Origin of the sequence: Arthrobacter sp. BE255 (assembly GCF_031457335.1) — a bacterium.
Lineage (GTDB): Bacteria > Actinomycetota > Actinomycetes > Actinomycetales > Micrococcaceae > Arthrobacter.
Genome location: NZ_JAVDWK010000008.1, coordinates 57,114 through 113,563, shown reverse-complemented (window position 1 = coordinate 113,563; position 56,450 = coordinate 57,114). Strand labels below are relative to the sequence as shown.

At 67.0% G+C, this 56,450-nt stretch carries 57 protein-coding genes (2 of these 57 cut by a window edge); 38 read left to right on the top strand and 19 right to left on the bottom strand.

Going from position 1 to position 56,450, the window contains the following annotated elements; all coding sequences use genetic code 11:
• The 3 genes in view from J2X42_RS14700 to J2X42_RS14690 are tightly spaced (at most 8 nt apart) and all read right to left on the bottom strand, a layout consistent with a single transcriptional unit that may run on beyond the window.
• Positions 1-562, bottom strand: the 5' portion of a protein-coding gene (locus tag J2X42_RS14700) for a TetR family transcriptional regulator (RefSeq protein WP_310166357.1). 68 nt of this gene lie to the left of the window's left edge; 562 of the gene's 630 nt are visible here — the first part of the coding sequence; it begins with the start codon at positions 560-562; its stop codon lies beyond the left edge, outside the window.
• A complete protein-coding gene (locus J2X42_RS14695) occupies positions 559-1,302 on the bottom strand; it encodes an ABC transporter permease (protein ID WP_310166517.1) in 744 nt (247 codons plus the stop codon). Before J2X42_RS14695 ends, J2X42_RS14700 begins: the two co-directional genes overlap by 4 nt.
• Positions 1,303-1,310: 8 nt before the next feature.
• Entirely contained in the window at positions 1,311-2,123 is an 813-nt protein-coding gene (locus tag J2X42_RS14690; protein ID WP_310166356.1) for an ABC transporter ATP-binding protein, read from the bottom strand.
• Between the two features lie 417 nt (positions 2,124-2,540).
• Here J2X42_RS14690 and J2X42_RS14685 point away from each other — a divergent pair, with 417 nt between their 5' ends.
• The 3 genes from J2X42_RS14685 (at position 2,541) to J2X42_RS14675 (ending at position 6,643) form a co-directional block, all read left to right on the top strand.
• A complete protein-coding gene (locus tag J2X42_RS14685) occupies positions 2,541-4,352 on the top strand; it encodes a proline--tRNA ligase (protein WP_310166354.1) in 1,812 nt (603 codons plus the stop codon).
• Positions 4,353-4,361: 9 nt separating this feature from the next.
• Positions 4,362-5,156 (top strand): TSUP family transporter, encoded by a 795-nt coding sequence (locus J2X42_RS14680; protein ID WP_310166351.1) that lies wholly within the window; start codon positions 4,362-4,364, stop codon positions 5,154-5,156.
• Positions 5,157-5,245: 89 nt separating this feature from the next.
• Positions 5,246-6,643, top strand: coding sequence for a pyridoxal-dependent decarboxylase (locus J2X42_RS14675; protein ID WP_310166349.1), 1,398 nt, complete (start codon positions 5,246-5,248; stop codon positions 6,641-6,643).
• Between the two features lie 5 nt (positions 6,644-6,648).
• Here the strand turns inward: J2X42_RS14675 and J2X42_RS14670 are convergent, their stop codons facing one another.
• The 3 genes from J2X42_RS14670 to J2X42_RS14660 are packed head-to-tail and all read right to left on the bottom strand — an operon-like array spanning position 6,649 to position 9,614.
• The gene (locus J2X42_RS14670) at positions 6,649-7,674 is read right to left on the bottom strand and encodes an aminoglycoside phosphotransferase family protein (RefSeq protein WP_310166347.1); all 1,026 of its coding nucleotides are present in this window, start codon (positions 7,672-7,674) and stop codon (positions 6,649-6,651) included.
• Positions 7,675-7,697: 23 nt separating this feature from the next.
• Positions 7,698-8,465: a VIT1/CCC1 transporter family protein gene (locus tag J2X42_RS14665; protein WP_310166345.1), complete on the bottom strand. Its 768-nt coding sequence runs from the start codon at positions 8,463-8,465 to the stop codon at positions 7,698-7,700.
• Between the two features lie 45 nt (positions 8,466-8,510).
• Complete coding sequence (locus J2X42_RS14660; RefSeq protein WP_310166343.1) at positions 8,511-9,614, bottom strand: DUF4439 domain-containing protein; 1,104 nt, start codon at positions 9,612-9,614, stop codon at positions 8,511-8,513.
• Positions 9,615-9,720: 106 nt separating this feature from the next.
• Between J2X42_RS14660 and rimP the strand changes: the two genes are divergently transcribed.
• From rimP to rbfA, 5 genes are all read left to right on the top strand, one after another.
• Positions 9,721-10,335, top strand: a complete 615-nt coding sequence (gene rimP, locus J2X42_RS14655) for a ribosome maturation factor RimP (protein ID WP_310166340.1) — start codon at positions 9,721-9,723, stop codon at positions 10,333-10,335.
• Complete coding sequence (gene nusA / locus J2X42_RS14650; RefSeq protein ID WP_310166338.1) at positions 10,335-11,315, top strand: transcription termination factor NusA; 981 nt, start codon at positions 10,335-10,337, stop codon at positions 11,313-11,315. The genes rimP and nusA overlap by 1 nt, the downstream gene beginning before the upstream one ends.
• 190 nt (positions 11,316-11,505) lie before the next feature.
• Positions 11,506-11,868: a YlxR family protein gene (locus tag J2X42_RS14645; RefSeq protein WP_310166336.1), complete on the top strand. Its 363-nt coding sequence runs from the start codon at positions 11,506-11,508 to the stop codon at positions 11,866-11,868.
• A 152-nt stretch (positions 11,869-12,020) separates the two neighbouring features.
• The gene (infB, locus tag J2X42_RS14640) at positions 12,021-14,948 is read left to right on the top strand and encodes a translation initiation factor IF-2 (RefSeq protein ID WP_310166335.1); all 2,928 of its coding nucleotides are present in this window, start codon (positions 12,021-12,023) and stop codon (positions 14,946-14,948) included.
• Positions 14,949-15,183: 235 nt separating this feature from the next.
• Entirely contained in the window at positions 15,184-15,693 is a 510-nt protein-coding gene (gene rbfA / locus J2X42_RS14635) for a 30S ribosome-binding factor RbfA (RefSeq protein WP_310166334.1), read from the top strand.
• A 507-nt stretch (positions 15,694-16,200) separates the two neighbouring features.
• Here the strand turns inward: rbfA and J2X42_RS14630 are convergent.
• The 6 genes from J2X42_RS14630 to J2X42_RS14605 all read right to left on the bottom strand — a co-directional run bounded on the left by J2X42_RS14630 (position 16,201) and on the right by J2X42_RS14605 (position 22,055).
• On the bottom strand, positions 16,201-17,430 hold the full coding sequence (locus J2X42_RS14630; RefSeq protein ID WP_310166331.1) for an FAD-dependent monooxygenase: 1,230 nt from the start codon (positions 17,428-17,430) through the stop codon (positions 16,201-16,203).
• Positions 17,431-17,442: 12 nt separating this feature from the next.
• The gene (locus J2X42_RS14625; protein WP_310166329.1) at positions 17,443-18,720 is read right to left on the bottom strand and encodes an NAD(P)H-binding protein; all 1,278 of its coding nucleotides are present in this window, start codon (positions 18,718-18,720) and stop codon (positions 17,443-17,445) included.
• 62 nt (positions 18,721-18,782) lie between these two features.
• Entirely contained in the window at positions 18,783-19,025 is a 243-nt protein-coding gene (locus J2X42_RS14620) for a hypothetical protein (RefSeq protein ID WP_310166327.1), read from the bottom strand.
• Positions 19,026-19,260: 235 nt separating this feature from the next.
• Positions 19,261-20,271: an NAD(P)/FAD-dependent oxidoreductase gene (locus tag J2X42_RS14615; RefSeq protein WP_310166325.1), complete on the bottom strand. Its 1,011-nt coding sequence runs from the start codon at positions 20,269-20,271 to the stop codon at positions 19,261-19,263.
• Positions 20,272-20,278: 7 nt separating this feature from the next.
• Positions 20,279-21,154: an alpha/beta hydrolase gene (locus J2X42_RS14610; protein ID WP_310166323.1), complete on the bottom strand. Its 876-nt coding sequence runs from the start codon at positions 21,152-21,154 to the stop codon at positions 20,279-20,281.
• 85 nt (positions 21,155-21,239) lie between these two features.
• A complete protein-coding gene (locus J2X42_RS14605) occupies positions 21,240-22,055 on the bottom strand; it encodes an oxidoreductase (RefSeq protein WP_310166322.1) in 816 nt (271 codons plus the stop codon).
• Between the two features lie 137 nt (positions 22,056-22,192).
• On the opposite strand from J2X42_RS14605, the gene J2X42_RS14600 reads away from it, so the two are divergent.
• The 3 genes from J2X42_RS14600 (at position 22,193) to trxA (ending at position 23,888) form a co-directional block, all read left to right on the top strand.
• A complete protein-coding gene (locus tag J2X42_RS14600) occupies positions 22,193-22,816 on the top strand; it encodes a TetR/AcrR family transcriptional regulator (RefSeq protein ID WP_310166321.1) in 624 nt (207 codons plus the stop codon).
• A 114-nt stretch (positions 22,817-22,930) separates the two neighbouring features.
• Positions 22,931-23,416 (top strand): nucleoside deaminase, encoded by a 486-nt coding sequence (locus J2X42_RS14595; protein ID WP_310166319.1) that lies wholly within the window; start codon positions 22,931-22,933, stop codon positions 23,414-23,416.
• Positions 23,417-23,435: 19 nt separating this feature from the next.
• A complete protein-coding gene (gene trxA / locus J2X42_RS14590) occupies positions 23,436-23,888 on the top strand; it encodes a thioredoxin (RefSeq protein ID WP_310166317.1) in 453 nt (150 codons plus the stop codon).
• On the opposite strand, the gene J2X42_RS14585 is transcribed toward trxA, so the two are convergent.
• Complete coding sequence (locus tag J2X42_RS14585) at positions 23,885-25,057, bottom strand: pyridoxal phosphate-dependent aminotransferase (protein WP_310166316.1); 1,173 nt, start codon at positions 25,055-25,057, stop codon at positions 23,885-23,887. The genes trxA and J2X42_RS14585 overlap by 4 nt on opposite strands.
• A 70-nt stretch (positions 25,058-25,127) precedes the next feature.
• Between J2X42_RS14585 and truB the strand changes: the two genes are divergently transcribed.
• The 10 genes from truB (at position 25,128) to J2X42_RS14535 (ending at position 35,027) form a co-directional block, all read left to right on the top strand.
• Complete coding sequence (gene truB, locus J2X42_RS14580) at positions 25,128-26,063, top strand: tRNA pseudouridine(55) synthase TruB (RefSeq protein ID WP_310166314.1); 936 nt, start codon at positions 25,128-25,130, stop codon at positions 26,061-26,063.
• A gap of 2 nt (positions 26,064-26,065) precedes the next feature.
• Positions 26,066-26,419 (top strand): hypothetical protein, encoded by a 354-nt coding sequence (locus tag J2X42_RS14575; RefSeq protein WP_310166312.1) that lies wholly within the window; start codon positions 26,066-26,068, stop codon positions 26,417-26,419.
• A gap of 19 nt (positions 26,420-26,438) precedes the next feature.
• Positions 26,439-26,897 (top strand): hypothetical protein, encoded by a 459-nt coding sequence (locus tag J2X42_RS14570; RefSeq protein ID WP_310166308.1) that lies wholly within the window; start codon positions 26,439-26,441, stop codon positions 26,895-26,897.
• Between the two features lie 140 nt (positions 26,898-27,037).
• The gene (locus J2X42_RS14565; protein WP_310166306.1) at positions 27,038-28,021 is read left to right on the top strand and encodes a bifunctional riboflavin kinase/FAD synthetase; all 984 of its coding nucleotides are present in this window, start codon (positions 27,038-27,040) and stop codon (positions 28,019-28,021) included.
• Positions 28,022-28,051: 30 nt separating this feature from the next.
• Complete coding sequence (gene kynA, locus J2X42_RS14560; protein ID WP_131132476.1) at positions 28,052-28,906, top strand: tryptophan 2,3-dioxygenase; 855 nt, start codon at positions 28,052-28,054, stop codon at positions 28,904-28,906.
• Positions 28,903-30,159 carry a kynureninase gene (gene kynU, locus J2X42_RS14555; RefSeq protein ID WP_310166302.1) on the top strand — a complete coding sequence of 419 codons (1,257 nt, stop codon included), beginning with the start codon at positions 28,903-28,905 and terminating at the stop codon, positions 30,157-30,159. Before kynA ends, kynU begins: the two co-directional genes overlap by 4 nt.
• A gap of 140 nt (positions 30,160-30,299) precedes the next feature.
• Positions 30,300-30,569 (top strand): 30S ribosomal protein S15, encoded by a 270-nt coding sequence (gene rpsO / locus J2X42_RS14550; RefSeq protein WP_310166300.1) that lies wholly within the window; start codon positions 30,300-30,302, stop codon positions 30,567-30,569.
• A gap of 245 nt (positions 30,570-30,814) precedes the next feature.
• On the top strand, positions 30,815-33,079 hold the full coding sequence (locus tag J2X42_RS14545) for a polyribonucleotide nucleotidyltransferase (protein WP_310166516.1): 2,265 nt from the start codon (positions 30,815-30,817) through the stop codon (positions 33,077-33,079).
• 110 nt (positions 33,080-33,189) lie between these two features.
• The gene (locus tag J2X42_RS14540) at positions 33,190-34,533 is read left to right on the top strand and encodes a pitrilysin family protein (protein ID WP_310166297.1); all 1,344 of its coding nucleotides are present in this window, start codon (positions 33,190-33,192) and stop codon (positions 34,531-34,533) included.
• A gap of 32 nt (positions 34,534-34,565) precedes the next feature.
• The gene (locus tag J2X42_RS14535) at positions 34,566-35,027 is read left to right on the top strand and encodes a DUF1579 family protein (RefSeq protein WP_310166296.1); all 462 of its coding nucleotides are present in this window, start codon (positions 34,566-34,568) and stop codon (positions 35,025-35,027) included.
• 76 nt (positions 35,028-35,103) lie between these two features.
• On the opposite strand, the gene J2X42_RS14530 is transcribed toward J2X42_RS14535, so the two are convergent.
• Positions 35,104-35,385: a hypothetical protein gene (locus J2X42_RS14530; RefSeq protein ID WP_310166294.1), complete on the bottom strand. Its 282-nt coding sequence runs from the start codon at positions 35,383-35,385 to the stop codon at positions 35,104-35,106.
• A gap of 156 nt (positions 35,386-35,541) precedes the next feature.
• Here J2X42_RS14530 and J2X42_RS14525 point away from each other — a divergent pair, with 156 nt between their 5' ends.
• Positions 35,542-36,711, top strand: coding sequence for a LuxR family transcriptional regulator (locus J2X42_RS14525; protein WP_310166292.1), 1,170 nt, complete (start codon positions 35,542-35,544; stop codon positions 36,709-36,711).
• Between the two features lie 31 nt (positions 36,712-36,742).
• On the opposite strand, the gene J2X42_RS14520 is transcribed toward J2X42_RS14525, so the two are convergent.
• The 3 genes from J2X42_RS14520 to moaA all read right to left on the bottom strand — a co-directional run bounded on the left by J2X42_RS14520 (position 36,743) and on the right by moaA (position 39,862).
• Positions 36,743-38,305, bottom strand: a complete 1,563-nt coding sequence (locus J2X42_RS14520) for a DUF222 domain-containing protein (RefSeq protein WP_310166290.1) — start codon at positions 38,303-38,305, stop codon at positions 36,743-36,745.
• Positions 38,306-38,463: 158 nt separating this feature from the next.
• Positions 38,464-38,730, bottom strand: a complete 267-nt coding sequence (locus J2X42_RS14515) for a MoaD/ThiS family protein (protein WP_310166286.1) — start codon at positions 38,728-38,730, stop codon at positions 38,464-38,466.
• Between the two features lie 4 nt (positions 38,731-38,734).
• Positions 38,735-39,862, bottom strand: a complete 1,128-nt coding sequence (gene moaA, locus J2X42_RS14510) for a GTP 3',8-cyclase MoaA (RefSeq protein WP_310166284.1) — start codon at positions 39,860-39,862, stop codon at positions 38,735-38,737.
• Here moaA and J2X42_RS14505 point away from each other — a divergent pair.
• From J2X42_RS14505 to J2X42_RS14470, 8 genes are all read left to right on the top strand, one after another.
• Positions 39,861-39,986, top strand: a complete 126-nt coding sequence (locus tag J2X42_RS14505; protein WP_310166282.1) for a hypothetical protein — start codon at positions 39,861-39,863, stop codon at positions 39,984-39,986. The genes moaA and J2X42_RS14505 overlap by 2 nt on opposite strands.
• The gene (locus J2X42_RS14500; RefSeq protein ID WP_396134082.1) at positions 39,983-41,596 is read left to right on the top strand and encodes a molybdopterin-dependent oxidoreductase; all 1,614 of its coding nucleotides are present in this window, start codon (positions 39,983-39,985) and stop codon (positions 41,594-41,596) included. The genes J2X42_RS14505 and J2X42_RS14500 overlap by 4 nt, the downstream gene beginning before the upstream one ends.
• A 24-nt stretch (positions 41,597-41,620) precedes the next feature.
• The gene (gene glp / locus J2X42_RS14495) at positions 41,621-42,955 is read left to right on the top strand and encodes a gephyrin-like molybdotransferase Glp (protein ID WP_310166280.1); all 1,335 of its coding nucleotides are present in this window, start codon (positions 41,621-41,623) and stop codon (positions 42,953-42,955) included.
• Positions 42,943-43,428, top strand: a complete 486-nt coding sequence (gene moaC / locus J2X42_RS14490) for a cyclic pyranopterin monophosphate synthase MoaC (RefSeq protein WP_310166277.1) — start codon at positions 42,943-42,945, stop codon at positions 43,426-43,428. The genes glp and moaC overlap by 13 nt, the downstream gene beginning before the upstream one ends.
• On the top strand, positions 43,425-43,952 hold the full coding sequence (locus tag J2X42_RS14485) for a MogA/MoaB family molybdenum cofactor biosynthesis protein (protein WP_310166275.1): 528 nt from the start codon (positions 43,425-43,427) through the stop codon (positions 43,950-43,952). The genes moaC and J2X42_RS14485 overlap by 4 nt, the downstream gene beginning before the upstream one ends.
• Entirely contained in the window at positions 43,942-44,403 is a 462-nt protein-coding gene (locus J2X42_RS14480; protein ID WP_310166273.1) for a molybdenum cofactor biosynthesis protein MoaE, read from the top strand. The genes J2X42_RS14485 and J2X42_RS14480 overlap by 11 nt, the downstream gene beginning before the upstream one ends.
• A gap of 110 nt (positions 44,404-44,513) precedes the next feature.
• Entirely contained in the window at positions 44,514-45,284 is a 771-nt protein-coding gene (dapB, locus tag J2X42_RS14475) for a 4-hydroxy-tetrahydrodipicolinate reductase (protein WP_310166271.1), read from the top strand.
• Between the two features lie 3 nt (positions 45,285-45,287).
• Entirely contained in the window at positions 45,288-45,767 is a 480-nt protein-coding gene (locus tag J2X42_RS14470) for a hypothetical protein (protein ID WP_310166268.1), read from the top strand.
• 48 nt (positions 45,768-45,815) lie between these two features.
• Here the strand turns inward: J2X42_RS14470 and J2X42_RS14465 are convergent, their stop codons facing one another.
• On the bottom strand, positions 45,816-47,051 hold the full coding sequence (locus J2X42_RS14465; protein ID WP_310166266.1) for a heparan-alpha-glucosaminide N-acetyltransferase domain-containing protein: 1,236 nt from the start codon (positions 47,049-47,051) through the stop codon (positions 45,816-45,818).
• Positions 47,052-47,176: 125 nt separating this feature from the next.
• On the opposite strand from J2X42_RS14465, the gene J2X42_RS14460 reads away from it, so the two are divergent.
• The 8 genes from J2X42_RS14460 (at position 47,177) to J2X42_RS14425 (ending at position 55,899) form a co-directional block, all read left to right on the top strand.
• Positions 47,177-47,599, top strand: a complete 423-nt coding sequence (locus J2X42_RS14460; protein WP_310166264.1) for a hypothetical protein — start codon at positions 47,177-47,179, stop codon at positions 47,597-47,599.
• A 32-nt stretch (positions 47,600-47,631) separates the two neighbouring features.
• Positions 47,632-48,378 (top strand): carbon-nitrogen hydrolase family protein, encoded by a 747-nt coding sequence (locus tag J2X42_RS14455; RefSeq protein ID WP_310166262.1) that lies wholly within the window; start codon positions 47,632-47,634, stop codon positions 48,376-48,378.
• 99 nt (positions 48,379-48,477) lie between these two features.
• The gene (gene dapA / locus J2X42_RS14450) at positions 48,478-49,386 is read left to right on the top strand and encodes a 4-hydroxy-tetrahydrodipicolinate synthase (RefSeq protein ID WP_310166261.1); all 909 of its coding nucleotides are present in this window, start codon (positions 48,478-48,480) and stop codon (positions 49,384-49,386) included.
• Positions 49,387-49,427: 41 nt separating this feature from the next.
• Complete coding sequence (locus J2X42_RS14445; RefSeq protein ID WP_310166258.1) at positions 49,428-51,119, top strand: ribonuclease J; 1,692 nt, start codon at positions 49,428-49,430, stop codon at positions 51,117-51,119.
• 132 nt (positions 51,120-51,251) lie between these two features.
• Positions 51,252-54,158 (top strand): DNA translocase FtsK, encoded by a 2,907-nt coding sequence (locus J2X42_RS14440; protein ID WP_310166256.1) that lies wholly within the window; start codon positions 51,252-51,254, stop codon positions 54,156-54,158.
• A gap of 9 nt (positions 54,159-54,167) precedes the next feature.
• Positions 54,168-54,791: a CDP-diacylglycerol--glycerol-3-phosphate 3-phosphatidyltransferase gene (gene pgsA / locus J2X42_RS14435; RefSeq protein WP_310166254.1), complete on the top strand. Its 624-nt coding sequence runs from the start codon at positions 54,168-54,170 to the stop codon at positions 54,789-54,791.
• Positions 54,792-54,814: 23 nt separating this feature from the next.
• A complete protein-coding gene (locus J2X42_RS14430; protein ID WP_310166252.1) occupies positions 54,815-55,294 on the top strand; it encodes a CinA family protein in 480 nt (159 codons plus the stop codon).
• A gap of 152 nt (positions 55,295-55,446) precedes the next feature.
• On the top strand, positions 55,447-55,899 hold the full coding sequence (locus J2X42_RS14425; protein ID WP_131132456.1) for a helix-turn-helix domain-containing protein: 453 nt from the start codon (positions 55,447-55,449) through the stop codon (positions 55,897-55,899).
• A gap of 58 nt (positions 55,900-55,957) precedes the next feature.
• Here J2X42_RS14425 and J2X42_RS14420 read toward each other — a convergent pair whose 3' ends face one another.
• Positions 55,958-56,450: the 3' portion of a MarR family winged helix-turn-helix transcriptional regulator gene (locus J2X42_RS14420; RefSeq protein WP_310166250.1), read on the bottom strand. Its footprint extends 38 nt past the window's final position; the window shows 493 of its 531 coding nt (coding positions 39-531); its start codon lies off the right edge, out of view — the gene reads right to left on this strand; the stop codon is at positions 55,958-55,960.

Here is a 56,450-nt window from a genome sequence, read left to right as displayed (position 1 = left end):
CCGGTGACGCCGAGGCCAGCGGCTCCAGCCTGACCACGTAACGGACCAGCATCACGCCCACGACCTGCGTGGCCACCAGGTTTCCCCGCAGGGCCACTTCCTCCGGCGGGCCGGGCACACCGGCCATGATGCGGCTGATGACGGTCCGGGTCACCACTTCCCGCAGCAGCAGGGTCTTGGCCCTGGATCCGATGGTGCCGCGGATGAATGCCACAAGGCTGTGTTGGGCCGGGCTCTCCCACAGCTTCAGCACTGCCCGGACAATGGCCTCCGCACGGTGTTCGGGGTCGTGCTGGTCCACACCTTCCAGCACCCGGGCAGGGTCCGCCGGCAATGCCACGCTCAGGGCGAAGAGCTCATCCTTGCCCTTGAAAAAGTGGTGGATCATGGCCGGGTCAACACTGGCCTCCCGGGCAATCTGCCGAAGGCTCGTGCCGTCGAACCCGTGCTCGGCGAAGAGCCGGCGGGCTGTGGCCAGGATGTGCTCCCGGGACTCAGTTGCCCCTTCGCGCCGCCCCCTACGGCCGGATCCCGGCTTCCGGGCCGCCTGCGTGCCGCTCATGCGGTCTGCCGCCGCAGTGTGAGGGAAGCCAGCACCAGTACTCCGAGGACGATTGCCAGCATGGTGCCGGCGTCTGACCACAGCTGGTCCGTGGCTTCGGCGTTGGCCGCGATCTCCTGCAGTGCGTCCACGGAAAAGGTCAGCGGCAGGACATTGGAAATGGACTCCAGGACCTCATTCATCCGGTCGCGGGCAACGAACAGTCCGCACAGGAGAATCTGTGGCACCACCACCACCGGCATGAACTGGACGGCCTGGAATTCAGTCCTGGCGAACGCCGAACACAGCAGCCCCAGCGCCACACCCAGGACGGCGTTGATCACCGCGACCATGACAACCAGGCCGGGGCTGCCTTTGATGTCAAGGTCAAAGATCCAGTAGGCCACAGCCGTGGCAACCAGCGACTGCAGGGCAGCCATGATGGAAAACGCCAGCCCATAGCCGAACAGCAGGTCTGCCTTGTGGATGGGCGTAGTCAGGAGCCGCTCCAGGGTCCCGGACGTCCGTTCCCGCAGCATGGTGATGGAGGTGACCAGGAACATCACCACAAACGGGAAGATGGCCAGCATCATCAGGCCCACCCGGTCGAAGGTCCTGGGCACGCCGGGCGGAAGGGTCTCGTTCTGGTACAGGAAGTAGACCGCCGTCAGCAGCAGCGCCGGGACCACCAGGATCAGGGCAACACTGCGGTGGTCATGCCGCAACTGGTCCAGGACCCGCCGGGCCGTGGCGAGCATCATCACCGGGTTCATGACCGCACCGTCCTTTCCGGGGTTGCGTTGCTTTCGGCCTCAACGCCCGAAGCCGCCGCGCCTTCCGCCTCACGGATGATGTGCAGGAACGCCCTCTCCAAGTCAGCGCTGTGGCCGCGGCTGCTGAGTTCCGCCGGGGTCAGCTGGGCCAGCAGCCTGCCTTCGCGCAGCAGGAGCAGGGAACTGCAGTGGCTGGCCTCCTCCATCACGTGGCTGGACACCAGCAGCGTTGTGCCGGCCTCGGCCATGGATCTGAAGCGGTCCCAGAGATCCGCCCGGAGCACCGGGTCAAGGCCCACGGTGGGTTCGTCGAGGACCAGCAGCCGGGGGTGCGAAACCAGGGCGCATGCCAGCGACACGCGGCTGAGCTGGCCGCCGGAAAGGTCGGCAGTCTTTTGGCGCGCCTGCTGTTCAAGGCCGACGGCGGCAATCGCCTCGGCTGCGTCGGCCCGCCCTTTCCGGTGCATCGCCCCGAAGTAGCGGACATTGGCCTCCACGGTCAGGTCCGGATAGACGCTGGGGGACTGGGTCACGTAGCCCACGCGGTGCCTGAGCGAGGGATGTCCGGCCGGAAGGCCCAGCACGGTCACGGACCCTGAGCTCAGCCGCTGGACTCCCACGATGGCCCGCATCAGGGTGGTCTTGCCGCTCCCCGAGGGCCCCAGCAGGCCGGTGATCCGCCCTGCTGGGATAGCGAAGTCCAGGCCCCGGAGGACGGGTACCTTTCCCCGGGTCACATGCAGGGAGCTCGTGGCCACGGCCACGTCATCTCGGGAGGCTGCCGAGGCCGCTGCTGCTGAGTGGGACATGACTGCCTCCGAGTGCCGTGTCTTTAATTCATCATTTGATGAATTAAAGCTAAGCCCGTCAAGTGGAGCAGTCAACAACTTCGATTTGATGAAACCCCTTGTCATTGTGGCGGCAATCACATAGGTTCGATCTAGCTGCGCTGGAGTGGGGTGGACGGTCTCACCAGTCCTCACCAGTAATCAACGGCGTTATCGGCAAGAAGAGCCACGTACGGATGCAATGACCAGCCCGAATGGGGGGCCAGGGGCTTTGCAGCACCGGACGTGGCTCTTCGCTGTCCAGGGCCCGGGAGCTTGGCGGCGGGATGCCGGCCGCGGACGCCGCGGGGGAAGATGGGCTTTGCCGGTAGATTAGTACCCAGAAGAATTGCCCGGCCCTGCTTCCAGCAGCCATTCCCCAGAAACGGATACCGCCCCGTGGTCACAAGACTGTCCCAGCTTTTCCTGCGCACCCTGCGTGAAGATCCCGTCGACGCCGAAGTGGCCAGCCACCGGCTCCTGGTCCGGGCCGGCTACATCCGGCGTGCGGCACCCGGCATCTACACCTGGCTGCCGCTCGGGCTCAGCGTGCTGCGCAAGGTCGAAGCCGTCATCCGCGAGGAAATGGCCGCGATCGGCGCCCAGGAAGTCCATTTCCCGGCCCTGCTGCCCCGCGAACCCTACGAGGCAACCAACCGCTGGACCGAGTACGGCGAGGGCCTGTTCCGGCTCCAGGACCGCAAGGGCGCCGACTACCTCCTGGCCCCCACCCACGAGGAGATGTTCACCCTCCTGGTCAAGGACCTGTACTCCTCGTACAAGGACCTGCCGCTGAGCCTCTACCAGATCCAGAACAAGTACCGCGATGAGGCGCGGCCCAGGGCAGGCCTGCTGCGCGGCCGCGAGTTCATCATGAAGGACTCGTACTCCTTCGACGTGGACGACGCCGGCCTGGACGCAAGCTACGCCGCGCACCGCGGCGCCTACCTCCGCATCTTCGAACGGCTGGGCCTGGAAGTCGTCCCTGTCGCCGCCACCGCCGGCGCCATGGGCGGGTCCAAGAGCGAGGAGTTCCTGCACCCCACCGAGATCGGCGAGGACACCTTCGTGCGGTCCGCCGGCGGCTACGCAGCCAACGTCGAGGCCGTCACCACAGTGGTCCCGGCGGACATCGACTTCGCGGATGCACCGGCAGCGGAAGTGCTGGATACCCCTGATACGCCCACCATCGACACTCTGGTGGCCGCATCCAACGAACTGGCTCCCCGCAGCGAGGCCGACGGCGGCGCCTGGACTGCCGCGGACACCCTCAAGAATGTGGTCCTCGCCGTCACCCTGCCCACCGGTGAGCGCCAGCTCGTGGTCATCGGCCTGCCGGGCGACCGCGGCGTTGACCTGAAGCGCGTCGAAGCCAACATCGGCTCCTTCCTGCCCATCGCCGGCGAAATCGGCCTGGAAGCAGCCAACGACGACGACCTCAAGAAGCAGCCCCTCATCGTCAAGGGCTACCTGGGCCCCGGCCTGACGGTGGACGAACCCCTGCTGGGCAGCGAAAGCGCCACCAAGCTCCTGTACCTCGTTGATCCCCGCGTTGTCAGCGGCACTGCCTGGGTCACGGGGGCCAACGAGGCCGGCAAGCACGTGTTCGGCCTCGTGGCCGGCCGCGACTTCACCTGGGACGGCGTCATCGAATGCACCGACGTCCGCGAAGGCGATCCCGCACCGGACGGCTCCGGTCCGCTGGAGATCGCCCGCGGCATCGAGATGGGCCACATCTTCCAGCTCGGCCGCAAGTACGCCGCGGCCCTGGAGCTGAAGGTCCTGGACCAGAACGGCAAGCAGGTTGTGGTCACGATGGGTTCCTACGGCGTGGGCGTCACCCGTGCCGTCGCCGCCCTGGCCGAGTCCAACCACGACGACAGGGGACTGGTCTGGCCCCGGGCCGTGGCACCGGCCGACGTCCACGTGGTGGCTGTCGGCAAGGGCGAAGAGATCTTCGCGGCAGCCGAAAAGCTGGCACTGGATCTTGAGGCCGCAGGCCTGGACGTCATCTACGACGACCGTCCGAAGGTATCCCCGGGCGTTAAATTCGGGGATGCCGAACTCGTGGGCGTCCCCACCATCCTGGCTGTCGGCAGGGGACTGGTGGACGGCGTCGTGGAAATCAAGGACCGCCGCAGCGGCGAGGCGGAGAACGTTGCCGTGGACAAGGCGGTGGACTACGTGGTCACCGCTGTCCGCAACAGCTGACCCGCGGCGTTGGTCTCGGGTTTCGAGTCGATCCAGCTCACCACCCTCATCCTGATCGTGGTAGCTGGATTCGCTGCCGGCTGGGTGGACGCGGTGGTGGGCGGGGGCGGACTGATCCAGCTCCCTGCCCTGCTCCTGGTACCGGGCATCACCCCCGTCCAGGCGCTTGCCACCAACAAGATGGGCTCGATTTTCGGGACCACCACCAGTGCTGTCACCTACTACGGACGGGTCAAGCCGGACCTGAAAACGGCACTGCCCATGGCGGCGATCGCCCTGGCCGGCAGCTTCGGCGGGGCGGTGCTGGCCGCCACGCTGCCAGCCAGCGTGTTCAAACCCATCATCGTGGCGGCGCTGGTCGCCGTCGCGCTTTTTACGGCGCTGAAGCCCAACGTCGGTGACATCACCGTGCTGCGCCACGACGGGCACACACATTACGTGGTGGCGTGCATGATCGGGGCGGTGATCGGCTTCTACGACGGCCTGATCGGCCCGGGCACCGGATCGTTCCTGGTCATCGCCCTGGTCTCGGCGATGGGGTACGCCTTCCTGGAGGCCAGCGCCAAGGCCAAGATCGTCAACATGGCCACCAACGCCGGAGCGCTGCTGTTCTTCCTGCCCCACGGCTCGCTGCTGTGGGGCGTAGGCCTGCTGCTGGGCGCGGCCAACATGGCGGGCGGATACCTGGGAGCCCGCACCGCAGTCAAGCAGGGGAGCCGCTTCGTCCGGATCGTGTTCCTGGTGGTGGTGGGCGCCCTGATCATCAAACTCGGCTACGACGTCTGGGTCGAAAACTTCGCCTAGGAGCCCAGGGCTGCTCCACCGTCACAGCCTGCTGCTGCGTCAGGCCTCACGCCCTCGTGGCAGGGACCGCGGAGGCGTACCATGCTGCTATGTCAGCTGCCGCTGGACAGTACTCCGAGGCCTTATCAGCCGCAGCCCGCCACGCCCAGGACTGGCTGGCGAGCCTGCCGGACCGGCACGTCGGCCCGGCGCTGGCTGCCCACGACCTCGCGGACGCATTCGCCGGACCCCTGCCCCAAGCCGGCATGCCCGCCGCCGAGGTAGTGGACTACCTCGCGCTTAAAGCGGAACCGGGACTGATGGCCATGCCCTCCGGCCGCTTCTTCGGCTGGGTCATCGGCGGGACCCTGCCAGCCGCGCTGGCGGCCGACTGGCTCGTCAGCGCCTGGGACCAGAACGCCGTGCTCCGTGTTTCCGCGCCGGCCATGGCGGCAATCGAGGACGCGGCCGGCAGATGGCTCGTGGACCTCCTGGGCCTACCCGAAGGATCCGACGTCGGCTTTGTCACCGGAGCGACGATGGCCAACTTCGCCGGCCTGGCCGCCGCCCGCCGGAGCCTGCTCGCCGACACCGGGTGGGATTTGGAACGCGACGGGCTGTTCGGCGCCCCCCGCATCCGCTGCCTTGTGGGCCAGGAACGCCATGATTCGGTTGATCTGGCCCTGAGGTACCTGGGCCTGGGGCGGCCGGCCACCGTAGCGTCGGACCGGCAGGGCAGGATCCGCACCGACGAGCTGGACCGGCAGCTGTCCGCAGGCTCCGGTCCGGCGCTCGTCTGCCTGCAGGCGGGGAACCTGCACTCAGGAGCCTTCGACCCCTTCGTCGAGGCCGTCGGCGTTGCAAAGGCCCACGGCGCGTGGGTCCACGTGGACGGGGCTTTCGGGCTCTGGGCCGCCGCCGTGCCGGAGCTTGACGCGCTGACCGCCGGGATGGACCTGGCGGACTCCTGGGCCAGTGACGCGCACAAGACCCTCAATGTTCCCTACGACTGCGGCATAGCCGTAGTCAGGGATGCCGCTGCCCTGCGCTCGGCCATGGGCGTTCAGGCCAGCTACCTGATCCGGGCTGCGGATGGTGCGGCCGACCCGCACGAAAAAGTCCCCGAGCTCTCGCGCCGGGCCCGCGGCGTGCCGGTCTGGGCGGCGCTCCGTTCCCTGGGCAGGGACGGCGTGGCAGCCCAGGTCCGCGGACTCGCCGACGCTGCATCGAAGATCGGCGCCCGGCTGGCAGCAGTGGACGGCATCGAGGTGCTCAACGATGTGGACTACACGCAGGTGTCGCTCGCGTTCGGCGACGACGCCACCACCAGGGCCGTGACGGCGAAGGTCATCGAGGACGGCAGGGTATGGATGTCCGGTTCGCGGTGGCAGGGCAGGGACGTCCTGCGCATCTCCGTCAGCAATTGGAGCACGGACACGGACGACGTCGGCACGGCAGTTGATGCCGTCAGCTCCGCGTACGGGGCGGTGCGGGCGGGCAACGGCTGACGCCGTCAGCTTGCGGGCTGTGCCTGTCCCGGTTCCGGGAGTGAATGCGCGGACGGAAGCCCGTCCAGCGTCCGGCCGGCCAGGGTGCTGGCCACCCACAGCGAGCGCGCCAGGTCCCCTTCGTGATGCGGGCGGCCAGCGTAGGACAGGGCGTTCTCCACTTCACGGGCGACGCTCCACTGGCGGGCCACCTCAGCGTCCAGGCCTGCCGCTTCGCTGAAGTTACGGCAGCGTTCGCGCAGTCCCGCCTGAGGGTCTGTTCGCGGCAGGTCCGTCATCCTGTTCCAGAGCAGCGGCGCTACGGCGAATTCGGGCTCGCCGATCATGGGCTGCGGGTCGATGGCGGCGAACCCTGATCCGTCCTGGACCGCGGTCCGGGCGAGGATGTTCAGGTAATGGAAGTCGGTGTGCACCAGGACATCGCGTCCGGAGCGGCGACCCACGGCGCCGCGGGTCTGGCAGACTTCCAGGGCAGCTTCGAGCAGCCAGCGAGGAAACGGCCGGCCCTGCTGCTCCCAGTCGGCCGGCAGGTCATCGCTCCACTGTTCGGCGCGCCCGGCGATGTGGTCGAATTCCTGCCACTGCGGGCGGTGATCGGGTACCAGGCTCAACTGCCGGACCAGCCCGCCCCAGACGGTCACTGCTTCATCCATGGGGACGTTCTGCAGCGAGCAGTCCGCATCCAGCCGCTCCAGCAGCATGGAGCAGGTTCCGGCGTCGGACTCCAGCAGCCGGACGGCACCATGCCCCGCCCACAGCTCCAGGGCGTGCCGCTCGACGCGGGCTTCGTCGTGCGGAAAGGCGACTTTGAGGGCGGCAGGAGTTCCGTCATTCCGCCGGACGGGGACCACCACGCCGCCGTGGCCGTTCCACGGCCCGGCGCCTGGAGCCAGATCAAGCGCAAGGTCCCAGCGCTCCATCCGGTCGGACAGCAAAGCAGGCAGTGAAACCAGCCACGCCCGGCCGGCGCTGCTTCGGCTGTACCTTGTGGCGAGGTCTGCAGGTATCGGCACCCGGGTTTGCTGGTTCATCAGCTCCACCCTAGTTGACGTGGCTACACGACTCCGCTGGCGCCGAGCAGGTTGCCGATAGTGAACGTTGCCGCCAGGGCCAGCGCACCGCCCACCACCACCCGGACGGCGGCCCGCATTTTGGAACCTCCGCCGATCCCGGCCCCCAGTGCGCCTGTCAGCGCCAGCGCTGCCAGTACCGTGCCGAATGTCAGGGGAACCCGGATGTCCTGCGGTGGCAGGAGGATGGCCAGCATCGGCAGGACCGCGCCGATGGTGAACGCCACCGCCGAGGCGAAGGCGGCGTGCCAGGGGCTGACGATGTCCGCCTCGTCAATGTTGAGTTCAGCCGAGAGATGGGCCGCCAGCGCGTTGTGTTCGGTCAGTTCCACCGCCACCTTGCGGGCCGTTTCGGGGCTGAGGCCCTTGTCCTGGTAGATCGCGGCCAGCTCGGCGAGTTCTTCCTCCGGCTCTTCGGCGAGCTCCCGGCGTTCCTTTTCGATCAGCGCCTTCTGGCTGTCGCTCTGGCTGCTCACTGAGACGTATTCGCCCAGGGCCATCGAGACGGCGCCGCCCACCAGGCCTGCGGCGCCCGCGGCGAGGATAGGTCCGGTGTCCGCCGTAGCGCCTGCCACGCCCACCACAATGGCGGCCACGGAGACGATCCCGTCGTTGGCGCCCAATACACCGGCGCGCAGCCAGTTCAGGCGCTGGGCCACATCGTTGTCGTGGGGCTCGGTTTCAAGGTGGCGGTGCAGATCCTTGTTGTCCGGCGGAAAGCCCGCCCGGTCCGCCTGCTCCTGGGAATCCATGGAATCAGCAAACCATCACTTGGACGCCGTCGCCAGTGGCGTGTCCTACGTCGCTGCGGGAGATGCGGCGGGTGCGGCGTCTTCCGGCACGTCCGGCAAGGCGGGAAGCTGGGACCCATCCAGGGCGAGGCCCGGAACAGGCCCGGGATCCCCTCCCCAGCTGACCGTCCTCCGCGCAGCCGCCAGGAGGGCTGAGACGGCCCATCCACGGGCAGGGGCGGCGCTCAACGCCACGACATCCCCGAAAGCTGTCAGGGTCCCTGACTCCAGCCGTGCCAGCCCCGCGGCCGGCGCGGCCAGGAATGCCGCATCAAGGACGTATCCGGGCGGCGTCGGCGGAACGGCTGCACACTCCATGGCCGCGTACGCCTCAGCTTCGTCCGCCAGGTCCAGGTGTTCGGCCAGCAGGCTGGAGGCCTGGGCCGCGGCTGCCGGGTCGAGGCGTGACAGCGCAGCCTGGTAGCCGTAAACAGCCTGATGTTCTGCGTCCAGGACGGCCGTCAGGGCCGGGCCCGCGCCAGCGCCGGCGCCCTGGTCGGCGCGTTCGCCATCAGCTCCGCCTGACGGCCCGGCACCGGTGCACCGTGAAGCGGGTGAGGGTGGCGCGGAAGGTCTTGCAGGCAACTGCCAGCCGGGCAGCGAGGCCGCCGGAACCCCGGCGAGGGCTGCGACGTCACCGGCGGCCAGCAACTGTGCCGCGCCGGTACCGGCGAGAAGGCGGGCCACGCCGCCGTCGGCCTCCAGCGCGTCGGTGAGGCGCGTGGCACCGCTGGTGGAAAGGGCGGTAGCCAGTTCGGCTAACGAGACCGGTCCGGGCGTCGCCGAAGCGGCAGGGGTGTCGCCGGGCAGCAGCAGGGCCCTCGCCTGGATGGTCAGCAAAGTCACAGTACTGTCCAGCGCAGCAGCGCCGCCGGGCCCTCCATCGCCGGCGTCGGCTTCCGCCAACGCCTGCCCGGCAGCCCTCAGCGCCAGGGCGTCGGCCAGCGCCGCGGCCCGGGCACGCTCCGAAAAAGGCGTTTCCGCAGGTGCAGGGGGCTGGCGGGGGATGAGGGCCATGCCCAGGCTCACCACCAGGAGGGCTGTGAGCGAAAAAACGGCGTACCGGAAATACCGCCTGCGGGCGCTGATTTCGGTGCTGTCGTCTTTCACAACAGACCATGTTGTCACGCCGGAGGGCAAACTCGGTGCACCACTGCGCGCGGAAAATCGCTAGGCTAGTAGTCACAACATCATCTATCGGGAGGCGGCCGGCATCGTGAGTAATGCAGAAGCCACGACTTCATCAGACCGTACCGGAACGGGTAGGGCTGACGTCGCGCCTGCCTACAATCCGGAAGCTGCAAGGCTGCGGGCCCTACTTGAACCGGCGGTCCAGGCCAATCGCCTGTACCTTGAGGATGTCTCCATCATCCCTGGTTCGCATCGGGTGGTCCACGTGGTGGTGGACCTGCCGCAGGAAGAGACCGGCGGTGTGAACCTTGACGTCATCGCGGACATCTCCAGGGTCCTGTCCGACGTACTGGACAACGATCCTGACGACGACGGCCGGCCGTACGACCTCGAGGTTTCCTCGCCCGGCGTCGGACGTCCGCTGACGGAAGAGCGCCACTGGCACCGGGCCCGCGGGCGCATGGTCAAAGTCAACGTTGTCCAGGGCGACAACGTCACCGGCAGGGTCAAAGCTGTGGACGACTCCGGCGTGACCCTCGTCCCGGAAATCGCCGTCAAGAAGGGCATGAAGCCCAAGCAGGGCGACCCCGTAACACTTCCTTTCGACAGGATCCGCAACGGAAAAGTCGAGATCGAATTCAGCCACCTCGATGAGGCCGGTCTGGAACCTGAGCACAATGGACCTTCTGAGGAGGCCTGATGGATATTGACATGAGCGCACTGAGACTTCTGGAGCGTGAGCGTGAAATCCCGCTGGACCTCCTGATCCCCACCATTGAGCAGGCGCTCCTGGTGGCTTACCACAAGTCGCCCGGAGCCTTCGAGAAGGCACGCGCGGAACTGGACCGCAAGAGCGGGCACGTGACCATCTGGGCTGTGGAGATCGACGACGACGGCGCCCCCATCGGCGAGTTCGAGGATACGCCGGCCGGGTTCGGCCGCATCGCGGCCAGCACTGCACGCCAGATCATCCTCCAGCGCCTCCGGGACGTTGAGGACGACGCCGTCCTGGGCGAATTCAAGGGCCGGGAGGGTGAACTCGTTGCCGGGCTCATCCAGCAGGGCAACAACCCGCACATGATCCAGGTCAACCTGGGCTCCGTGGAAGCGCTGCTGCCGCCGCCCGAGCAGGTGCCGGGGGAGAAGTACACCCACGGGAACCGGCTCCGCGCCCTGGTCATCGACGTCCACCGCGGCACCAAGGGCCCGTCCGTCACGCTGTCCCGTTCACACCCGGGCCTGGTCCGGAAGCTCTTCGAACTGGAAGTCCCGGAAATCGCGGACCGTTCCGTGGAAATCGTGGCACTGGCCCGCGAAGCCGGCCACCGTACCAAGATTGCCGTCAAGGCAAACACCCAGGGCATCAACGCCAAGGGCGCCTGCATCGGCGAAATGGGTTCCCGCGTGCGGGCAGTCATGACCGAACTGAATGACGAAAAGATCGATATCGTCGACTTCAGCGAGGACCCGGCGACTTTCATCGCCAGCGCACTGTCGCCGTCGCGTGTGAATTCCGTCACGATCATCGACGAAGCGACCCGCTCGGCCCGCGTTGTTGTTCCGGACTACCAGCTCTCACTGGCCATCGGCAAGGAGGGCCAGAACGCCCGCCTGGCAGCCAAGCTGACCGGTTGGCGGATCGACATCGTCTCGGACGCCGCCGCGCCGCGCGATAACTGACCGTTGCCCGGTGCGCCAACCGACGGCCGGTGCCGTCGGTTGAAGCGCCGGGTTTCGGGCAGAACCGCCCCGAGGGGCTAGAATAGACATTGACCGCGCCTAACGGCCGGTATCCGTGCGCCCTTGCGTGCCCTCCCTGCAGTTCGCTGTGGCGGGCAGGCATGGGCAGACAGCTAGGTACGTCAGGAAGATGCTCACCGTGGCAGAAGTGCTTCACAGCGAGAATCAACCGCAGCGTACCTGCATCGGATGCCGGAAGAAAGGTTCGCGGTCGGAGCTGCTCCGGCTCGTGGCTGATGCCAGCGGTTCATCCGCTGTTTTGGTCGATGAACGACGCCGGATGGCTGGCCGGGGTGCATGGCTGCACCCCAGCGAATCGTGCCTGGCCCTGGCGGTCAAACGGCGAGCATTCGGACGTGCCCTCAAGGGCGCAACCGAAAGCGCCGCCGTCGAACGCCGGATCAAGGCGGGCACGGGCGCTGAAGGCCCGCTGTGGGTACCTCCGGTAGCTGCAGCAACAACCGTCCAACCTGAAAGCGGGTCAGAAAACTGATGGAAACCCGATGAGTTCCCAGCGATGAGTGCGCAACGATGACAACTTTGTTGCGCTCTGCAATGGGCCCTTCTGCTGCACTCGCGGCGAGGGCCCGCAGTAAGAAGTAGACGGTTCGTGCCTGGCTCGGTGCGGACCGAGACAGGAGAAATGTGGCCAAGGTCCGCGTACACGAGCTCGCTAAAGAGCTCGGTATTACTTCCAAAGATGCAGTGACAAAACTGCAGGAACTGGGCGAATTCGTTCGCTCCGCCTCTTCCACCATTGAGGCCCCGGTGGTGCGGAAACTCCGCAACGCCTACCCCGACGCCGCGGCAAAGTCCGCAGCTCCGGCAGCCGCGCCCAAGGCGCCTGCCCCGTCGGCAGAAACACGACCCGCAGCACCTGCTCCGGGTCCCGCAGCTCCCAAAGCCCCGGCACCTGCCGCTGCAGCCCCCGTGGCCGCAGCGCCTGTAGCCCCGGCTGCACCCGCCGCTCCGGCTGCTCCTGCAGCAGCGGCACCCGCTGCGCCGGCTCCGGCCGCCAGCGCTCCCTCCACCGGGGCCAAGCCCGGTGCGCGTCCGGCCCCCAAGGCTGAAACCCCCGCCGCGCCGGCCCGCTCAGGCGGATCGTCGCAGGGCGGCTCTGCGCCGCGCCCCGGCGGCCCCCGCCCGGGCAACAACCCGTTCGCCACGTCCCAGGGCATGCCCCGCGGCCGTGGTGGCGACGGCGAACGTGGAGAACGCGCGCCTCGTCCGGGCAACAACCCGTTCGCTACCTCGCAGGGCATGCCCCGTCCGGGTGGAAGCCGCACCGAGGGTGAGCGTCCCGGTGGTCCGCGTCCGGCAGCCGGTGCGGGCGGTCCCCGTCCCGGTGGTCCGCGTCCCGCAGCCGGTGCGGGCGGTCCCCGTCCCGGTGGTCCGCGTCCCGCAGCCGGTGCGGGCGGTCCCCGTCCCGCAGGTGCCGGTGGAAACCGTCCTACTCCGGGCATGATGCCCAACCGCACTGAGCGTCCTGCACCCGCAGGCGCAGGTGCAGGCCGTCCCGGTGGCGGCGGCCGTGGCCCCGGACGCCCGGGCGGCGCTCCCGGTACCGGTGCCCCCGGTGCCGGCGGCGGCGCTCCGGCCGGCGGTGGCTTCGGCAAGGGTGGCCGCGGTCGCGGTGGCACCCAGGGTGCATTCGGCAAGGGCGGCGCAGGCCGCGGCAAGCAGCGCAAGTCGAAGCGTGCCAAGCGCCAGGAACTCGAGCAGATGAGTGCTCCGTCGCTGGGTGGCGTGAGCGTCCCCCGTGGCGACGGCAGCACCGTCATCCGGCTCCGCCGCGGTTCGTCCATCACGGACTTTGCCGACAAGATCGAGGCAAACCCCGCAGCACTGGTCACCGTCCTCTTCCACCTGGGCGAAATGGCCACGGCCACGCAGTCACTGGATGAGGAAACCTTCGCCCTGCTGGGCGAGGAGCTTGGCTACAAGCTCCAGGTCGTCTCGCCGGAGGACGAGGAGCGCGAGCTGCTCTCCACCTTCGACATCGACTTTGAAGCAGAGCTCGAAGCCGAAGGCGACGAAGACCTCGAGGCACGTCCTCCTGTTGTCACCGTCATGGGCCACGTCGACCACGGTAAGACCCGCCTGCTTGACGCCATCCGCAAGTCCGACGTTATGGCGGGCGAGCACGGCGGCATCACGCAGCACATCGGTGCCTACCAGGTCACGCACACCCACGAAGGCGAAGACCGCAAGATCACCTTCATCGATACTCCGGGCCACGAGGCGTTCACCGCCATGCGTGCCCGTGGTGCGAAGGTCACCGACATCGCCATCCTGGTGGTCGCAGCGGACGACGGCGTTATGCCGCAGACCGTTGAGGCCCTCAACCACGCGCAGGCAGCAAACGTGCCGATCGTGGTGGCCGTGAACAAGATCGACAAGGAAGGCGCCAACCCGGACAAGGTCCGCGGCCAGCTGACCGAGTACGGCCTGGTTCCCGAAGAATACGGTGGCGACACCATGTTCGTGGAGGTCTCTGCCCGCCAGAACCTCAACATCGACGAGCTGCTCGAGGCCGTCCTGCTCACCGCAGACGCCGCCCTGGACATGCGCGCCAACCCGAACAAGGACGCCCGCGGTATCGCGATCGAAGCCAACCTGGACAAGGGCCGCGGTTCCGTGGCCACCGTCCTGGTGCAGTCCGGCTCACTGCGTGTCGGCGACACGATTGTGGCAGGTACGGCCCACGGCCGCGTCCGTGCCATGTTCGACGACGACGGCAGCGCCCTGACCGAGGCCGGCCCGTCCCGCCCCGTGCAGGTTCTGGGTCTGTCCAACGTGCCGCGCGCCGGCGACACCTTCTTTGTGACCGCTGACGAGCGCACCGCCCGCCAGATCGCCGAGAAGCGTGAAGCAGCCGACCGCAACGCCGCACTCGCCAAGCGCCGCAAGCGCATCAGCCTGGAAGACTTCGACCAGGCCGTGGCCGATGGCAAGATCGACACCCTCAACCTCATCCTCAAGGGTGACGTGTCCGGTGCCGTGGAAGCCCTCGAAGACGCACTGCTCAAGATCGACGTCGGCGAAGGCGTGCAGCTGCGCGTCATCCACCGCGGCGTTGGTGCCATCACGCAGAACGACGTCAACCTGGCGACGGTCGACAGCGCCGTCATCATCGGCTTCAACGTCAAGCCCGCCGAGCGTGTTGCCGAACTGGCAGACCGCGAAGGCGTGGACATGCGCTTCTACTCCGTCATCTACTCAGCAATCGATGACATCGAGATGGCCCTCAAGGGCATGCTCAAGCCGGAGTACGAAGAGGTCCAGCTTGGCACCGCCGAGGTCCGCGAAGTGTTCCGTTCCTCCAAGTTCGGCAACATCGCAGGTTCCATCGTTCGCTCGGGCATCATCCGACGCAACACGAAGGCACGCATCAGCCGCGACGGCAAGATCATCGGCGACAACCTCACCGTTGAGACGCTCAAGCGCTTCAAGGACGACGCCACCGAGGTCCGCACGGACTTCGAGTGTGGTATCGGTCTTGGCTCGTTCAACGACATCACCGAAGGCGACATCATCGAGACCTTCGAGATGCGCGAAAAGCCGCGCGTCTAGGTTGTCTTAGCGTTACAGGTGCGGGGCCGTTGGGTTTTTCCCGGCGGCCCCGCCCGCTGCACTCCGCGATTGAGGGGGCCCCGCCCCTACGACGGACGGCCAGCGATCTGCGATCGTTGGCCGTCCGTCTCCGGCAGGCCCGATGCCACTCCCGGGCCCCCTCAATCGCTGCGCGCGTCAGGTAGTAACGTCGCCTGAGCGCACCAACTTATCTACTTTTATCCAGGAGGATGTCATGGCCGATCCGGCCCGCGCTGCCAAGTTGGCGCAGCGGATTAAGGTTGTTGTTGCCGAGGCCCTGGGCCGGAAGGTTAAGGATCCCCGGCTTGAAGGCATCACTATTACCGATGCCCGGGTGACCAACGACCTGCAGCACGCCACCATCTACTACACGGTGTTCGGTGACCAGGCTGTCCAGGCGGATGCCGCCAAGGGGCTTGAGAAAGCCAAGGGTGTGCTGCGCCAGGAGGTGGGGCGCAACGTTACCGTTCGCCTGACGCCGACGCTGGAATTTGTGGCCGACCAGATTCCCGTGGTTGCCTCCAACCTCGAGGAGCTGCTTCGCGAAGCCAAGAAGCGCGACGCCGAGGTTGCCGCCCTGGCTGAGAAGGCCAAGCACGCCGGCGACGCCGATCCCTACAAGCGTGACGTGCCCGCCGATGTGGACATCGACGAGGACGACTTCGACGAAGAGGACCTTGACCTCACCGACGACGAAGAACTCGACGAAGACGGCAGCAAGTAGCCGTCTGACCACATCACGTGGATCACAGCAAGGCCCGGACTGCGGTATGAACTGCTCCCCGGAAGTTGGACTCTCAAATTGTCTCCACTTTAGCGGCCAGCGACCGGCTCTTCTGAGAAGGCTCCGTCCCCACTTGGGACGGAGCCTTCTTCGCGTGGCGGTATGCCCGTCGTCAACAGTGCTCCTTGGTCTGGTTGATCGAGCTTTCCTCTCCGGCGCCGACTGCGCCCACGCCGGCGTTGTTGACCAGGACGTCGATTCGACCAAACCGTTCGATCACCTTCTCGGCGGACGTTCGCGGCGTTGCGGCTCGTGCCGAGCACCCCGCAGCCGGCGTCTACGAGGGCGGACGCTGCCGCCCGCCCGATTCCTGAGAAGCGCCCGTCACGAGAGCCACCGAGGGAGCTGTCTGCACGTTGGTTCCTTTGGTTGTGGGCAAGATTCTATGTCGTGGCGCTGTGCGGGGCCGCCTGTGCTCAGGTCGACACGGTCCGCACCGGGTTGGTCTCACGCCGCAGCGGCGGCGATATCCAGACTTTTCATCCGCACGCCCGCACTATTGGTCCTCATCTTGGCGAGCAACCGGCCGGCGATCGGCAACCGGGCGAGGCGGATCATCGCGGTCCGAAGCAGCAACTCGGCGCGGTTGCCTGGGGTGAAGAAACTGCGCATGCTCACACCGCTGCCGAGGTGGTGGTCGACGAACGGGCGCAGATGGTCCTCCCAGTCCTGCAGCGCTCGTGGCACGTCATGCGGGTGGCGTTCGAGCATGGTGCCGAGCAGGTCGGCCCCGGCCAGGCCGGTGGATGCCCCCATGCCGGAGTAAACGGTCAGGCACCACGCGGCGTCACCGATTAGCACGACTCGGCCGCGGTACCAGTGGTCGAGGTACACCTGCTCGGCGGAGTCGAACAGGTGGTCCGGGGCCTTCTCGAACTGGTCGAGCAGCCAACCGAGCGTGGAGCCGGTGCGCTCGGGGCCGTAAGCAGCGCGCAGCGAGTCGATGGCTGGCCGCGTGAACTCGGCGTCCACGTCGTCGGTGCGGTAGGAGAGCAGCACAGTCGGCGGACGGTCAGCGAACGGGAACACCCACGCCGATCGGCCCTCCTCGGCCATGATCAGTCCGTCCTGTAGGCGGTAGCCGGGTACCGCCTCGGAAAGGCTGTACGCGGCGATCATGTAGTTCAGCCGACGGATCGGGCTCTGCTCGGGCTCGAACGCAAGCCGTCGCACCGTCGAGCGCAGTCCGTCTGCCCCGACCACCAGGTCGAACCGCTCGATGTTCGTCGTCTCCGTCGTCAGGTCGCGGATCTCTACGTCCACCCCGTCGAGGTACTGCTCCAGCGCGATCGGCACGGTCGAGTACCGGATCTCCACTTCGTCGGGCAGGGCGGTGAAGGCCGCGTCTTCGATGTCGCCCCGCAATACGAGTCGAGAACCGCCAAACACATCGGCGTAGCTTAGACCGCGCCGGCGCCGGCCCGTGCGGTCGACTTCATAGCTCACGGCTTCCGGAGCGACGCGATTCGGCACGGCATCGGCGATGCCCAGCCGTTCAGCGGCGGCGACCCCGGTCCCGAACAGAGCGATGAAGTATCCGCCGCGCCGCCGCTCGGGGGCCTTCTCCAGCACCACCACGTCCCAGCCCGCGCGATGCAGTCGCAGCGCGGAGGCGGTCCCGCTGATCCCGAGGCCGACCACCAGGGCCCGCTGTCGCAATGTCATGTTCTTGTCCATGGAATTGGGCGCTCAGAGGCTCGGGGCAGACGCCAGCTGGCGAAGGTTGGTGTTGTTCTGCAGTGCCCATCGCAAGGTCCGCGGTGGGCGCCCGAGGAGGGTTTCCAGCTGGTCGGAGAGGACGCCGTACCGACCGCTGGCGATCAGACGGGTCTGGATCCTCAGGTGCTCAGCCACGTGCCGGGCCGTAGCCGGATCGCCCAGGGACTCCTTCAGGACGGTCTCGTCGAGGAAGGCCTCGTTCCAAGCCTCCAGCTCCTCAGGGATGTAGACGATCTGGCGTCCCAGCGCGGCTGCGTAGTCCTCAGCGAACCCGTACATGTCCTTCAGCTCCGGGCCAGTGAGCTCGTAGGACTTCGAGATGTGCGGCGTGGGGTCGACCAGCATCGTCACGGACACCTCTGCCAGGTCGTGAACGGCGATGGGGGCGAGCCGCTGGTTGCCGAAAGGCAGGCGCAGCTCACCGTTGCTCAGCGGGCCCAGCTGCATCCAGGTCAGATGGGGGTTCTCGGCGAACAGGGTCGCGCGCACGTTGATGGTCGGGAGGCCGGACCAGTCCAGCACCCGCTCGCAGATCCAGTGCGCCCGCTGCTGCGGTGACCAGTCCGCGACCAGTCCGCCGAGCCAAGAACGCCGCTCTTCTTCCGGTGCGGTCATCTTCTCGAGCGTCATATATGACTGCTCGTAGTTGGATAAGTGCACGAAAGCCTCGATGTCGCCCTGGGCTCGTGCCGCCGCGGCCATCAAAGTGAGGGCGTCGGCGTAGTACGGCTGCGGGGTCATGCTGAAGTAGATGCGCTTGACACCCTTCAGCGCGGCGGCCACGTCCGCGGGTTTGAGCAGGTCGCCGACGAAGACGTCGGCCCCGGCCTCGCGCATCGACTGTGCTCGTTCGTCGTCCCGTCGCACGAACGCGCGCACCGGGTGGCCCTGTTCGAGCAGCATGTCGACCATCAGCCTGCTCACGCCGCCGATCTGGCCGCCGGCGCCGGTGATCAGAATGGGATTGCGTTCCGTCATTTGTGTGTTCTCCATCAGGTTGGGGTGAGTTGTAGTCGGAGGATGGGTTTTGGGGCGCGAGGATGTTTGGAGGAACAGTTCGAGCAGTGCCAGCAGAGTCTGGGGTGCGTCCCCGGTCGGGAAGTGGCCGGCGTCCGGGATCTCGACCACGGGCGCGTCGGGGTAGCTGAGCTTGAACGCGGGGATCACGTACTCGGGCAGCAGTGCGGTGTCCCGCATCCCGGCTGCAAGCATCGCCGGCAGGCCTCTCAAAGAGATGATGGCGTCCATCGGCGGAAGGCCGGGCTGAGGGCCCTCAAGGACCTGCCGGGGGACGCGATGACACCGCGGGCCTACGTCGGGGTCGGGAAGGGGCTGGAGTACGCGCGGATCCAGGTCGGCGTGGCGATCTCCGGTCGGGCGACGTGTTGCAGATCAATCATCAACTGGTCGATGGTGTGACCCGCGTTGCCGAGGATCTGCTCGAACGAACCGTCGGCCAGCGCCGACTGGGCCCACTGGAACCACCAACTTTCGGTGGCGTACTCTTTCATCAAACCCTCAATGCCCTCAGCGAGCGGCAGGACGGTGTTCACCGCGAAGATCCGTGAGACCCGGCCGGGATGACGCAACGCGAACCCGGTTCCGATGGGGCCGCCCCAGTCGCGGTCTACCAGGGTGATCCGTGAGATCGAGCGTGTCGACGAGCAACGATTCGAGATTCGAGATGTGCTCGCTTGCGTCGTAGGTCCGATTCTCGGGCGTCTCACTCTTGCCGAAGCCCATGATCTCGTGCCTTTAGGGGAGTGGGTGGTTTCGACGCCGGCGCGTTCAGACATGGGGTGTCGGGCTCGGTCCAGCCGCGTGCAGGGCCGCGTCGGTGTCCGCTATGGCCAGCATCCTGTTGATGTCGGCCCCGGCCAGTGCGCCGGCCGCTGCGGAGGCCCCGACCTGGGCGGTCAGATCGGTGGCGTTGCCGGCCACCCACACCCCGGGCACCTCGGTGATGCCGGCCGTGCCGGAGGCGAAACTGCGGCCCTTGTTCGGCAGGTCCTGCACGGGAAGGTGCAGACCTTCCAGGCCCTGGGCGCGGATCTGCAGCTGCGCGAGGACCGCGAGGACGCGGCGGGCCACGACCTGGCCGTCGGCCAGGCGCACCCCGGCGAGGGCGCCGTCGTCGTTGACGACCTCGGCGACCGGGGTGTCGATGACGCGGATGCCGCGGGCGGCGAAGCGGGCGCGGTTGTCCTCGTCCAGGTCGGTGCCGTGGGTGAAGTAGGTCAGGTCCTCGGTCAGCTGACGGTACAGATACGCGTGGGCGATGGAGACCGGGCCGGTGGCGAGGATACCGATGGGTTCGTCGCGTACCTCCCAGCCGTGGCAGTACGGGCAGTGCACCACGCTGTGCCCCCAGTGCTCGGCGAGCCCGGGCACGTCCGGCAGAACGTCGGTGAGGCCGGTGGCCACGAGGATGCGGCGGGCGGTGATACTGCGTCCGTCGGCGAGGGTGACGGTGAACCGCAAATCCCCGTCAGCGGAGGGGGCGGCAGGCTCAGCCGCGACCACCTCGCCGAGGACGATGCGTCCGCCGTAGTGGCGTACGTGCTCCCGTCCACTTCGAAGGATCTCGGACGGCGGCGTGCCGTCCAGGGCGAGGAGGCCGTGCACGGCTTCCGCTGGCGCGTTGCGGGGGTAGCCGCTGTCGATCACGACAACCGAGCGGCGGGAGCGGGCGAGGATCAGAGCGCCGTTCAGTCCTGCGGCGCCGCCGCCGACCACCACCGTGTCGATAGTGCCCTCGGCCAGTTCGTCGCTCGTGAATGGAGGAGTCGTCTCAGGCATGGTTTGGTCAGCCTTTCGGGTTCTGGACGGTCGTCGGGTTGGTTTCGCCGCGAGGGTCAAGTGAGCCACTCGCCACCCATGTCGCGATCCGTTCCGCGATTGCTTCGGGTGCTTCGATGTGCAGGAAGTGGCCGAGGTCGGGGACGACGGCGCGCACGTGCGGAGCGGCGTATCGATGCCGGTCATCGACGTTCGGGGGGAGGATGCAGTCGTCGTCTGCGCCGTGGATGTGCAGCAGGGGCACCGTGATGGGGTGGGACAGGCGGCGTGCAGCCTTCAGCATGCCCAGACGGGTCATCGCCCGGTAGTACTGGAGGGGCGCGGGAAAGCTCGCTCCGAGGTGCTCGTGTAGCTCCGCTTGGAGAGCCGGATCGAGCGACAGGCTTGGTGACCATTGACGCCAGAGGCGGTCGATGAGGGCGAAGTCGCGGGCTCGGGCGATCATGCCGCTTCCGGGAAGCTGGAAGAAGGCCATGTACCAGCTCCGGCGGAGCTGGGCGGGGCGAGGCCGGCCGATGAATGTGAGGGGGTGGGGGATAGCGAGCGTGACTGCGCGTTTGATGCGCTCCGGCGCGGTGACGGTGGTGTCGTACGTGATCAGAGCACCCCAGTCGTGACCAATGAGGTCCACCGGGCGCCGGGGAGACCACTGGTCGATCAGCGCAACCACGTCGCCGGTCAAGGATGCGAAATCGAATGGACCCGCGGTCGGGGACGGGGCGTACCCGCGAAGCCAGGGCGCGAGGACGTATCGACCCTGGCGGCCGAGCTCGGCGAGGAACGCCTTCGCCGTCGGCGGGTGGTCCGGGAACCCGTGCAGGAAGATCGTCGGTTGACCTGTGGGGTCACCGCCCTGCAGAGCGTGAAAAGTGCCATGCGGCAAGTCGAAAGTGACATGTTCGAAGTCCATATGTGTTGAGCCTGTTTCGAGAGTGGGCGGACGAGAGACGCTGGTGCTGGCTTCGGTGTCAGCTGGCCAGTTGGTTGAGCTTGCGGATTTGTGTGTCGAAGGTGCGCGAGGGCACGAACCGGCGCAGGAGGCTGACGCGTCCGGCCATCGAACCGGCGGTGTATCTGGGTGCGGGCTTGGAATCGGTGGAGGCCGCGACGATCACCCTTGCGACAACGTCGGGGTCGTCGGCGGTACGTAAGGCGGTGGCCAGTACGTCGCGCGCGATCTTCCGCTGAGCGGCGTAGACCGGCAGGGGTGAGTCCGGTGCCAGGCTGCTCGCCTCGAAACTCGTGCTTGTAAAGGCCGGCTCGACCAGCAGCACCCGGACGCCGTGCTCGCGAAGCTCGTGGTCGACGGACTCCGAGTAGCCCTCGACTGCGTGCTTGGTGGCGGCGTAGCTGGCCATGAAGGGGGCTGGGATTAGACCGAGTACCGAGGAGACGTTGACCACACGGCCCCTGCCCTTGGCGCGCATGTGAGGCAGTACGGCGTTTGTCATCCGCATCAGTCCGAAGACGTTGATGTCGAAGACCTCCTTGGTCTGGTTGATCGAGCTTTCCTCTCCGGCGCCGACTGCGCCCACGCCTGCGTTGTTGACCAGGACGTCGATTCGACCAAACCGTTCGATCACCTTCTCGACCAGGGAATGGACCGATTCGTCGCTGGCTACATCGAGATCGAGGAACGACACCCCGGCAAGCGGGCGGGCGTTCGCGGCGTTGCGGCTCGTGCCGACCACCGCGAAGCCGGCGTCTACGAGGGCGCGCGCTGCCGCCCGCCCGATTCCTGAGGAAGCGCCCGTCACGAGGGCCACCGGGGAAGCTGTCTGCATGTTGGTTCCTTCGGCTATAGGCGTGACTTCGCCGCGCCAGATGTGAGTTGCCAGACGTTTGTGTACTGAACAGTAAACAACGTAGGTGTTTCTGTACTGATTTGTCAACTACGACCGGTCTGCTCTACCTTGTATGTATGGCGAGACCACGAACCTTCGACCGCGACCATGTTCTCCATGCCGCCGAGCGGCAATTTCGCGAGTCGGGCTACAACGGCACGAGCGTCGACGACATCAGCGCAGCCACCGGCCTAGGCCGCGGCAGTCTCTATGCCGCTTTCGATGGAAAACACGGTGTGCTGATGCAAGCGATGGCCGGATACTTCGACCGGCTGGGAAACGTTCCGGCGAAGGTGCTCGCCGGCCCGGACGATGGCGCACTCGAACGCCTCCACGGCTATCTGCTCCGCGCCGTCCACGGGGTGCCTCTTGCCGACGATGTGCCCCCAGCTTCCGACCGGACAGCGGCTGCGTGCTTCGCGGGCAAGATGGCTCTGGAGATCGGCGCCTCCGACGCCGAGGTGCAGCGCATTGCTGCCGAGTGTTTTTCTGTGCTCGTGATGGCGGTGGCCGAGTGTGTGCGCGGGGCGCAGCGCAACGGAGACATCGACCCGGACGCGGATGCTGAAGATCTTGCATACCTCTTGCTGACCCTTATCCGCGGGACCGACGTCGTCGGTGCGTACGGCCACGATCCTGCCCGCTTGACCCAGATTGCGGAGAGCGCGTTCGCGTTGCTGCCTCGAGTGAGCCGCCGCTGAGTAGGGCGCAGCCGAGCGGCACTAGTCCTGCCGGCTGACGGCGTCGACGGAATTTCCCCCTATTGCGCCCCCTAATTGGCCCCGCATTCCGGGCGTCGTGGCTAGGATCAAGCTATGAGCCAGGCGAGCGACAACCACGATGCCACGCGATATCTGGAACAGGCCGTTGAGCTGGCCGTGAGGAACGTGGCCGACGGCGGTGGTCCCTTCGGTGCGCTGGTGGTCACTGCTGACGGCCGCGTCCACGAAGGCATCAACCGCGTCACCCGGGACCACGACCCCACCGCGCACGCCGAAGTGGTGGCGATCCGCGCCGCCGCCGCGGCCACAGCCCGCTTCGACCTGCGCGGGGCTGTCCTCTACACGAGTTGCGAGCCGTGCCCGCTGTGCCTGTCAGCGGCTCTTTGGGCCCGCATAGACCGCGTCTATTTCGCGGCAGACCGGCACGGTGCCGCGGCAGCCGGCTTCGACGATGCCGTGTTCTACGACTACTTCAGCGGCACCCGACCGGAACTGCTGCCGGTTGCCCAGGCCGCCGTGCCGACCTCGGACGCTCCGTTTGACGCATGGCGGAGAAATAAGCACCGCACCGACTACTGACCGGAAGGCAGGGAGCGCAGTGGAATCCCCAGCAGCGGAACCGACGCTTATCAAGTGCCCCAACTGCGGGAAGACCAACAGGGTTCCCGCCGCTGCAGCCGGCCACCCGCGCTGCGGCAGCTGCCGCCAGGACCTGCCCTGGGTCGTTAACGCCGGCGATGACGACTTCGCCACCGTGGCTGAACAGTCCCCGGTTCCGGCGCTCATCGACTTCTGGGCTGCCTGGTGCGGTCCCTGCCGGATGGTCAGCCCGGTGCTGGACAAGCTCGCCGTGGAGCGTGCAGGCCGGATCAAGCTCGTCAAGGTGGACGTTGACCGGGCCCCGCAGCTGTCCCGTCGATTCGACGTTCAGGCGATTCCCACACTGATGGTCATCGTCGGCGGAAAAGTGGTGGCCAGGCAGGCCGGAGCAGCGCCGGCCGCGGTCCTGCGTTCCTGGCTGGACGAGGCGCTGGCAGGCAGCCGCCGCTAAGCGGTCTGAACCGGCCCCGCCCGCTCCGGCAGCCGGCCAAGGCCCTCCACAAGCTCATCGCGCGCGCCACACAGCGCGATCCGCACCCATCCCTCGCCGATCGAGCCGAAGGCGGTTCCGGGCGCGAGTGCCACGCCCGAGCCGGCAAGGAAGCGCCGGACCCAGCCGCGGACGTCACCGCCGCTTGCGTGGGAGACGTCGGCCCACAGGTAGAACGCCCCCTGCGCCGTGAGGTACGGAATGTTCTTGGCATCAAGAACCGCCGAGGCGGCGTCGCGGTTGGCGCGGTAGTGGGCATGGGCGTGCCGGACGTAGTCCTGCGGGCCGGTCAGCGCCGCGAGCGCGGCGTACTGGGAGGGCGAGGCGACGCAGGAGACGATCGCCTCCATCACGTTGTTCATCGTCTGCTCCAGCCCGGGCGGGCAGACGAGGGCGCCGATCCGCAGGCCGGTCAGGCCGTACGTCTTGGACAGCGTCAGCGAGGTGAAGACGCGCGCCTCCCCGGGAACATCGCTGTCGAACCGCGCGGGGCTGACGTGGGGGACGTCGTACGTGAAGGCCTCGTAGCATTCATCGGAAATGATCCAGAGATCGTGCCGGCGGGCCAGCTCGACAAGCTGCCGGGTCAGGTCCTCGCCGAGTACCGCGCCCAGCGGATTGGAGGGCGAATTCAGGATGAGCACCCGCGTCCGGTCGGTGATGAGCGCCTCAATGTCCCCGATCCGGGGCTGGAAGTCATGCTCCGGATACAACGGGTACCCCACCGGGACGGCGTTGAGCAGCCGGCTGGTCATGGCGAACGTGGGGTAGCCGGGGTTGGGAATGAGGACCTCATCGCCGGGGGAGAGCAGCAGGCTCATGGCGAAGTGCAGGCCCTGCTGCGCGCCGTCCACCACGTACACGCGCTCTGCGCCTATGGCGCTGCCGGAACGTTCCCTGAACCGCGCCGCGAACGCCTCGCGAAGTGCGGGGATGCCGGCATTGGGCGTGTAGTTGGTCTCGTCCCGGTCCAGGCAAGTCATCCCGGCTTCCAGGATGTGGCGGGGGAGCGCGAAACCCGGTTCTCCAATGCTCAGCACGAGCGCCCCTGGAGTACGCCAGGCGGCCTCGGTGATTTCGCGGATCTGGTTGACGGGGACGTCACGCGCGTGCGCGGCAAGCTCAGGCATGGTTGCCATCCTAGCCGTGGCCCTGCCGGCGTGGGCCGGGGCCGCCGTCCGCGCCGATATACTGGGAAGCGTGCTTTCTGGACTGGTGATAGTGGACAAACCGCAGGGATGGACCAGCCATGATGTGGTTGGTCGGATGCGGCGCATCGCAGGAACCCGGAAAGTGGGGCACGCCGGGACCCTGGACCCCATGGCCACCGGCGTCCTGGTGGTCGGCATCAACAAGGCCACACGCCTGCTCACCTACATCGTGGGCACCTCCAAGACGTACACGGCCACCATCCGGCTGGGCCAGTCAACCATCACCGATGACGCCGAGGGCGAGGTTGTCGCCTCCGCCAGCGCCGCCGCCGTCACCGACGAAGCGATTCACGACGGCGTCGCGGCCCTCACCGGGCTGATCCAGCAGGTGCCCAGCAGCGTCAGCGCCATCAAGGTCAACGGCGAACGGGCCTACGCCCGGGTGCGCTCCGGCGAAGAGGTCAAGCTGGCTGCCCGCCCCGTCACCATCCACCGCTTCGAAGTCCATGGCATCAGCCGGGAAGCCGGCACGGGGACGGGCGAAGCCGCGGTACTGGACATCGACGTCACCGTGGAGTGCTCCTCCGGCACCTACATCCGCGCCCTGGCCCGCGACCTGGGGAACGCGCTGGGAGTCGGCGGCCACCTCACGGCGCTCCGCCGCACCCATGTGGGCCCCTACTCGCTGGATCAGGCACGGACGCTGGAGCAGCTGGCCGAGGACCTCCAGGTCCTCGAAATGTCGCAGGCCGCGCGCGCCCTGATGCCCAACCGCGAGCTCACAGCCGAAGAAACCACGGAGATCTCCTTCGGCCGCAGGATCGCGGCCGGCGCGGAAGCGGGAAGCCCCGGGGCCGCCACAGCCGATCATCCGGCCGCCGCGTTTGCCCCCGATGGCAGCCTGGTGGCCCTCCTGGCGGATTCCGGCAACTTCGCCAAGCCAGTGCTGGTGTTCGCGCCGGGCAACGGCGCCCGGGAGTCCTAGGCGTGGACGCATACTTCTACATCATCCTCGCCGTCGGCCTGATCTCCAGCGGCATCTGCCTGGTGGCCGGCATCCTGAAAAAGGCCCCGAACGACGTCACCATCCTGTCCGTGGCCGCCGTCGAACTCGCCCTGGTGGTCTACCTCGTGGGGTCCATCATCAGGGTCATCTCCGGCGAACCCATCGCGGGCGAAGCCTGGGAGTTCTGGGGCTACCTGGCCACCGCCATGCTCCTGCCTCCGGCCGCCGTGTACTGGTCCATCCTGGAACGGACCCGCTGGAGCAACTTTGTCCTGGCCGCCGTCGGGGTGACCGCCCTGGTGATGGCCGCCCGAATGAACCAGATCTGGTACTGAAGTGGAAGAAGCCCGCAACGTGAAAGCACCACATTCCGAAGCGACGCCGGACAAGGCGAATGCGTCCGCCAAAGACACCCGCAACACCGGCCCCGGCAGGCTCCTGATCGCCGTTTATGCGGTGTTCGCCATTTCCGCCACTGCCCGCGCCGGCTACCAGATCCTCACCAAGTTCTCCGAGGCGCCGCTGGCCTACCTGCTGTCCGCGTTTGCTGCCCTCGTGTACCTCGTGGCCACCGTCTCCCTGGCCAAACCCGGCCGCACCTGGTTCAAGGTATCGGTGGCCGCCGTGCTGGTGGAACTGGTCGGCGTCGTCGTCGTCGGGGCCCTAAGCCTCTTTGACCCGGTGCAGTTCCCGCACGAAACCGTGTGGTCGCTGTTCGGCCGGGGCTACGCCTTCATCCCGCTCCTGCTGCCGATCCTGGGCCTGGTGTGGCTGTACAGGCGCCGGCCGGGCAAACAGCGGGACACAGCCTAGTCCTTTCCAGCACGGCGCGGCCGCCCGCCACGGGCTGCCGCGCCGTCCGGAGGAGCCCGTGACAGCGGGTAATCTTAGAGAGTTCCGGCGCCGGTCAGGCGTCCGGGCATGTCAGTTGCAGGCAGTAAAAGGCGAGGGTGATGGTCTACATCTGGAACGATCCGTCCGAGGTCCCGGCGGACTTCGGTCCATCCGTTGTCACTTTCGGCAACTTCGACGGCGTCCACCGCGGCCACCAGCAGGTGCTGTCCCAGCTGATCCGGTCCGCCCGACGCAACGGCCTTAAAGCCGTAGCCGTGACGTTCGATCCGCACCCGGCCATGATCCACCGGCCGGAGTCCGCGCCCGAGATGATCATGGGCCTGCAGGACAAGCTGGAGGCGCTGGGGGAGCTGGGACTGGACGCGATCCTGGTGATGAAATACTCCCTGAACCTGGCCAGCCTGACCGCAGTGGAGTTCGTGGGCCAGGTCCTGGTGGACAGCCTTCACGCCAGCCACGTGGTGATCGGCCACGACGCCCGGTTCGGCCGGGGCAACTCCGGCGACCTGGACACCATGAAGCAGCTGGGCGGGAAGTTCGGGTTCGACGTCCAGGTCATCAGCGAGTTCGGCTCCGAGGGCTACCCCCTGCATGACGACGACGGCACGGACCGCCGCTGCTCGTCCACCTGGGTGCGCGAGGCCCTGCAGGAAGGCGACGTCGCCACAGCCGCTGAAGTGCTTGGCCGTCCGCACCGGATGCGCGGCGAAGTTGTGCACGGTGCCGCCCGCGGCCGCGCACTGGGATTCCCCACCGCGAACCTCGCCCACGAGGCGAGCGGCTTCATTCCCGCCGACGGCATTTACGCCGGCTGGCTCGTCGACCAGGCCGGAACCCGCTGGCCCGCTGCCATTTCCGTCGGGTCCAACCCCACGTTCGACGGCGTCAGCCGCCAGGTCGAGGCCCACGTGATCGACCGCCCCGATGAATCGGTGGAGGACTTCGATCTGTACGGCCAGACAGTAGTGGTGGAATTCGTGGCCAGGCTGCGGGGCATGGTGGCCTATCGTGGGCCTGAAGCACTGGTGGACCAGATGCGCCTGGACGTGGTGCAGGCCCACGATCTCCTGGTCCGCCGCTGACCGGAGCACCCGCCAGGAAAGGCAGCCGAAGTGACCGTCGAAAAGAACACCAGGAAACTGGACAAGGGCATTGTCCGTGACTTCAGTTCCCGGATGAGCTACGCCTCGTACCTGCAGCTGCCCACCCTGCTCAGCGCCCAGCAGCCGGTCAGCAAGCCCGAACACCACGACGAGCTGCTGTTCATCATCCAGCACCAGACCACCGAGCTGTGGCTGAAGCTGGTGCTGCACGAACTCCGCAGCGCCGCGGCCTGGCTACGGGCCGACGACCTCGGCTCCGCGCTCAAAGGCATCGCCAGGGTCAAGCACATCCAGAAGACGCTCACCGAGCAGTGGTCTGTCCTGGCCACCCTGACGCCCACGGAGTACTCCCAGTTCCGCGGCTTCCTGGGCAACTCGTCAGGGTTCCAGTCCAGCCAGTACCGGGCTGTGGAGTTTGTCCTCGGCAACAAGAACCGCAAGATGCTTCCCGTGTTCGAGTCCGACCCCGAAGCACACGCCATGCTGGAGGAATTGCTCCACGCCCCCAGCATCTACGACGAATTCCTGGCCTACCTCGCGCGGCAGGGTTTTGATGTGCCGCAGTCCGTCCTGGAGCGCGACGTCACCCGCGCCCACGAGTTCTGCCCGGAGCTGGTGCCGCTGTTCAAGCACATCTACGAAAACGCCGCCGACAACTGGGGAGCCTACGAGGCCTGCGAGGAACTCGTGGACCTTGAAGACAACTTCCAACTGTGGCGGTTCCGGCACCTGCGCACCGTGCAGCGGACCATCGGCATGAAGTCCGGAACCGGCGGTTCCAGCGGCGCCGCCTTCCTGCAGAAAGCGCTCGAGCTGACCTTCTTCCCGGAACTCTTTGCCGTCCGGACGGAGATCGGGCAGTGAGCGCCCTCCTTGCGCGCGGCGCGCAGCTGGACGCCGAGGACCCGCTGGCGTCCTACCGGGACCACTTCATTGGCACCGACACCGCACTGTCCTACCTGGACGGGAACTCCCTGGGCCGCCCGCTCAAGCGCACGCCGGAGGACATCAGCGACTTCATCCGCGACAGCTGGGGCGGGCGCCTGATCCGCGGCTGGGACGAGGAATGGCTGGACCTGCCGCACAGCATCGGGGACCAGCTGGGTCGCGCCGTCCTCGGTGCAGCCCCGGGCCAGACCATCATCGCCGACTCCACCACCGTGGTGCTTTACAAACTCATCCGCGCCGCACTGGCAGCAGTCGCTGACCCGGCCCGGACCGAAATCGTCCTGGACACGGACAACTTCCCCACGGACCGCTACCTCGTGGAGGGCATCGCCCGCGAGGAAGGACTGACGCTGCGGTGGATCGAATCCGATACTGCCTCCGGGGTGACCGTCGACCAGGTGAGGGCGGCAACCGGCCCGGGCACCGCCGTCGTACTTCTCAGCCAGGTCGCCTACCGCTCGGGGTTCCTTGCCGACCTGCCGGCCATTACTGCCGCCGTCCACGACGCCGGCGCGCTGGTGGTCTGGGACCTGTGCCATTCGGCGGGTTCGGTCGAGATCGACCTGGACGGTGCGGGCGTCGACTTCGCGGCCGGGTGCACGTATAAGTACCTCAACGGCGGCCCGGGCTCACCGGCGTTCGCCTACGTCAACAGCCGCCACCTGCCGGGGCTGCAGCAGCCGATCTGGGGCTGGATGGGCCGCAAGGACGCGTTCGAGATGGCCGCCGGGTACGAGGCAGCGCCGGGGATCCGGAGTTTCCTCAGCGGCACACCGGCGATTTTCGGGATGCTGGCGATGCGCGGCACCCTGGACCTCATCGAGGAGGCCGGGATGGCGGCCATCCGCGAAAAATCGGTGAAACTCACCGGCTTTGCGGTGGAGCTGTTCGAGGCGTGGCTGGAACCTCTCGGAGTGCGGCTGGCCTCGCCTCGGGACCCGCGGCAGCGGGGGAGCCACATCACTGTGGACCATCCGGCGTTCCGGGACGTGACGGCCGAACTGTGGGAACAGGATGTGATCCCCGATTTCCGCGCACCGCAGGGAATCCGGATTGGATTGTCGCCGCTGAGCACGTCCTTCGATGAAGTCCGCCGCGGGATGTGGGCCATCCGGGAACGGCTGGAAGGCCGTGGTTTCGACAACCCGCGCGGCATGCCGGTAAACTAAACGTTGGATCCGGCTGCAGTCCGTGGCGGCTGGCTCTTGCCATGTGCAGGAATTCCGGGGTTTTGCCTCGAATTCCGGCGCGGGCACACCCGGCAGTGAATTACTGATTCGGGCCTCACGGCACATCTCTAGGAGTTATTGTGGCACTTGACGCCGCTGTAAAGCAGTCCATCATCAAGGAATACGCAACTGGCGAAGGCGACACCGGTTCACCGGAGGTCCAGGTTGCAGTCCTGACTCAGCGGATCAAGGATCTCACTGAGCACATGAAGGAGCACAAGCACGACTTCCACACCCAGCGCGGTCTGCTGGCCATGGTTGGTCGTCGCAAGCGCATGCTCACCTACCTCAAGAAGACTGACATCGCCCGCTACCGTGCGCTCATCGAGCGTCTCGGCCTGCGCCGCTAGTCTGATTTAGGGGCGGCCCCTTCCGCGACGGAAAGGGCCGCCTTCTTCAGTAGAAAAACTAAACAGGAGGATCAACCGCATCACGCATTCGCGGTCCTCGGTAGTGATCCCCGGGAAGCTTCGTTGACTGAAGCCCGGCCCGTGGGTCTCGATCGATGACCGGGTGCAGTGCAGGCCAGTAGACAGATGCTGGCCTGGGTTGATGCGGCTGGACTTCCGTTAATCAAGAAACGGAGGTGACTCTCTTGGAGGGTCCCGAAATCCAGTTCTCAGAAGCAGTCATTGACAATGGCCGCTTTGGCAAGCGTGTAATCCGCTTCGAAACCGGCCGCCTTGCCAAGCAGGCAGCCGGCGCAGCCATGGTGTACATCGACGAAGACACCGCGCTGCTGTCCGCAACCACCGCCGGCAAGCACCCGCGCGAAGGCTTCGACTTCTTCCCGCTCACGGTTGACGTCGAAGAGCGCATGTACGCTGCCGGCCGAATCCCGGGTTCGTTCTTCCGCCGTGAAGGCCGCCCGTCCACCGAAGCCATCCTGGCCTGCCGCCTGATGGACCGTCCGCTGCGTCCCGCCTTCATCAAGGGCCTGCGCAACGAGGTCCAGATCGTGGTCACCGTCCTGGCGATCAACCCGGACGAGCTCTACGACGTGGTGGCCATCAACGCTTCCTCCATGTCCACCCAGCTCTCCGGCCTGCCCTTCTCCGGCCCGATCGGCGGCGTCCGTGTTGCCCTCGTCGCTGACGAGAACGGCTCGCAGTGGGTTGCTTTCCCGAAGCACTCCCAGCTGGAAAACTCCGTGTTCAACATGGTTGTTGCCGGCCGCATCGCCGGTGACGACGTCGCCATCATGATGGTCGAGGCCGAAGCCACGGACAACTCCTGGAACCTCATCAAGGAACAGGGCGCTACCGCTCCCACCGAAGAGGTTGTCTCCGAGGGCCTCGAGGCTGCCAAGCCGTTCATCAGGGCACTGTGCGACGCCCAGGCCGACCTCGCCGCCCGCGCTGCCAAGCCGACCGTCGAGTTCCCGGTCTTCCTCGACTACGAGGACGACGCCTACGCCGCTGTTGAGGCCGCCGCCGCCGAAAAGCTGGCTGCTGTCTTCCAGATCGCCGACAAGCAGGAGCGCGACACCGCTTCGGACGCACTCAAGGACGAGGTCACCTCTTCCCTGGCCGGCCAGTTCGAAGGCCGCGAGAAGGAGCTGTCCGCAGCATTCCGCTCGGTCACCAAGCACGTTGTGCGCCAGCGCATCCTCAAGGACCAGATCCGCATCGACGGCCGTGGCCTGACGGACATCCGCCAGCTCACCGCCGAGGTTGAGGTTCTGCCCCGCGTCCACGGTTCGGCCATCTTCGAACGCGGCGAGACCCAGATCATGGGTGTCACCACGCTGAACATGCTGAAGATGGAACAGCAGATCGACTCGCTGTCTCCCGTGACGCGCAAGCGCTACATGCACAACTACAACTTCCCTCCGTACTCCACCGGTGAGACCGGCCGCGTGGGCTCGCCCAAGCGCCGCGAAATCGGCCACGGTGCCCTGGCAGAGCGCGCCCTCGTGCCCGTGCTGCCGTCCCGCGAGGAATTCCCGTACGCCATCCGCCAGGTGTCTGAGGCTCTCAGCTCCAACGGTTCGACGTCGATGGGTTCCGTTTGTGCCTCCACCCTATCGATGCTGAACGCCGGTGTGCCCCTGAAGGCCGCCGTCGCCGGTATCGCCATGGGCCTGGTTTCCGACCAGGTTGACGGCCAGACCCGCTACGCAGCGCTGACCGACATCCTCGGCGCCGAAGATGCCTTCGGCGACATGGACTTCAAGGTTGCCGGTACGTCCGAGTTCGTCACGGCCATCCAGCTGGACACGAAGCTCGACGGCATCCCCGCCTCCGTGCTGGCAGCAGCACTGAAGCAGGCCCGCGAAGCCCGCCTGCACATCCTGGATGTCATCAACTCCGCGATCGACACCCCGGACGAGCTCTCCGAGTTCGCGCCGCGCGTCATCGCGGTCAAGATCCCGGTTGACAAGATCGGCGAGGTCATTGGGCCCAAGGGCAAGATGATCAACCAGATCCAGGAAGACACCGGCGCCGACATCTCCATCGAGGACGACGGCACGGTCTACATTGGCGCCACCAACGGTCCGTCTGCTGACGCAGCACGCTCCGCGATCAACGCCATTGCCAACCCGCAGGTTCCGGAAATCGGCGAGCGTTACCTGGGTACGGTCGTCAAGACCACCACCTTCGGTGCCTTCATTTCCCTGACCCCGGGCAAGGACGGCCTGCTGCACATCTCCGAGCTGCGCAAGCTGGCCAGCGGCAAGCGCGTGGACAACGTTGATGACGTTGTCTCCGTGGGCCAGAAGATCCAGGTGGAAATCACCAAGATCGATGACCGCGGAAAGCTGTCCCTGTCGCCCGTTGTGGCTGAAGAGGAAGGCGCCGGCGAGCCCGAGCGCGTTCACGCTTCCGCCGCGGCAGAGGGCGCTGCAGACTCCGAGTAATTCGGACCCTGCACCACACAGCATGAATCGGCGGGGCCGGTGGATGATCCACCGGCCCCGCCGCTGTTACGATGGCAGCCAGATCCGGCTGCCGCTCCCGAAAGGCTTCAATGACTGTTGTACCCCTGCCGCTAGAGCAGAACCAGCCCGGTGACACCTTCGTCCACGGATCCGACGGCGGCTCTGTCGTCAGGCGTTCGGTGCTCCCCGGCGGTGTTCGGGTGCTCACCGAGGCGATGCCGGGCCAGCGCTCGGCAACGATCGGCTTTTGGGTAGGGGTAGGGTCGCGCGATGAGGCCCCGGGACAGCACGGCTCCACGCATTTCCTTGAACACCTGCTGTTCAAGGGCACCAAGCGGCGCACCGCCCTGGAGATCGCCTCGGCGTTCGACGAGGTCGGCGGCGAATCCAACGCCGCCACCGCCAAGGAAAGCACCTGCTACTTCGCCCGTGTGCTGGACACCGACCTGCCCATGGCCATCGACGTCATTGCCGACATGATCACCGGCGCAGTCCTGGATCCGGCCGAAATGGAGCAGGAACGCGACGTCATCCTCGAGGAAATCGCCATGGACAGCGACGACCCCACGGACGTGGCGCACGAAAACTTTGTGGCGGCCGTGCTGGGCACGCACCCGCTGGGCCGCCCCATCGGCGGCACCCCCGCCGCTATCCGGGCCGTTGCCCGCGACTCCGTCTGGGAGCACTACCGCCGGTATTACCGCCCGGACGAGCTGGTCATCACCGCCGCCGGAGGCCTGGAGCACGACGTCGTGTGCGGCCTTGTGGTGGATGCGCTCCACGCCGCCGGCTGGTCACTGGAGCCCGACGCCGCTCCCGTGGAGCGGCGCTCCACCGATCGTGCCGAGATCACCGGCACGGCCGGCCTGCACGTGGTGAAGCGTGCGGTGGAGCAGGCCAACATCATCATGGGCTGCCCCACCATCGTGGCCACGGACGACCGGCGCTACGTCATGAGCGTACTCAACGCAGTCCTGGGCGGCGGCATGTCCTCGCGCCTTTTCCAGGAAATCCGGGAGAAGCGCGGCCTGGTGTACTCCACCTACTCCTTCGCTTCCTCCTACGCCGACGCCGGCTACTTCGGAATGTACGCCGGCTGCACGCCGTCGAAGGTCCGCCAGGTGCTGGACCTCCTCGGTGCCGAGCTGGACAAGCTGGCCGAAGGCGGGATTTCCGACGACGAGCTCCGCAAGGCCGTGGGCCAGCTCTGCGGCGGGATCGTCCTCGCCCTCGAGGACACCGGTTCCCGGATGTCCCGGCTGGGCCGTGCCGAACTGGTCTCCGGCGAGTACCAGGACATCGACGAAACCCTCCGGCTCATCAAGGCCGTCACGGCGCGTGAAGTCCAGGAGCTCGCCAGGGAGCTTGCCGCGGCGCCCCGGACCGTCACCGTCGTTGGCCCGTTTGAGGAAACCGAAACCTTCGGCCTCTGACCGGGACGGTACGTGCCCGCCATAATGGAGCTATGAACCGCCCGCAGCCGGGCACCGTGCATGCGGTGCTCGAAAACTTCCTGGGACACTGGCGCGGAACCACCCGGCTTGCGGCTTCCGCATGGGGACCTGAGCGCACCGCCACGGCGGAAGTGAGCTACACCCGGGCAGCCGGTGGCTACGCCGTGGTGCAAAGCTACCGGCACACGGAAGCGGACGGCACCCACTTTGAAGGCCACGGCGTGTTCACCATCGACCCCGACCACGACGACGTCCTCTGGTACTACGTGGACAGCATGGGGCTTCCGCCGGGAACGCCTGTCCGCTGCACTTGGGTGGACGGGGTCCTTCGCGTGGAGCGGCACAGCGACCGGGGAACTGCCCGCCATGCATTCCAGGTGGACAACGGCGTGCTCACGCACACCGCGGAGCTGCGCCTGGGGGACGCGCCGCATTTTGTACCGTTCATGGTGTCGGAGTGCCTCCGCGCCTGACCGGCCCTTCCCAGCGCGAACGTACACTTGCGGCCCTGCCCAGCGCGAACGTACACTTGCGGCCCTTCAGAGCGCCTCAGCCGGCGGATTCCACGATCCTTGTCTGCGGCGCGCCGGCCAGGGCAGGAGCAGCGAGAGGCGAGTTCCAGACCGTGGCCTTGAGGTTCGCCAGCAACTGCTGGGCCTGTTCGAGCCTGGCGAAGTCCAGTTCCACCACCACGTAGTGGGCGTCGTCCACGGGCCGGCCTATCCTGTGCGACACAACCCCGGAGGCGGCGCGGTTGAGAGGGTCGCGGTCAAAAGCGGCCTTCCACATCTCAAAGTCCTTGATGCTGTGTTCAATTTGCAGCGTGAACATTTCGATACTCTCCTCCTGGGGCTGATGCCGGTCCGGCACGCCATAAGATTTCATCGGCACTTCCCAAACTAGGCTCACGCTCTTACCGCCGGTATCCCAGAAATCTGGAGCCGCTGAGCCAACGTGGCTCGCCGATGTCGGGCGCATACTTGGGAAATGATTACCGGCTGGGGGCTGACCCGGAGCCTGGAGCGGATTCGGGCCCTGGGCGGTTCAACTGTGGATCATCAGTCGCTGCGCGCCGAGGTACTGGCCGAAGTGGGACGGGTTGTGCCGTTCGATGCCTTCGTCTGGCCGCTCTGTGATCCGGTGACAGCAACCGGCGTTGCACCCCGTGCCAGGATTCCCTGTCCGGAGGAGCTGCCGCTGCTGATCCGGCTGAAGTATTTGTCCCGACAGGCAAGGTGGACCGGCCTGGCACGTTCCGCGTCACCGGCTTCGACGTTGCTTCGCGACACCGGCGGCGATCCCTCCCGGAGCCCGCTCTGGGATGGCGTGATGAAGCGGTACGGAGTCGCCGATGTCCTCTCAGTGGTCTTTGCGGACAAGTACGGGTACTGGGGCTGGCTGGACCTCTGGCGGGTGGGTAGCAATGGCGCATTTTCCGAGTCGGAAGCCGGCTACCTTGCCGGCGTGGCAGGGGAGCTGACCCCTCTCTTGCGACGTTCGATTGCAAGTCAATTTGGACCGCCGGACGACGTCGAACACGGTCGGACCGACGCACCGGCGACGGAAGTTCCTTCAAAGACCGGACGTCCACGGAATGTGGCCCGCTTGGGGGAATTGCCCCCGCAGGCTGTCCTCACTTTGGACGAAGACTTGGCTGTGGTGGGTGAGACGGCGTCGACCAGCGACTGGCTCGAGTTACTCCAGCCTGGGCCGCGTCCGTATCAGGCCGTGCCGGCCGAGGTCTTGAATGTCGCTGCCCAGCTGCTGGCACGGGAGGCGGGCGTGGACGATCATGACGCTGCGGCCCGGGTTCACTTGGGCTCCGGCAGATGGGCATTCCTGAGGGCCAGCCGGATGGCGTCCGGAGTTTCCGGCGCAACCCCGCCCCTGGCCGTGACTATCCAGGAATGTCCTCCAGGGGCACGCCTGGACATGTTTGCGCGGTGTTTCGGCCTGACACCCAGGCAGAGGGAACTATTGGAGCTCGCGTCTGCGGGTGCGAGTACCGCGGCCATGGCCGCGTCGCAGGGAACAAGTGCCTACACAGTCCAGGACCAGTTCAAACAGATCTTTGAAAACTGTGGGGTCCGGACCCGCGCGTCATTGTTGGCCATGGCACTAGGAATCGTCGCTGGCGGGTCCGGCCCGCGACGATAGGGGTGGCAGCCCTGGCAACCTTCCGGCGGGGCTATGCGTCAGACAGCACGCCGGCGGGCAGCGCAGCGTCAGGCAGCGCCCGGCCTGGTTCGTGGTGTGCCAATTGGTCCAGGATCTGTTTGGGCCACTGGGGTGGTTCCCAGTCGGGGTGTTCGCTGTGGTAGCGGCGGCCGGTGGGTGAGGTCCAGCCGGGTGGTTGGTCTTTGGTGGCTTCGGTGGGTGTCCAAGTCGTGGAGTGTTTCAGCCTATGGTGTTTGCGGCACAGCGACTCAAGGTTGGTGATGCCGGTGGTGCCGCCGTCGGCCCAGGCGAGGAGGTGGTCGGCTTCGTTGTCCAGGGACTGGTTGCTGCAGCCGGGGAATGAACATTTGCTGTCGCGCATGTGCAGCCATTGGCGCATCGCGGGCGGGATGCGGTAGCTGTTGCGTCCGATTTCCAGTGGTGCGCCGTTGCGGGAGTCGGTCAGGACCCGATGGAACGAACTGGCACCCTCCGCGACGAGTTTGCGGGCCACGGAGGCGGGGATGGGGCCGTAGCCATCCAGCATCGCGGGTTCGCCGGTGAGGCCCATGAGCGCGAACACAGGTACCGTCACGAGTACCTGTGCCGCCGGAGACGGGACATGGCCCACGTCGACGCCTTCCGTGGCGGAAACCCGTCCGGCCAGGACATCGCCGCCGGTAGCCGCGTCTGCGGCCCGAACACCACCAGCCACACTCTCGTGGGCGCCAGCGGTCGTGGCGTCGCTGTTGCCGGTCCCAGTGGTGGTGAGGCCGGCGCTGAGGAGCAGTTTGGCGGCGATGTCGGCGCGGAGTTGGGTCATGGTCCGGTCCTCGGCGGGGCCCTGCAGGGCACGGGCGGCGGCGGTGACGCCGTTCCAGATCCCGGCGGCCTGGTCCGCGGGCAGGTACGCGGAGAGCCAGGCCATGCCGTCCCGGTCCGGGGCGTACTCCAGCCGCCGGTCCAGGACACTCTTGGCATGGCGTTTTTCGATGCTGACCGGGTGGTGGCGTTCGCGCCAGGTCCTGGCCTTTTGCCGGAACCGGGACGGGACCAGGTCACCGGCCGGGCAGCCTTGGTCCGGGTTGGGTGCGTCCGGGTCCAGGAAATGCGCCTCCAATGCGGCGGCCCCGGCGGGGTCGAGGCTGGTTGCTTCGTCGACCATGACCCTCGCGTGCTGCCAGGACATCAATCCCTGCTCCAAAGCGGCCTGGGTCAGCGGCAGCGTGGTGGTGAGTTGATGGGATTCGGCCAGGAGTGCTGATGCGGTCCGTTCGCTGACCGTCAGTGCACAGGCGACCTCAGCGACGACGCCCATCTCCCGGGCCAGGCGCTGATGCGGCTGTTCATCCGGAGCGGACATCGCCCGCATCGTCTCGGCGAACCCGGCGGCGAAGCGCACCTTCCTGGCGGCCAGCATCGCCTCAACCCGGGCCGTCTCTTCAAGACCCTCCAGGCATGCATCCGCCCGGTCACGGAGCGGGTCCGAACCCGTGTGCCCGGAGCGGCCCTCGCTGCGGGCTGCCAACACGGCAAGCGAAGCCATGGAAGCCATCATGGCCTCCACCGAATCCAGCTTAACTCCGCTTCCCATGCCCCCATCATCCTGCGAGGCACCAACAAAAACAGCGAAGCAACCACGCTATGTGGATAACCTCCGGCCGCTCCCACAAAGCCTTCTCCGGGACGGTTTGAGGTTGCCAGGCCGAGGGCCACAACTGCACGTTCGCGCGAGGCGGAAACGGAAGGTGCTTAGCCCCCGGCGAACGGCGGCAGGACGTCCACGACGTCCCCCGGCCCGAGTGCTACGGACCGGTCCCGCACAGCCACCTCATTGAGCAGGAAGCTGCTCCGGGACAGGATGCGTGGCAGGGGAGGGGTGCCGGCCGGCGGTTCGGGCCGGTGCACTGCCAGCACGGCTTCGAGCAGGGACTCCACCGTGGCGCCCGCGGGCAAGTCGAACTGCTCCTCTTCCACACCCGCAGCGGCGCGCGCGGCAGCGAAGTAACGTACGTTCAAGAATTCAGCCTCCGATGGCGCTCATGCTGCGGTCCGGCTGGACGAAGTCCGGGGCGTCAAGTCCAACGTGGTCCATGCCATGCGCCTTGGGTTTGACCCACATGGCGTCCTGCCAGCGTTCGGCCAGGGCGTCGTCGCTGGCGCCCTCGCGCAGGAGCCCCAGGAGGTCGTATTCCTCCCGGGAGAACAGGCAGCTCATGATCTTGCCCTCGGCGGTGATCCGGGTCCGCCGGCAATCCGAACAGAACGGCTCAGTGACAGAGGCGATGATTCCCACGGTGCCCAGCACCGGTCCCTGCGCTTCCACGGACCCGCCCGCACGGCGTCGGACTTCAAACCGCTCGGCCGGGGCACCGTCGCGGGCACGCGGATCCGGGCTCAGGACATAGTCCACTGACAGCAGGGAACGGATTTCGGCGGCGGTGATCATGTTCCGCCGGGTCCAGCCGTGGTCGGCATCCAGGGGCATCTGCTCGATGAAGCGCAGCTCGTACCCGCGGTCCAGCGCCCAGGCGAGCAGCGACGGCGATTCGGCGTCGTTGATGCCGCGCATCAGCACGGCGTTGAGTTTGACCGGGCCCAGGCCTGCGGCCCACGCGGCGTCCACGCCGGCGAGCACCTGGTCCAGGAAGGGCCTGCGGGTCAGCTTGGTGAACGTTTCCTCGTGCAGGGAGTCCAGGGAGACGTTGATGCGGGTCAGCCCGGCGGCCTTCAGGGCAGCGGCCTTCTTCGCCAGGCCCACGCCGTTGGTTGTCATCGAGATGGGCAAATCGGGGTGGTTGCTCCGAAGAGCCGTGATGATCTCCACCAGGTCATGCCGGACCAGCGGCTCGCCGCCGGTCAGCCGGAGTTCCCGGACCCCCAGCCGGTCCACGCCGATCCGCACAATCCGCACGATCTCCTCTGCCGACATGACCGCCTGCTTTGCCAGCCATTCCAGGCCCTCAGCAGGCATGCAGTACGTGCACCGGAGGTTGCATTTGTCGGTCAGGGACAGCCTCATGTCCGTCGCCCGGCGGCCATAGCGGTCCGCCAGCCCCGCAGGCGCATCGGCAGGGCGCGCGGCAGGCCCGGGCGGCAGGCCTGTGCCTGCGCTGTCCCGGGGTTGCGGTATGCCTAGCTGAACGCTCATGAATTCAGGCTACGCCACGTTTGGCCCCCTGATCACGCCCGTGACGCCGGGGCCCGGATTCCTGCAGGGCATGGCCGTCCGGCCGGTGCCCTGCGGCCCCCGCGAACCTATGCTGGAGGTGTGAATACGCCCGAGCACAATGAGGGAACGGCCGACGGCGGCACGCGCACCTTGGCACCGCAGAGAACCGTGGGTGCCGGCAGCCGGAAGGCGCGCTGGGCCGCCGCTTCGGGTGTGGTGGCGGTCGGTGGCGGCGTGGTGCTCGGGGAACTGCTGGCCGGCCTGGTGAGCCCCGCCGTTTCGCCCCTGACAGCCGTCGGCGGGGCCGTCATAGACGCCGTTCCGCCGGCGGTCAAGGAATGGGCCATTGCCCTGTTCGGCACATCCGACAAAGTGGCGCTGCTGGTGGGGATGGCAGTGGTCATCGCAGCACTGGCTGCAGTGGCAGGAGTCTTCGAATACCGCAGGCGTTTCGCGGGCTCTGTGGTGATAGGCGTCTTTGGGCTCGCCGGACTGGCAGCTGTGCTGACCCGGCAACAGGCCACCGCCGGCGCAATAGTTGTTCCGGTGGTTGTGGCCGTTGCATCGGTGATCCTGCTGCGCCTGCTCACGGGCAGACTGCACAGATGGCCCCAAAAGGTGGCGTATGCGGGGGAAGCGGGGCCGCCCCGCCGCAGTTTCCTGCAACTGCTGGCCGGCGGTGCGGCGGCCACGGCGGTGGGCGGTGCCCTCGCCGCCGTGTGGCGTGGTGCAGCCGCCGTGGTCAACGATGCCCGCCAGCAGCTTCAGCTCCCTGCCGCGGGATCGGCCGCGCCGGCCATTCCGTCCGGCGCGGAGGTGGGGCTTGGCGGCATGGAACCCCTGGTCACCCCCAACGCCGACTTCTACCGCATCGATACCGCCCTGACCGTTCCAGCGATTGATCCCGGGAAATGGGTCCTTCGCGTCACAGGCATGGTGGCCGAGGAAGTTGAGCTGACCTTCGCCGAGCTCCTGGCCAAACCGCTGATCGAACGGCACGTCACCATCGCCTGTGTGTCCAATGAGGTGGGCGGTGACCTGATCGGCAACGCCCGCTGGCTGGGCTGGCCGGTCCGTGAATTGCTGGCCCTGGCCCGGCCGCAGCCCGGCGCGGACATGGTCCTCTCCAAAAGCACAGACGGCTGGACGGCGGGCACGCCCCTCGACGTCCTCTCTGACAGCCGCGACGCCATGCTGGCCGTGGGGATGAACGGCGAGCCGTTGCCGCTGGAGCACGGGTTCCCCGTGCGGCTCGTGGTCCCCGGGCTTTACGGGTACGTTTCTGCCACCAAATGGCTCACGGAACTCAAGGTCACCAGGTTCGCCGACGACGTGGCCTACTGGACGCCCCGCGGCTGGTCGGACCACGGCCCCATCAAAACGTCCTCCCGCATCGACGTGCCGCGAAACGGCCGGACGGTCACCGCGGGCACGGTGATGCTCGGCGGCGTGGCCTGGGCCCAGCACACCGGCATCGGCAAGGTGGAACTGCGCGTTAACCGCGGAAACTGGCAGGAGGCAGAGCTTGCCCCGGGGATCTCCGTTGATACCTGGTACCAGTGGACGTGCGGAATCGAGCTGACCCCCGGACAGTATGAGGTCCAGGTCCGCGCCACCGACCTCAAGGGCAAAGCGCAGGCGGAGGAGCGCAGGCCGGTTGCGCCTGACGGAGCCACTGGCTTCCACACCATTACAGTTGACGTGAAACCGTAACTGGCCGCAACCGAAAGCAGTCCCATGCCCAGCGACCCGCATCCGCACGGCCACGCGCCCGCCCCCGACGTTGTACCGCCTGAAGTTATCCAGGCCCAGGGTACGCACAACGACGGCGCCCGGCACTCCGGAACCCACCGCGCCGGCAGCCACCAGGCGCGGTCGGTGGCGGCCCACCTCTCAGCTGTCATGGACCTGCTCGCGCCGCTGAGCGTGGCCGGACGCACCGAACAGGTGCCCCTGCGGGAAGCGCTGGGCAGGGGCCTGGCAGCGGACGTCATGGCGCCCGTCAGCCTGCCGCCGTTCGCCAATTCCCAGATGGACGGCTTTGCCGTCAAGAGTGCGGTCATTCCCGACGGCGGCGCGAACCTTCGTGTGGCCGCCCCCGTCCCCGCAGGTGCCATGCCCGCGCCCCTGGAGCGGGGCACCGCCGCCCCCATCATGACCGGGGCCGCGATCCCGGCCGGCGCGGACGCCGTCGTGCCTGTGGAGAGGGCAGTTCCGGACCGTTTCCCGGATCCCGGCACGGACAGCACGGTGTGGCTCCCGGCGACGGCGGCGGGAACCTTTGTGCGGTCCGTGGGCAGCGACCTCGCAGCGGGGGAGCGGGCGCTGGCAGCCGGGACGTTCCTGGGACCGGCCCAGCTGGGGCTCCTGGCAGGCCTGGGCCTCGCCGATGTCGCCGTGTACAAAGCCCTGACAGTCCTGCTGGTCACCACCGGCGATGAAGTGGTGGAACCGGGCCAGGACCTTCCGGCAGGCAAGATCTACAACTCCAACGGAACCCTGCTGGAGAGCGCCATGCGCCAGGCCGGACTGACTGTGGTCCGCACACGGATCGCAACGGACAGCCCCGGGGAACTTCAGGCCCTGCTGAGCAGCCACGCGCCGTCGGTGGACCTGATCGTCACCACCGGCGGAGTGAGCATGGGCGCTTACGAGGTGGTGCGCCAGGTGCTCGAAGGGCACGGCGCCGACTTCCTCCACGTCGCCATGCAGCCCGGCGGCCCCCAGGGAATCGGCACCTTCGAAGGCGTTCCCTTCCTCGGCTTCCCCGGGAATCCGGTGAGCTGCCTGGTTTCCTTCGAAATGTTCCTGCGGCCCGTGCTGTCCGGACTGTTCGGGTCGCCGGCGCCACGCACACCCGTCCGCGCCCGGCTGGCCCACGGACTCAGCTCGCCCGCGCACAAGCACCAGGTCCGCCGCGGCAGCCTCCAGCCCGACGGGACCGTGCGCCTCGAAGGCGGCGAAAGTTCCCACCTGATGCATGCGCTGGCGGGATCCAACGCCCTGGTGCACGTCCCTATCGGGGTCTCGGCGCTCGCAGAGGGTGATGAGGTGGAAGTATGGATGCTGTGAATCCAGAACCAAGCCTGACCCACCTGCGCCAGGACGGCAGCGCCCAGATGGTGGACGTGTCGGCGAAAGCCGAAACCACGCGGGAAGCCACCGCTACGGCCACCGTCAACACCACCTCCGACGTCATGGCCCTGCTGGGATCCGGCGGCCTGCCCAAGGGCGATGCCCTGGCCGTGGCACGCGTCGCCGGCATCATGGCCGCCAAAAAGACGCCCGAACTCATTCCGCTGTGCCATCCGCTGCCGCTGTCCAAAGTGACGGTGGACTTCGAGCTCGGCGCGGATTCCGTCTCCATCCTGGCCACGGTCAAGACCCGCGGAGTCACCGGCGTGGAGATGGAGGCCCTCACTGCGGCCTCCGTGTCCGCCCTCAGCGTGTACGACATGATCAAGGCCGTGGACAAGCACGCTGTCCTGACGGACATCAAAGTGCTGGCGAAAAGCGGCGGCAAGAGCGGGGACTGGAAACTGTGAGCACCGAGAGTACCTTCCTGCCGGAGCCGCACCGGCACGGCGACGTCCAGGGCCGGAAGGCCGGGGTGGTCATCGCGTCCACCCGGGCCGCCGCCGGAATCTACCAGGATGAAACCGGGCCCGTCATCATCGACTGGCTCACCGAGCACGGCTTCGAGACGTTCCCCGCCATGGTGGTCCCGGACGGCGAGCCCGTCGGCGCGGCCATCCGTGCGCTCCTCACCCAGCATCCCGCCGTCGTCATCACCAGCGGCGGCACCGGGCTCAGTCCGGACGACCGCACGCCCGACGTCACGCTGCCGCTCCTGGACCGGGAGATTCCGGGCATCATGGAAGCCATCAGGCGGGCAGGCGCGGCCAAGACACCGCTGGCGGCGCTGAGCCGCGGCCACGCCGGCGCGCACGGCAGCACGTTCATCATCAACCTGCCCGGTTCACCCAAGGGCGTCATGGACGGATTGTCCGTCCTGGACCCCGTGATCGGGCACCTTTGCGACCAGCTGGAGGGCACCAATGGGCACTGAATCCGATTTCGAAGTGGTCCACGCGGTCCTGAGCGCGGAGCCCATCTCCGTGGACCAGGCCATCGCCGCGGTGGAGTCGGACACTGCCGGGGCTGTGGTCAGCTTCAGCGGCGTCGTCCGTAACCACGACGGCGGCAAGGCAGTTGAGCGGCTCAGTTACAGCGCGCACCCCACGGCCCACCAGGTGATGGCAGACGTCGTCGCCCGGCTTGTTGCCGAGCATGCGGGCGACGCGTCCGCCACGCAGCCGGTGCGCATCTGGGCTGCCCACCGCATCGGCACCCTCGAAATTGGGGATCCTGCGCTGGTCTGCGCCGTCTCAGCGGCGCACCGGGGCCAGGCTTTTGCCGTCTGTTCCGAACTGGTGGACCGGATCAAGGCAGAGGTGCCCATCTGGAAGGAGCAGTTCTTCTCCGACGGCACGGTTGAGTGGGTGGGCGCCGGGAGCTGATTCCCGGGTGCCTTTCGCCCGCCTGCCTGCCTGGATGTCCTGGCGGCGTGGGAGGTAACGCACAGCCCCCGGTTCCATCCGGCGTCCGGCCCGACGGTAGGGTTAACGGCATGACCGAACAACTTTCCGTACCCCGGCGCGTGGCCGTCCTGGGCGCCAACGGACGCATGGGCGCCGAAGCCGTCAAGGCCGTTGAAGCCGCCCCCGACCTGGAGCTGGTTGCCGCCCTGGGACGTAGCGACTCGCTTGACCAGCTGGCCGCCGCGGGCGCCGAATTCGTGGTGGACCTGACCGTTCCCGAAAGCACCGAAGCGAACGTCCGGTACGCCGTCGAGCACGGAATGCACGCCGTCGTCGGCACCACCGGGTGGGATTCAGCCCGGCTGGCCGCCCTGGAGGCACTTCTTGCCGAGCACCCGGAAACCGGCGTGCTGATCGCCCCCAACTTTGCCCTCGGGTCCGTGCTCGCCTCGGCGTTCGCCGCCAAGGCCTCCAAGTACTTCGACTCCGTCGAAATCATCGAACTGCACCACCCGGACAAGGTGGACGCGCCCTCCGGCACCGCCGTCCGGACCGCCCAGCTCATCGCCGCCGAGCGGCAGGCTGCAAACGTACCGGCAAGCCCCGACGCCACCACCACCGAACTCGCCGGCGCCCGCGGCTGCGACGTGGACGGCGTGCGCGTCCACAGCGTCCGGCTCCGCGGCCTGGTGGCCCACCAGGAGGTGCTCCTCGGCGGTCCGGGGGAGCAGCTGACGTTCCGTCACGACTCCTTTGACCGCGCGTCATTTATGCCGGGCGTGCTCCTTGGCGTCCGCAATGTCGCCTCACACCCGGGCCTCACCGTGGGACTCGACGGCTACCTGAACCTGGGGCTCTGAGCCGTGGCTGACGTGGTGGCCGCATTCCGGAAGAACCGCACCAAGATCTGGGTGGGCGCCGTGACGCTCCTGCTGGTCTTCTACCTGGTGGTGTCCTTCCAGCGGTCGGTCCTGCTGCTGCTGGACAGCAATCCCGCCGCCAAGGCGATCGGCGCCGCCTACCTGGTGCTGCCCATTATCGGCGCGTGGGCGATGATCCGTGAACTGCTGTTCGGCGCCCGCACCGAGCAGATGGCGAAGGTCCTCGAGGCCGAGGGCGGGCTCCCCGTGGACGAACTGCCCCGCACCCCCGCCGGACGGATTGTCCGCTCAGCGGCGGATGCGGAATTCGAAAAATACCGTGCAGAGGCCGAAGCGGCGCCCGAAGACTGGCGGTCGTGGTTCCGGCTCAGCTGCGCCTACGACGCGGCAGGGGACCGCAAGCGCGCCCGGGCGTCCATGCGCGACGCCGTGAAGCTGTTCCGGGGCAAGGTTCCGGCCTAGTCGCTGCGCTCCCTCCCGGGCAAGCCGGGCGGGCCGCTCACCGGCCCTTCAGCGTCGCGCGTTCCGCTCCATCCGGCCCAGCTGGTTGGCGCCATGGCCCAGCCATTCCAGCGGACCCCGCCATTTCAGCAGGACAAAAACAATGCCCACAATGATGGCTGTGGCGGCGTGGGCAAAATACATCCCGTCTTCGGTCCAGCCCGCCGGGAGCGGCTTCAAATAGAAACCCGAAACCACCCAGACGTGGACGGTGTACAGGGTCAGAGTCATGGCACCGGGCCCGCGCAGCGGCAGCAGCAGGTCCAGGTCCAGCCAGTCAGCGAGCCTGCCGAGCAGCAGGCACGCACCCACCACGGCGGCCGCCACTCCGGACGTATGCGCCAGGTCCAGGGCGGTGCCGGAGTGCGGCGCAGCGGAGGCCAGCCACCACCACGAGCCCTCCTGCGGCACGCCGGTGAGGTTGACCTGCAGCACGCTGTCCAGGGGGTAGTTGGGGGCGTTCAGCACGTCCTCGAGTGCGGCCCTCCCGCCCCAGGTTTCCATCGCGGTAACACCCAGGGATTTGGTGAAGACTGACAGTACCGTTCCGCCAGCGAGGAGCAGCCAGGGCACCAGCGCCCTGGTCAGTGGAAGGCGTCCGATCAGCAGGCCCACCAGCAGGTAGGACATCCACTGGAAAACGGGGTAGTAACCGGTGAAGAACAGGTCGCCCAGCAACGGGCCCGGCGTGGATAGATCCTCCCAGGACGGATTGTGCCCAAGCTGCAGGGGCGGGTTGGCCGCCAGCAGCCAGGGCCGGAGCAGGTAGGCAAGCACCGGCGAAACAAGGATCCATCCCGCCGCCCAGGCGCACAGCGCCTTCGGCTTCAGGCCCAGGAACGGAAGGATGCACAGGAACAGCACCGCGTAGTGGACCAGGATGATGGCCAGGTTGACTTCCAGTCCGCCCAGCGTCAGTCCGACGGCGGCAATCACCGCCGCGCGCAAGGCAATCCCGCGGCGGGCGGCCCCCAGACGGGCGCCTTCCGCCGGCACCTGCTTTCCCGTAGACAGCGCGAGGCCGATTCCCGCCAGTACGGCGAAGAGGGCGGCTGCACGGCCCGAGAACGTCAGGCCGATCCACGTGGGCGTGAGGTCGGCGTTGGACTCGAACGTGGGGAGCAGATGGGTGGCCATCATGCCCAGGAGGGCCAGCCCACGGGCCGCGTCAATGCCGCGGAGCCGATCCGCGGCTGATGAGCTTCGGGGCGCCCTGGATGGCTTTGCCGTGGCGCGGGAGGTCATGAGCCGATCGTCTCACAGGATGCCGGGGACAGGCAGTCAAGTGCCGGCAGTCCCGTGGGCGAAACTCCTGGGGCAACGCCGCACAGGCCTTGTGTTCGAATATATGTTCGAATAATATTGGCGGCATGCACACCCCATCGCAGCCACAGCCACCCTCAGCCCTTCCGGCAGGGAAAGGACGGGACCGGACCAGCCGCAGCCCGGACGGTCCGGCGGCGCCCGCGGGACTTATGAAGGCCATGAGCCCCGGCGTCGTCGACTACCTTTTCCGGCAGCTCGTGGCCGGGGAATCTCCGGAGGACGTCCAGTGGCAGCAGGAGGGCATCGCCCTGGCAGCGCAGCCGGTCGGGGCGGAACTGGCGCGCCGGTTGTCGGAGACGGATCTGGACGCCCTCACGCCCACGGAACTCTTCCACTACGTCAGGGCGGCCCAGCGCCTGGCCACCTGGGCTGAGAGCTTGCGGGAGGCCGCCGTCGGACGCTACTGCGGTCCGGACATGCCACGGTCGGACAATGGCCGGCAGCACGGCGGGGTCTCCTCGCCGTGAATATGTCCTGCCTGGTTCCCTAGGATGAGGTGGTGACCAATGCCCTGACGGTGTCCGCCATCCAGTATCGGGCCCTCGACGGCGGAATTCTCCCCAACGCGATGGAGCACGTCCGCCTGATCGAGGACGCAGAATCGCACGGCGCACGGCTGGCCGTGTTTCCGGAGCTGTCCCTGCTTGGCTACGACCTCGCACTGCTGGCCTCACCCGAACACTGGCTCGTCCCGGGCGACGAGCGCCTCGACGATGTCCGTGAAATCTGCCGCCGCACCGGAATTACGGCAGTCGTGGGAGGCGCATACCGGGAACCCGGGGGCACTCCGCGGCTGGCTTCGCTCGCCATCCATCCGGACGGCACCACCGAACCCGCCTTCAAAACACACCTGCATGGCCGGGAAAAGGACATCTTTGTTGCCGGCAACGGTGCAAGCGTCCTGCAACTCGACGGTTGGCGGATCGGCCTTGCCATCTGCTTCGATGCCGCCGTGCCCGCCCATTCAACCGGAGCGGCAGAGGCAGGCGCCGATGCCTACGCGGTGTCTGCCGTCTACACCAGGGACGAGGACCACCGGCTTGAGCTTCACCTGGGCGCCCGCGCCATGGACAACAGGATGTTTGGCATCCTGGCCAACCTTGGTGGAACCACCGCCCTGGGTGCCTCATGCGGCCTGAGCGGTTTTTGGGGTCCTGACGGCTTGCGGATGAAGAAGGCGGCAGGAACGGGAACGGAAGTGGTTACGGCAACCCTTTCGCGGAGCGCGCTGTTGAAATTCCGCTGAGCCCGGGAGCCCCAACAACGTCTACGGCAGGCGGTATTTGACGTTCATCACGTCCCCGCCATTGTCCTAACCAGCCGCGGACAGGGTAACGTTTTTTCCATGCCTCACACATCCGCGAACATCCCTGCCCTTGGTACCCTCCTGACCGCCATGGTTACACCCTTCACCAAGGATGGCGAAGTGGATTACGCCCAGGCGGCAGAGTTGGCTACCAAGCTCGTGGATGATGGCTGCGACGGCCTGGTGGTTACCGGCACCACCGGCGAAACCTCCACCCTCACTGACGAGGAAAACCTCGGCATGTTCCGTGCCGTCAAAGAGGCTGTCGGCGACCGGGCCGCCATCATCGCCGGAACCGGAACCAACGACACGGCGCACTCCGTGCACCTTTCGAAGAAGGCGGCCGCGCTCGGCGTCGACGGTCTTCTGCTCGTCACGCCCTACTACAACAAGCCCAGCCAGGCGGGCGTCCGCGCACACTTCGAGGCCATCGCCTCAGCAACCGATGTGCCGGTCATGCTGTATGACATCCCGGGCCGCTCTTCCATCCCGATCGAGCCCGAAACCATGATCCGCCTCGCGCAGCACCCGAACATCGTCGCCGTCAAGGACGCCAAGGCCGATTTCACCGCCGCAACCCGCGTTATGGCCGAGACTGACCTCCATTTCTACTCCGGGGATGACGGACTGACCCTGCCCTGGATGGCCCTCGGCGCCGTCGGCCTCGTTGGTGTCACCACCCACGTCGCGACCCGACGCTTCCGCGAACTGATCGACGCCGTCAACGCGAACGACCTCGCGACGGCCCGGAAGATCAACTTTGAGCTCCAGCCGGTCATCCGCGCCACGATGACCCGCGTCCAGGGAGCCGTTGCCGCAAAACAGATTCTTAAATGGCAGGGAGTCCTGCCCAACTCGATTGTCCGTTTGCCCCTCGTGGAGCCGGACGAAGCCGAGATCGTAACCATCCGCGAGGACTTGGCTGAAGGAGGGCTGGTCTTTTCCTGAAGGCTAAGACCGGCACCCTTCCGCCTGGAAAGTAGTGCACTATGACCCAAATCGCCCTTCCCGGCCTTGTCACCCCTCCCGCCCTGCCGCAAGGCACCCTTCGGATCGTTCCGTTGGGCGGGCTGGGGGAGATCGGCCGGAACATGGCCGTGTTCGAAATCGACGGCAAACTCCTCGTGGTGGACTGCGGTGTCCTTTTCCCCGAAGAAACCCAGCCCGGCGTTGACCTGATCCTGCCCGATTTCTCGTACATCGAGGACCGGATCGATGACATCGTGGCTGTCGTCCTGACCCACGGCCACGAGGACCACATCGGCGCGGTGCCGTACCTCCTGCGGCTGCGGGCCGACATCCCCCTGGTGGGTTCCCAGCTGACCCTTGCGCTGATCGAGGCCAAGCTGCAGGAACACCGCATCCGTCCCTACACCCTCACGGTTGAAGAAGGACAGGTGGAGAAGTTCGGTCCCTTCGAATGCGAGTTCGTTGCGGTCAACCACTCCATCCCGGATGCCCTGGCCGTATTCATCCGCACGGCCGGCGGCACCGTCCTGCACACCGGTGACTTCAAGATGGACCAGTTGCCGCTGGACGGCCGCATCACCGACCTCCGCCACTTCGCCAAGCTGGGCGAAGAAGGCGTGGACCTCTTTATGTCCGACTCCACCAACGCGGATGTGCCCGGCTTCACCACGGCTGAGAAGGAAATCGGCCCTACCCTGGAACGGCTCTTCGGCCAGGCCACCAAACGCATCATCGTGGCGTCGTTCTCCTCGCACGTGCACCGCGTGCAGCAGGTCCTTGACGCCGCGGCCAAGCACAACCGCAAGGTCGCCTTCGTGGGCCGGTCCATGGTGCGCAACATGGCCATCGCGGCGAAGCTCGGCTACCTGGACGTTCCTGAGGGCCTTATCGTCGACATCAAGAACATCGACAACCTGCCCGACAACCGCGTCGTGCTCATGTCCACGGGTTCCCAGGGCGAGCCGATGGCTGCCCTGTCCCGCATGGCCAACGGCGACCACCGCGTGGTGGTGGGCGACGGAGACACCGTCATCCTGGCCTCCAGCCTCATCCCGGGCAACGAAAACGCAGTCTTCCGGATCATCAACGGCCTGCTCAAGCTGGGCGCCGACGTGATCCACAAGGGCAACGCCAAGGTGCACGTCTCCGGACACGCGGCCGCGGGTGAGCTGCTGTACTGCTACAACATCCTGGAACCGCTCAACGCCATGCCGGTGCACGGCGAGACCCGCCACCTGATCGCGAACGGCAAAATCGCCATCGAATCAGGCGTCCCCACGGCCAGCGTCATCCTCGCGGACAACGGCACCGTGATCGACCTCAAGGACCACCGGGCCGACGTCGTTGGCCAGGTTGAAGTGGGCTTTGTCTATGTGGACGGCTCCAGCGTCGGCGAAATCACCGACGCCGACCTCAAGGACCGCCGCGTCCTGGGTGATGAGGGCTTCATATCCATCATCACGGTGATAAACCGCGCCACCGGGAAAGTGGTCTCCGGACCGGAGATCCACGCCCGCGGCGTTGCCGAGGACGATTCCGTCTTCGACGACATCATCCCCAAGATCAATGCCGCCCTCGAAGAGGCCGTGCTGAACCACTCCGACCACACCAGCCACCAGCTGCAGCAGGTGGTCCGCCGCGTGGTGGGCACCTGGGTCAACCGGAAGCTCCGCCGCCGTCCCATGATCATCCCCGTAGTGCTCGAGGCGTAACAGCCCTGAGCCCCACCGGAATCACCGAAGGCCCGGTCCACGTGGAACCGGGCCTTCGGCGTCTCAAAATGCAAGTCCGGAACGGGCCGGAAATCCGCGGAATTCCGGCCCGGTTCGGGTAGCGTGGCAAGTATGGCCACTCGTACTACTTCCGCGCCCAAGGGCCCCGCCAGGGGCGCCGCCAGTGCCAAATCCGGCAGCACCACTGGCCGCGGGGCCGGCTCCGCGGCGTCCAAAACCGGCCGGACGTCCGCACGCCCCAGCACGGCGCGCACCCGCCAGTTGCCCGCCGTCGAAGAGCACCAGCCGTGGCTGGTCCGCGTTGTGGGCGGCGCCTGGCTGGGCATTGGCCACCTGGTGGGAGGCGGCGTCCGCAGGATCGGCCACGACGTCAGCGACCTGCCCGCGGAGGACCGCCGGGACGGCGCCGCACTGTTCAACCTGGGCCTCGGGGTCTTCATCGCCACCTTCGCCTGGTGGGGTCTCACAGGTTGGTTCCCTGACGCGGTCTACAGCGTCGTCAACGGCACGTTCGGCTGGATGTCGCTGCTGCTGCCGCTGATGCTCTTTGTCTGCGCGTTCCGCCTCTTCCGGCAGCCGTCCGACGGTCGGGGCAACAACCGAGTGGGCATCGGCTTCCTCATCATGACTTTCGCTGGCTGCGGCCTGGCCCACATCGTGGGCGGACAGCCCACCGTTGCTGACGGCTTCGACGGACTGCGCCAGGCCGGCGGCATGCTCGGTTTCCTGGCCGCCTCGCCGCTGGCCGCCATTCACGCCGCCGTTCCGGTGGCCCTTTACGGCCTGCTGGCATTTGTCTCGCTGCTCATCATCACCGCCACGCCCTTCGGCGCGATTCCACGGCGGCTCCGGGGCGGCTACGAGCACCTGATGGGCATCGACCTCCAGGAGCCGGACGAGGACCGGGACGGCCACGACCGCAGCTACCTGGAACAGGCCCCCGCGGCCGTGCCCAAGAAGAAGAAGCGGCGGCTGTTCGGCAAGGACGAGGACTCCGACGCCGGGCTGGAAGGCTATGTGGGCGACGAGGCCTTCGAGCACGCCGTCATCGACGACGACGAACCGGCCGACGACGCGAAGCCAGGCCCGGGGCCGCGGCTTGCTCCCGGCGTGCGCCGCCCCACCCAGGCGGAAATCGCCGTGGAGAAGATCAAAGCCGCCCAGGGCCTGGGAACGGCGGCGCATTCGCTTTCGGCGGGGGAGAACGCCACCGAAGCGATTCCGCTGGTGACGCCGGGCATGGTGGCCGCGGGGTCGCTGAACCCGGTCAAGGTGCCGGCCAAGCCCGTAGCTCCGGCGCCCCTGCCCACCCCGATCCCACAGCGGACCGAACAGCTGTCGCTGGCCGGCGACGTCACCTACACGCTGCCGTCGTCGGACGTCCTGACGCCCGGTTCCATCCCGAAGGAGCGCACCGAAGCCAACGACGCCATCGTCGCGTCCCTGACCGAGACCCTCAACCAGTTCAACGTCGAGGCGCAGGTGACCGGATTCAGCCGCGGTCCCACCGTGACCAGGTATGAGATCGAGCTGTCCCCGGGCACCAAGGTGGAGCGGGTCACCGCGCTGTCCAAGAACATCTCCTACGCCGTGGCCAGCTCCGATGTCCGCATCCTGAGCCCGATTCCAGGCAAGTCCGCAATCGGCATCGAGATCCCCAACACGGACCGCGAGACCGTCTCGCTCGGCGACGTGCTCCGCAGCCAGAACGCCCGCCGGACCGACCACCCCATGGTGATGGGCGTGGGCAAGGACGTCGAAGGCGGCTACGTCGTGGCCAACCTCGCCAAGATGCCCCACCTGCTCGTGGCAGGTGCCACCGGTGCCGGTAAGTCGTCGTTCGTGAACTCGATGATCACGTCCATCCTCATGCGGGCCACCCCGGACGAGGTCCGCATGGTCATGGTTGACCCCAAGCGCGTGGAACTGACCGCCTATGAAGGCGTCCCGCACCTGATCACCCCCATCATCACCAACCCCAAGAAGGCCGCGGAGGCCCTGCAGTGGGTGGTCCGTGAGATGGATGCCCGCTACGACGACCTCGCCAACTACGGCTTCAAGCACATCGATGATTTCAACAAGGCCGTCCGTGCCGGCAAGGTCCAGCCGCCGGTCGACTCCAAGCGCGTCATCCGGCCCTACCCTTACCTGCTGGTGATCGTTGACGAGCTCGCCGACCTCATGATGGTTGCGCCCCGGGACGTTGAAGATTCCATTGTCCGCATCACGCAGCTGGCCCGTGCCGCCGGCATCCACCTGGTCCTCGCCACCCAGCGTCCGTCCGTCGACGTCGTCACCGGCCTGATCAAAGCCAACGTCCCGTCCCGCATGGCCTTCGCCACGTCCTCAGTCACTGACTCCCGCGTCGTCCTGGACCAGCCGGGCGCGGAGAAGCTCATCGGCCAGGGCGACGCCCTCTTCCTGCCCATGGGCGCATCGAAAGCCATGCGTGTCCAGGGCGCCTGGGTCACTGAGTCCGAAATCCACAAGGTCGTTGAACACGTCAAGGGCCAGCTCAAGGCCGTCTACCGCGACGACGTCGCCCCCGAAGCGCAAAAGAAGCAGATCGACGACGACATCGGAGACGACCTCGACGTCCTGCTGCAGGCCACCGAACTCGTGGTTACCACCCAGTTCGGCTCCACCTCAATGCTGCAGCGCAAGCTCCGCGTCGGCTTCGCCAAGGCCGGGCGGCTCATGGATCTCCTCGAGTCCAGGGGAGTGGTGGGCCCGTCAGAAGGCTCCAAGGCACGCGACGTCCTGGTCAAGCCAGATGACCTCGCTGCCGTCCTCGCCGCCATGAAGGGCCAGGACGCGCCGGTTTCCCCGGACTCCCAGACCGCGGCCCTGAGCGACAACGCGAACGCCAACATCGCCCAGGGCGGCTACGCGGAGGACCTCGTGCAGGCGGACCTGGACCAGCGCAGCCAGAACGTTGAATACTTCGACGGTGCGGACGCCGGCTCCAGCGACGACGAAGACGGCTCCGAAGACGCCTGGTCACTCACCGGACGGTAGCCTAGGAAGGTGACTAGCACCGAAGCAACCGCCGCCGGCTCCAGCAGTTCAGGGATCTGGAATCTTCCCAACATCCTGACCATGCTGCGCATCGCGCTGGTGCCTTTCTTCGTCTGGTTCCTGATAGCCGATGCCCCTGGGCTGCGCAGCGAGTCGGGACTGTGGCGCTGGGCCGCGGTGCTGGCGTTCGCCGTCGCGATTTACACTGACAAGCTCGACGGCGACATCGCCAGGAGCCGCGGCCTCGTCACCGACTTCGGCAAAATCGCCGACCCCATCGCCGACAAGCTCCTGATCGGTTCCGCCCTGGTCATGCTGTCCGTCCTCGGGGAGCTCCCGTGGTGGGTCACGGTGTTGATCCTCGTCCGCGAGTGGGGCATCACGGCCCTGCGTTTCTTTGTGATCCGCTACGGCGTGATCCCGGCCTCACGGGGTGGCAAGCTCAAGACGGTGGTGCAGACCGCCGCGATTTTCCTCTACCTCCTGCCGCTCGCCGCGTTCGCCCCGTGGCTTGTCTGGGTGGCTTTCGCCGTCATGATGGTGGCCGTGCTGATCACCGTCTGGACCGGCGTCGAATACGTGGTTGAAGCCCTGCGGCTCCGTGCGCAGGGAAAGCGCAGTGCCGGCCAGTAGGCCACTGTAGACAAGGAGCAGACATGACAAACCTCCACCACCTCGCCGGGGACGCAGTCAAAAACGCCCTGGACCGGGGGCTGACCGTCGCCACCGCCGAGTCGCTCACCGCCGGAATGGTCTCCGCCATCCTGGCCGACACCGCCGGCGCCTCCGGAATGCTGCAAGGGGGTGTCGTAGCCTACCAGAACTCCGTCAAAGTCGACGTCCTGGGCGTTTCGCCGGAACTGCTTGCCGCAGCCGGATCCGTGGATGGGGAAGTTGCCGCCGCCATGGCAGCGGGCGTCCGCGCGGCCCTGGGCTCGGACATTGGCGTGGCCACCACAGGGGTCGCCGGCCCCGAGGAGCACGATGGCAAGCCCGTGGGGACCGTCTACATCGGGGTCGCGACGGCGGACGGCAGCGAGTCCTTCGACTACGGCTTTTCCGGCAACCGGGCAGAGATCCGTGGCCAGGCCTGCGGAGCCGCCTTGGAGCGCCTCCTTGCAGCCCTATCTTCCTGAAGTTACCGGGGGTAAAGTATCCGGGAACAAATCCCGGTACCCATTAGTTATTACATTGTGTCGCTTCCGGAGAGCGGAGGCGCCTAGGATGATTACACCACCACGGTTCGCTCGACGGCGGACCGGACTTATGAGGGAGCAAGGCGATACAGATGGTAAAGCAGCCCGTATCCGTAAACGGCGTTGTCCGCTGGAAGGATGTGGGCCTCGCCGATCAGGGCAAGAGCGAACAGAAGGAGCGCAAGATGGTTGTACTTCGTCACGAAATCGGTGATGTTCTGCGCGATGTCCGCCAGCGTCAGGGGCGTACTCTTCGCGAAGTTTCGCACAGTGCCCGTGTTTCCCTGGGATACCTCAGTGAAGTGGAGCGCGGCCAGAAGGAAGCTTCGTCAGAGCTTCTGTCCTCGATCTGCTCCGCTTTGGACGTACCCCTGTCCAGCATGCTCCGTGAAGTCAGCGACCGCGTCGCCGTCGCAGAGGGCGTTGCTGTTCCGGACACCGTTCCGCAGGAGTTCTCGCAGCGCTATGGCCGCGATCTCGAGCGGGACCTGAACGCCGAACTCACCAACGAACTTTCCAAGGGACTGCTTTCCGGAGCACGGTAGGCACCCTGAACGATTAACCAACGAAAGCCTCCGGCACGCGCCGGAGGCTTTCGGTGTCTTAGGGCTGGGTGTCTTTCTTCGCAGGCGCCACGTCCTGGGGGAAGCCATCGCGTTCATAGGTGGCGTTGAGCTTGGCCATATACGTCGCCAGCGTCTGCAGGTCCTCGAGGGGCCATTCGCCCAGCCGTTCCCGGAAGACTTCGCGCCGGGCGTCCTGGACCTGGTGCATTTTCTCTTCGCCTTTGGGCGTCAGCCGGATCGCCTGGGCGCGGCCATCCAGCGGGTCGGCCTCCTTGGAGACCAGCCCGATGCTCTCCAGGAACGCGATCTGCCGGCTGACCGAGGGTTTCCCGACGCCGATGCTCAGGGCAAGATCAGTCAGGCGGATGGGACCTTCGCGCCGGATCACGGTGAGCAGGCCGTACGCAGCAGGTTCCATGTCGGGGTGGACCTGGCGGGACAGCTGATGGGATACGGACCGTGCCCTTCGCCAGAAGACGCTGATCTGATGCTCCACGGTCTTCAGCGCCGCATCGACGGTGTCGTCAGAA

Excerpts from the sequence above, each read along its gene's own strand:
- J2X42_RS14480 (WP_310166273.1), top strand. The coding sequence starts at position 43,942 with ATGGGCACTGAATCCGATTTCGAAGTGGTCCACGCGGTCCTGAGCGCG.
- moaC (WP_310166277.1), top strand. The coding sequence starts at position 42,943 with ATGGATGCTGTGAATCCAGAACCAAGCCTGACCCACCTGCGCCAGGAC.
- J2X42_RS14520 (WP_310166290.1), bottom strand. The coding sequence starts at position 38,305 with ATGGGAAGCGGAGTTAAGCTGGATTCGGTGGAGGCCATGATGGCTTCC.
- J2X42_RS14600 (WP_310166321.1), top strand. The coding sequence starts at position 22,193 with ATGGCGAGACCACGAACCTTCGACCGCGACCATGTTCTCCATGCCGCC.
- rbfA (WP_310166334.1), top strand. The coding sequence starts at position 15,184 with ATGGCCGATCCGGCCCGCGCTGCCAAGTTGGCGCAGCGGATTAAGGTT.
- J2X42_RS14595 (WP_310166319.1), top strand. The coding sequence starts at position 22,931 with ATGAGCCAGGCGAGCGACAACCACGATGCCACGCGATATCTGGAACAG.
- J2X42_RS14630 (WP_310166331.1), bottom strand. The coding sequence starts at position 17,430 with ATGGACAAGAACATGACATTGCGACAGCGGGCCCTGGTGGTCGGCCTC.
- J2X42_RS14525 (WP_310166292.1), top strand. The coding sequence starts at position 35,542 with ATGATTACCGGCTGGGGGCTGACCCGGAGCCTGGAGCGGATTCGGGCC.
- J2X42_RS14670 (WP_310166347.1), bottom strand. The coding sequence starts at position 7,674 with ATGAACCAGCAAACCCGGGTGCCGATACCTGCAGACCTCGCCACAAGG.
- J2X42_RS14605 (WP_310166322.1), bottom strand. The coding sequence starts at position 22,055 with ATGCAGACAGCTTCCCCGGTGGCCCTCGTGACGGGCGCTTCCTCAGGA.
- nusA (WP_310166338.1), top strand. The coding sequence starts at position 10,335 with ATGGATATTGACATGAGCGCACTGAGACTTCTGGAGCGTGAGCGTGAA.
- glp (WP_310166280.1), top strand. The coding sequence starts at position 41,621 with ATGCCCAGCGACCCGCATCCGCACGGCCACGCGCCCGCCCCCGACGTT.
- J2X42_RS14460 (WP_310166264.1), top strand. The coding sequence starts at position 47,177 with ATGCACACCCCATCGCAGCCACAGCCACCCTCAGCCCTTCCGGCAGGG.
- J2X42_RS14565 (WP_310166306.1), top strand. The coding sequence starts at position 27,038 with ATGGTCTACATCTGGAACGATCCGTCCGAGGTCCCGGCGGACTTCGGT.
- moaA (WP_310166284.1), bottom strand. The coding sequence starts at position 39,862 with ATGAGCGTTCAGCTAGGCATACCGCAACCCCGGGACAGCGCAGGCACA.
- J2X42_RS14440 (WP_310166256.1), top strand. The coding sequence starts at position 51,252 with ATGGCCACTCGTACTACTTCCGCGCCCAAGGGCCCCGCCAGGGGCGCC.
- J2X42_RS14675 (WP_310166349.1), top strand. The coding sequence starts at position 5,246 with ATGTCAGCTGCCGCTGGACAGTACTCCGAGGCCTTATCAGCCGCAGCC.
- J2X42_RS14540 (WP_310166297.1), top strand. The coding sequence starts at position 33,190 with ATGACTGTTGTACCCCTGCCGCTAGAGCAGAACCAGCCCGGTGACACC.
- J2X42_RS14690 (WP_310166356.1), bottom strand. The coding sequence starts at position 2,123 with ATGTCCCACTCAGCAGCAGCGGCCTCGGCAGCCTCCCGAGATGACGTG.
- J2X42_RS14695 (WP_310166517.1), bottom strand. The coding sequence starts at position 1,302 with ATGATGCTCGCCACGGCCCGGCGGGTCCTGGACCAGTTGCGGCATGAC.
- dapA (WP_310166261.1), top strand. The coding sequence starts at position 48,478 with ATGCCTCACACATCCGCGAACATCCCTGCCCTTGGTACCCTCCTGACC.
- J2X42_RS14645 (WP_310166336.1), top strand. The coding sequence starts at position 11,506 with ATGCTCACCGTGGCAGAAGTGCTTCACAGCGAGAATCAACCGCAGCGT.
- J2X42_RS14585 (WP_310166316.1), bottom strand. The coding sequence starts at position 25,057 with ATGCCTGAGCTTGCCGCGCACGCGCGTGACGTCCCCGTCAACCAGATC.
- J2X42_RS14535 (WP_310166296.1), top strand. The coding sequence starts at position 34,566 with ATGAACCGCCCGCAGCCGGGCACCGTGCATGCGGTGCTCGAAAACTTC.
- J2X42_RS14430 (WP_310166252.1), top strand. The coding sequence starts at position 54,815 with ATGACAAACCTCCACCACCTCGCCGGGGACGCAGTCAAAAACGCCCTG.
- J2X42_RS14530 (WP_310166294.1), bottom strand. The coding sequence starts at position 35,385 with ATGTTCACGCTGCAAATTGAACACAGCATCAAGGACTTTGAGATGTGG.
- J2X42_RS14625 (WP_310166329.1), bottom strand. The coding sequence starts at position 18,720 with ATGGACGCCATCATCTCTTTGAGAGGCCTGCCGGCGATGCTTGCAGCC.
- J2X42_RS14505 (WP_310166282.1), top strand. The coding sequence starts at position 39,861 with ATGAATTCAGGCTACGCCACGTTTGGCCCCCTGATCACGCCCGTGACG.
- J2X42_RS14665 (WP_310166345.1), bottom strand. The coding sequence starts at position 8,465 with ATGGATTCCCAGGAGCAGGCGGACCGGGCGGGCTTTCCGCCGGACAAC.
- J2X42_RS14615 (WP_310166325.1), bottom strand. The coding sequence starts at position 20,271 with ATGCCTGAGACGACTCCTCCATTCACGAGCGACGAACTGGCCGAGGGC.
- dapB (WP_310166271.1), top strand. The coding sequence starts at position 44,514 with ATGACCGAACAACTTTCCGTACCCCGGCGCGTGGCCGTCCTGGGCGCC.
- J2X42_RS14425 (WP_131132456.1), top strand. The coding sequence starts at position 55,447 with ATGGTAAAGCAGCCCGTATCCGTAAACGGCGTTGTCCGCTGGAAGGAT.
- J2X42_RS14445 (WP_310166258.1), top strand. The coding sequence starts at position 49,428 with ATGACCCAAATCGCCCTTCCCGGCCTTGTCACCCCTCCCGCCCTGCCG.
- J2X42_RS14465 (WP_310166266.1), bottom strand. The coding sequence starts at position 47,051 with ATGACCTCCCGCGCCACGGCAAAGCCATCCAGGGCGCCCCGAAGCTCA.